The organism is Pseudomonas sp. UBA3153, assembly GCF_002364635.1.
Taxonomy (GTDB): domain Bacteria; phylum Pseudomonadota; class Gammaproteobacteria; order Pseudomonadales; family Pseudomonadaceae; genus Pseudomonas_O; species Pseudomonas_O kuykendallii.
In genome coordinates this window covers 58,279-113,703 of sequence record NZ_DEYR01000064.1, presented here as the reverse complement: position 1 = coordinate 113,703, position 55,425 = coordinate 58,279, and the positions used below count along the sequence as shown (strand labels likewise).

Annotated in this window: 45 protein-coding genes, 1 tRNA gene and 3 pseudogenes (1 of these 49 only partly in view); 24 read left to right on the top strand and 25 right to left on the bottom strand. The window is 67.0% G+C overall.

Annotation, left to right across the window (positions count from 1 at the left end):
- The 3 genes and pseudogenes from B2X67_RS15465 to B2X67_RS15455 all read left to right on the top strand — a co-directional run.
- On the top strand, positions 1-770 hold a 770-nt coding region (locus tag B2X67_RS15465; protein WP_286786036.1), incomplete at its 5' end, for a vWA domain-containing protein.
- Positions 771-1,011: 241 nt separating this feature from the next.
- Positions 1,012-2,463 carry a sensor domain-containing diguanylate cyclase gene (locus B2X67_RS15460; protein ID WP_286786035.1) on the top strand — a complete coding sequence of 484 codons (1,452 nt, stop codon included), beginning with the start codon at positions 1,012-1,014 and terminating at the stop codon, positions 2,461-2,463.
- Positions 2,464-2,589: 126 nt separating this feature from the next.
- Positions 2,590-3,507: pseudogene (locus B2X67_RS15455) on the top strand (TIGR01777 family oxidoreductase); the annotation flags it as partial.
- 666 nt (positions 3,508-4,173) lie between these two features.
- Here the strand turns inward: B2X67_RS15455 and B2X67_RS15450 are convergent.
- Positions 4,174-5,811: a Na+/H+ antiporter gene (locus B2X67_RS15450; protein WP_286786033.1), complete on the bottom strand. Its 1,638-nt coding sequence runs from the start codon at positions 5,809-5,811 to the stop codon at positions 4,174-4,176.
- An 80-nt stretch (positions 5,812-5,891) separates the two neighbouring features.
- Positions 5,892-7,208, bottom strand: a complete 1,317-nt coding sequence (locus B2X67_RS15445) for an Nramp family divalent metal transporter (protein ID WP_273228753.1) — start codon at positions 7,206-7,208, stop codon at positions 5,892-5,894.
- Positions 7,209-7,393: 185 nt separating this feature from the next.
- Here B2X67_RS15445 and B2X67_RS15440 point away from each other — a divergent pair, with 185 nt between their 5' ends.
- On the top strand, positions 7,394-8,260 hold the full coding sequence (locus B2X67_RS15440; protein ID WP_286786032.1) for a cache domain-containing protein: 867 nt from the start codon (positions 7,394-7,396) through the stop codon (positions 8,258-8,260).
- Between the two features lie 52 nt (positions 8,261-8,312).
- Here B2X67_RS15440 and B2X67_RS15435 read toward each other — a convergent pair whose 3' ends face one another.
- Complete coding sequence (locus B2X67_RS15435) at positions 8,313-8,879, bottom strand: LuxR C-terminal-related transcriptional regulator (RefSeq protein WP_286786031.1); 567 nt, start codon at positions 8,877-8,879, stop codon at positions 8,313-8,315.
- A 191-nt stretch (positions 8,880-9,070) separates the two neighbouring features.
- On the opposite strand from B2X67_RS15435, the gene B2X67_RS15430 reads away from it, so the two are divergent.
- The 4 genes from B2X67_RS15430 (at position 9,071) to B2X67_RS15415 (ending at position 13,747) form a co-directional block, all read left to right on the top strand.
- Positions 9,071-9,448, top strand: a complete 378-nt coding sequence (locus tag B2X67_RS15430) for an SDR family NAD(P)-dependent oxidoreductase (RefSeq protein WP_286786030.1) — start codon at positions 9,071-9,073, stop codon at positions 9,446-9,448.
- Positions 9,449-9,477: 29 nt separating this feature from the next.
- Positions 9,478-10,656, top strand: a complete 1,179-nt coding sequence (locus B2X67_RS15425; RefSeq protein ID WP_273228750.1) for an acetyl-CoA acetyltransferase — start codon at positions 9,478-9,480, stop codon at positions 10,654-10,656.
- Between the two features lie 2 nt (positions 10,657-10,658).
- Positions 10,659-12,194, top strand: a complete 1,536-nt coding sequence (locus B2X67_RS15420; protein ID WP_286786029.1) for a class I adenylate-forming enzyme family protein — start codon at positions 10,659-10,661, stop codon at positions 12,192-12,194.
- Positions 12,195-12,376: 182 nt separating this feature from the next.
- Complete coding sequence (locus tag B2X67_RS15415) at positions 12,377-13,747, top strand: MFS transporter (protein ID WP_286786028.1); 1,371 nt, start codon at positions 12,377-12,379, stop codon at positions 13,745-13,747.
- A 229-nt stretch (positions 13,748-13,976) separates the two neighbouring features.
- On the opposite strand, the gene B2X67_RS15410 is transcribed toward B2X67_RS15415, so the two are convergent.
- Complete coding sequence (locus B2X67_RS15410; RefSeq protein ID WP_286786027.1) at positions 13,977-14,231, bottom strand: DUF3253 domain-containing protein; 255 nt, start codon at positions 14,229-14,231, stop codon at positions 13,977-13,979.
- A 353-nt stretch (positions 14,232-14,584) separates the two neighbouring features.
- On the opposite strand from B2X67_RS15410, the gene B2X67_RS15405 reads away from it, so the two are divergent.
- The 3 genes from B2X67_RS15405 (at position 14,585) to B2X67_RS15395 (ending at position 17,785) form a co-directional block, all read left to right on the top strand.
- A complete protein-coding gene (locus tag B2X67_RS15405) occupies positions 14,585-16,390 on the top strand; it encodes a monovalent cation:proton antiporter-2 (CPA2) family protein (RefSeq protein ID WP_273228746.1) in 1,806 nt (601 codons plus the stop codon).
- Between the two features lie 148 nt (positions 16,391-16,538).
- The gene (locus B2X67_RS15400; protein ID WP_273228745.1) at positions 16,539-17,240 is read left to right on the top strand and encodes a DUF4870 domain-containing protein; all 702 of its coding nucleotides are present in this window, start codon (positions 16,539-16,541) and stop codon (positions 17,238-17,240) included.
- A gap of 80 nt (positions 17,241-17,320) precedes the next feature.
- A complete protein-coding gene (locus tag B2X67_RS15395; protein ID WP_090229996.1) occupies positions 17,321-17,785 on the top strand; it encodes an RNA methyltransferase in 465 nt (154 codons plus the stop codon).
- Here the strand turns inward: B2X67_RS15395 and B2X67_RS15390 are convergent.
- Entirely contained in the window at positions 17,782-18,708 is a 927-nt protein-coding gene (locus B2X67_RS15390) for a LysR substrate-binding domain-containing protein (RefSeq protein WP_286786026.1), read from the bottom strand. The two genes, B2X67_RS15395 and B2X67_RS15390, sit on opposite strands and share 4 nt — an antisense overlap.
- A 113-nt stretch (positions 18,709-18,821) precedes the next feature.
- Here B2X67_RS15390 and B2X67_RS15385 point away from each other — a divergent pair, with 113 nt between their 5' ends.
- Positions 18,822-19,592 (top strand): sulfite exporter TauE/SafE family protein, encoded by a 771-nt coding sequence (locus B2X67_RS15385; RefSeq protein ID WP_286786025.1) that lies wholly within the window; start codon positions 18,822-18,824, stop codon positions 19,590-19,592.
- On the opposite strand, the gene B2X67_RS15380 is transcribed toward B2X67_RS15385, so the two are convergent.
- Entirely contained in the window at positions 19,589-20,284 is a 696-nt protein-coding gene (locus B2X67_RS15380; RefSeq protein ID WP_273228742.1) for a GntR family transcriptional regulator, read from the bottom strand. The two genes, B2X67_RS15385 and B2X67_RS15380, sit on opposite strands and share 4 nt — an antisense overlap.
- Before the next feature lie 236 nt (positions 20,285-20,520).
- Here B2X67_RS15380 and B2X67_RS15375 point away from each other — a divergent pair, with 236 nt between their 5' ends.
- The 3 genes from B2X67_RS15375 to B2X67_RS15365 all read left to right on the top strand — a co-directional run bounded on the left by B2X67_RS15375 (position 20,521) and on the right by B2X67_RS15365 (position 23,922).
- A complete protein-coding gene (locus B2X67_RS15375) occupies positions 20,521-21,642 on the top strand; it encodes a pyridoxal-phosphate-dependent aminotransferase family protein (protein WP_286786024.1) in 1,122 nt (373 codons plus the stop codon).
- A gap of 151 nt (positions 21,643-21,793) precedes the next feature.
- Positions 21,794-23,080, top strand: coding sequence for an MFS transporter (locus B2X67_RS15370; protein WP_273228740.1), 1,287 nt, complete (start codon positions 21,794-21,796; stop codon positions 23,078-23,080).
- 77 nt (positions 23,081-23,157) lie between these two features.
- A complete protein-coding gene (locus tag B2X67_RS15365) occupies positions 23,158-23,922 on the top strand; it encodes a 2-keto-4-pentenoate hydratase (protein ID WP_286786023.1) in 765 nt (254 codons plus the stop codon).
- Between the two features lie 547 nt (positions 23,923-24,469).
- Here the strand turns inward: B2X67_RS15365 and B2X67_RS15360 are convergent.
- Positions 24,470-26,143: an NAD-dependent malic enzyme gene (locus B2X67_RS15360; RefSeq protein WP_286786022.1), complete on the bottom strand. Its 1,674-nt coding sequence runs from the start codon at positions 26,141-26,143 to the stop codon at positions 24,470-24,472.
- A 175-nt stretch (positions 26,144-26,318) separates the two neighbouring features.
- Here B2X67_RS15360 and B2X67_RS15355 point away from each other — a divergent pair, with 175 nt between their 5' ends.
- Complete coding sequence (locus B2X67_RS15355) at positions 26,319-27,116, top strand: phosphodiesterase (RefSeq protein WP_286786021.1); 798 nt, start codon at positions 26,319-26,321, stop codon at positions 27,114-27,116.
- Between the two features lie 3 nt (positions 27,117-27,119).
- On the opposite strand, the gene B2X67_RS15350 is transcribed toward B2X67_RS15355, so the two are convergent.
- The gene (locus B2X67_RS15350) at positions 27,120-27,500 is read right to left on the bottom strand and encodes a winged helix-turn-helix transcriptional regulator (protein ID WP_090229974.1); all 381 of its coding nucleotides are present in this window, start codon (positions 27,498-27,500) and stop codon (positions 27,120-27,122) included.
- Between the two features lie 82 nt (positions 27,501-27,582).
- On the opposite strand from B2X67_RS15350, the gene B2X67_RS15345 reads away from it, so the two are divergent.
- The gene (locus B2X67_RS15345; protein WP_286786020.1) at positions 27,583-28,644 is read left to right on the top strand and encodes an SDR family oxidoreductase; all 1,062 of its coding nucleotides are present in this window, start codon (positions 27,583-27,585) and stop codon (positions 28,642-28,644) included.
- Between the two features lie 11 nt (positions 28,645-28,655).
- On the opposite strand, the gene B2X67_RS15340 is transcribed toward B2X67_RS15345, so the two are convergent.
- On the bottom strand, positions 28,656-29,870 hold the full coding sequence (locus B2X67_RS15340) for a YeeE/YedE family protein (protein WP_286786019.1): 1,215 nt from the start codon (positions 29,868-29,870) through the stop codon (positions 28,656-28,658).
- A 533-nt stretch (positions 29,871-30,403) separates the two neighbouring features.
- Here B2X67_RS15340 and B2X67_RS15335 point away from each other — a divergent pair.
- Positions 30,404-31,387 (top strand): phosphoribosyltransferase family protein, encoded by a 984-nt coding sequence (locus B2X67_RS15335; protein ID WP_286786018.1) that lies wholly within the window; start codon positions 30,404-30,406, stop codon positions 31,385-31,387.
- Positions 31,388-31,445: 58 nt separating this feature from the next.
- Here B2X67_RS15335 and B2X67_RS15330 read toward each other — a convergent pair whose 3' ends face one another.
- From B2X67_RS15330 to B2X67_RS15320, 3 genes are all read right to left on the bottom strand, one after another.
- The gene (locus B2X67_RS15330) at positions 31,446-32,303 is read right to left on the bottom strand and encodes a helix-turn-helix transcriptional regulator (RefSeq protein WP_414704010.1); all 858 of its coding nucleotides are present in this window, start codon (positions 32,301-32,303) and stop codon (positions 31,446-31,448) included.
- 174 nt (positions 32,304-32,477) lie between these two features.
- Positions 32,478-33,173: a fumarylacetoacetate hydrolase family protein gene (locus B2X67_RS15325; protein WP_286786016.1), complete on the bottom strand. Its 696-nt coding sequence runs from the start codon at positions 33,171-33,173 to the stop codon at positions 32,478-32,480.
- 104 nt (positions 33,174-33,277) lie between these two features.
- Entirely contained in the window at positions 33,278-34,171 is an 894-nt protein-coding gene (locus tag B2X67_RS15320) for a LysR substrate-binding domain-containing protein (protein WP_286786015.1), read from the bottom strand.
- A 138-nt stretch (positions 34,172-34,309) separates the two neighbouring features.
- On the opposite strand from B2X67_RS15320, the gene B2X67_RS15315 reads away from it, so the two are divergent.
- On the top strand, positions 34,310-34,921 hold the full coding sequence (locus B2X67_RS15315) for a glutathione S-transferase (RefSeq protein ID WP_273228730.1): 612 nt from the start codon (positions 34,310-34,312) through the stop codon (positions 34,919-34,921).
- Between the two features lie 35 nt (positions 34,922-34,956).
- Complete coding sequence (locus tag B2X67_RS15310) at positions 34,957-35,193, top strand: DUF1127 domain-containing protein (protein ID WP_376747767.1); 237 nt, start codon at positions 34,957-34,959, stop codon at positions 35,191-35,193.
- Positions 35,194-35,216: 23 nt separating this feature from the next.
- On the opposite strand, the gene B2X67_RS15305 is transcribed toward B2X67_RS15310, so the two are convergent.
- From B2X67_RS15305 to B2X67_RS15295, 3 genes are read right to left on the bottom strand one after another with little or no spacing between them, the layout of a single operon-like run.
- Positions 35,217-36,761, bottom strand: coding sequence for a DHA2 family efflux MFS transporter permease subunit (locus tag B2X67_RS15305; protein ID WP_286786038.1), 1,545 nt, complete (start codon positions 36,759-36,761; stop codon positions 35,217-35,219).
- Positions 36,762-36,799: 38 nt separating this feature from the next.
- Positions 36,800-37,930: an HlyD family secretion protein gene (locus B2X67_RS15300; protein ID WP_286786014.1), complete on the bottom strand. Its 1,131-nt coding sequence runs from the start codon at positions 37,928-37,930 to the stop codon at positions 36,800-36,802.
- A complete protein-coding gene (locus B2X67_RS15295; protein WP_286786013.1) occupies positions 37,927-38,463 on the bottom strand; it encodes a winged helix-turn-helix transcriptional regulator in 537 nt (178 codons plus the stop codon). The genes B2X67_RS15300 and B2X67_RS15295 overlap by 4 nt, the downstream gene beginning before the upstream one ends.
- Positions 38,464-38,777: 314 nt before the next feature.
- On the opposite strand from B2X67_RS15295, the gene B2X67_RS15290 reads away from it, so the two are divergent.
- A tRNA-Gly gene (locus B2X67_RS15290) sits at positions 38,778-38,851 on the top strand.
- A 112-nt stretch (positions 38,852-38,963) separates the two neighbouring features.
- Here the strand turns inward: B2X67_RS15290 and B2X67_RS15285 are convergent.
- Positions 38,964-40,910 (bottom strand): annotated as a pseudogene (locus B2X67_RS15285) (putative bifunctional diguanylate cyclase/phosphodiesterase).
- Between the two features lie 419 nt (positions 40,911-41,329).
- Between B2X67_RS15285 and B2X67_RS15280 the strand changes: the two are divergent.
- Positions 41,330-41,542 (top strand): DUF3079 domain-containing protein, encoded by a 213-nt coding sequence (locus B2X67_RS15280; RefSeq protein ID WP_286786012.1) that lies wholly within the window; start codon positions 41,330-41,332, stop codon positions 41,540-41,542.
- 31 nt (positions 41,543-41,573) lie between these two features.
- Here B2X67_RS15280 and phnE read toward each other — a convergent pair whose 3' ends face one another.
- From phnE to B2X67_RS15260, 4 genes are read right to left on the bottom strand one after another with little or no spacing between them, the layout of a single operon-like run.
- Entirely contained in the window at positions 41,574-42,341 is a 768-nt protein-coding gene (gene phnE / locus B2X67_RS15275; RefSeq protein ID WP_286786011.1) for a phosphonate ABC transporter, permease protein PhnE, read from the bottom strand.
- A complete protein-coding gene (locus B2X67_RS15270) occupies positions 42,338-43,162 on the bottom strand; it encodes a PhnE/PtxC family ABC transporter permease (RefSeq protein WP_286786010.1) in 825 nt (274 codons plus the stop codon). The genes phnE and B2X67_RS15270 overlap by 4 nt, the downstream gene beginning before the upstream one ends.
- Positions 43,156-43,956 carry a phosphonate ABC transporter ATP-binding protein gene (locus B2X67_RS15265; protein ID WP_273228674.1) on the bottom strand — a complete coding sequence of 267 codons (801 nt, stop codon included), beginning with the start codon at positions 43,954-43,956 and terminating at the stop codon, positions 43,156-43,158. The genes B2X67_RS15270 and B2X67_RS15265 overlap by 7 nt, the downstream gene beginning before the upstream one ends.
- Positions 43,953-44,804 carry a putative selenate ABC transporter substrate-binding protein gene (locus B2X67_RS15260; protein ID WP_286786009.1) on the bottom strand — a complete coding sequence of 284 codons (852 nt, stop codon included), beginning with the start codon at positions 44,802-44,804 and terminating at the stop codon, positions 43,953-43,955. The genes B2X67_RS15265 and B2X67_RS15260 overlap by 4 nt, the downstream gene beginning before the upstream one ends.
- Before the next feature lie 152 nt (positions 44,805-44,956).
- Between B2X67_RS15260 and selD the strand changes: the two genes are divergently transcribed.
- Together selD and mnmH are read left to right on the top strand one after the other, a co-directional pair.
- Positions 44,957-45,991 carry a selenide, water dikinase SelD gene (selD, locus tag B2X67_RS15255; RefSeq protein ID WP_286786008.1) on the top strand — a complete coding sequence of 345 codons (1,035 nt, stop codon included), beginning with the start codon at positions 44,957-44,959 and terminating at the stop codon, positions 45,989-45,991.
- Entirely contained in the window at positions 45,991-47,097 is a 1,107-nt protein-coding gene (mnmH, locus tag B2X67_RS15250) for a tRNA 2-selenouridine(34) synthase MnmH (RefSeq protein WP_286786007.1), read from the top strand. Before selD ends, mnmH begins: the two co-directional genes overlap by 1 nt.
- Before the next feature lie 13 nt (positions 47,098-47,110).
- Here the strand turns inward: mnmH and B2X67_RS15245 are convergent, their stop codons facing one another.
- The 5 genes and pseudogenes from B2X67_RS15245 to uca form a co-directional block, all read right to left on the bottom strand.
- The gene (locus B2X67_RS15245) at positions 47,111-48,481 is read right to left on the bottom strand and encodes an oligosaccharide flippase family protein (protein ID WP_273228670.1); all 1,371 of its coding nucleotides are present in this window, start codon (positions 48,479-48,481) and stop codon (positions 47,111-47,113) included.
- A 633-nt stretch (positions 48,482-49,114) separates the two neighbouring features.
- Positions 49,115-49,798: pseudogene (locus B2X67_RS15240) on the bottom strand (pseudouridine synthase); the annotation flags it as partial.
- Positions 49,799-49,801: 3 nt separating this feature from the next.
- A complete protein-coding gene (locus B2X67_RS15235) occupies positions 49,802-50,035 on the bottom strand; it encodes a cysteine-rich CWC family protein (protein ID WP_273228669.1) in 234 nt (77 codons plus the stop codon).
- An 87-nt stretch (positions 50,036-50,122) separates the two neighbouring features.
- Entirely contained in the window at positions 50,123-51,922 is a 1,800-nt protein-coding gene (atzF, locus tag B2X67_RS15230; protein ID WP_273228668.1) for an allophanate hydrolase, read from the bottom strand.
- 129 nt (positions 51,923-52,051) lie between these two features.
- Positions 52,052-55,425 carry the 3' portion of an urea carboxylase gene (uca, locus tag B2X67_RS15225; protein WP_273228667.1) on the bottom strand. 310 nt of this gene lie beyond the right edge of the window, so only the last 3,374 of its 3,684 coding nucleotides appear in the window; the start codon falls outside the window, past its right edge; it ends in the stop codon at positions 52,052-52,054.

Below are 55,425 nucleotides of genomic sequence, written 5' to 3'. Positions count from 1 at the left end.
GAAGAGGGCGCCACCGCGCCGGACGACGGCAACGACTGGGGCGAATTGCCGCCGCAGGCAGTGCCCACTGCCCAGCTCGACGGCGCGAGGCCGCTGCCGACAAAAAAGCCCTGAGCCCGCACACCTCGCCCGGCGCGCAGGCCGGCGACGGGGCTCACGCGGGCCGCATCCGTCAGCGCGGCGCGGCGGCCAGCGCGCGCCTTCACTGGCCGCGCACCCTACTGGCCAAGGGCGCCGAGCGCTTGCGGGCGCCGCACCTGCGTTTCCAGCAGCAGGCGGCCGAGGCGGGGACGCTGCACTGCCTGGTGCTGGATTGCTCCGGCTCGATGCTCAAGCGCCGCAACCTGGCACTGGCCAAGGGCCTGCTGCTGCGCTGGAGCGAGCAGGTCTATTGCCAGCGCGGCGAGCTGATGGTGATCGGCTTCGCCGCCGGGCAGGCGCGCCTGCTGTGCAAACCGCAGAAGGCGCGGCCCTCCAATCACGCCTGGATCGATGCCATCGGCGGCGGCGGCGGTTCGCCGGTGGCCGCGGCGCTGGAGCTAGCCGAGCGCACCTTGGCCAGGGAGCGCCGCAACGCCCGCGGCAAGCGTATCGGCCTCTGGCTGCTCAGCGATGGGCGCTTCCACCCGCTGCCGGCGCGACCGCCGTCTGCGGATTTCTGCGTAGTGGTGGATTTCGAGAACGCGTCCGTGCCGTTGGGCCGCGCAGCGCAGATCGCCCGGTCATGGGGCGCCGAATGCGTGCCCGCGAAAAATCTGCTTGCTCGATAGGCCGCCGACAGGGTTTTACCTGGCGTCGAAGCAGCCCGTACAATCCCGGACGACCCCGGCCGCGCGACCCGCAGCCAGGGTGCAGCGGCAACACGCAGGTTAGGCGCCACTCAAGCCAAGTTACCCGGCAGAGTCCGGGTAACCGTCGATTACAAAGAGTCCCGTCCGACCGATGCCGAGTTTCCTGGAAAGCTTTATCAGACCCAGACAGTCGCTCCAGCGGCTGGCTTTCGTATTCGTGGTGCTGGTCATCCTGTCGATCATCGGCCTGGACATCTGGCAGGCCTGGACGGCGCGTCGCGAAACGTTGCGCATGGCGGAAACCACCACTTCCAACCTCACCCGCTCGCTGGCGCAGCATGCCGAGGATGTCTTCGAGGAAGCCGACCTGGTGCTCGCCAACGTGGTCGAACGCGTCGAAACCGACGGCACCTCCCACGCGCAGCTCGAACGCCTCAGGCGCCTGCTGCAAGGCAATGTCGCTTCCCTGGCACAGCTCAACGGGCTGTTCGTCTTCGATCGCAACGGCAACTGGCTGGTGACGTCGGAGGCCAGCGAGCCTCCCGGGGTCAACAGCACCGATCGGGATTACTTCACCTTCCACAAAAACAACCCCGACAGCGGCGTGCACATCGGCCCGGTGATCAGGAGCCGTTCCACCGGGCGCCTGGTGCTGCCCGTTTCCCGGCGCATCAACGCGCCGGACGGGAGTTTCGCCGGCGTCGCCCTGGCGGCGCTGCGGGTGGATTACTTCCGCAGGTTCTACGAAGGCTTCGACATCGATGGGCAGGGCGCCATCGTGCTGGCGTTGCGCGACGGCACGCTGCTGGTCAGGCGGCCCTTCAACGAAACGGTCATCGGCAGCAGCCTCGCCGGTGGCAGGATCTTTTCCGAGCTGATGCCGCAGGCGAAGGCCGGGACCGTCACGCTTCACTCGATGGTGGACGGCATCGAGCGCCTGTACGGCTACCAGGCGCTCGACAAGTATCCGCTGGTGGTGGAAGCGGCGCAGTCCCGGCAGGCCATCCTCACGCCCTGGGAAGCCAACATCTATCGCTCCGCCTATATCGTCGCCCTGATGATTTTCACCATGGGGATCTTCGGCATCGTGCTGATCCGGCAGATTCGCCGCGGCATGCGCGCGGAAGCGCAACTCCAGGAGGCCCACCGCGAACTGCGCAAGCTGGCCTTGCAGGACGGCCTCACCGGGCTGGCGAACCGCCGGCGGCTGGATCAGGCATTACCGGACGAGATCGCCCGCGCGCGGCGCAATGGCAAGACCCTGGGGCTGATCATGCTCGATATCGATCATTTCAAGGGCTACAACGACCTCTACGGTCATCCCGCCGGCGACGCCTGCATCAAAGCCGTGGGGCGGGCGATACAGATGTGCGCCGGGCGCGCCGGCGACCTGGCCGTGCGTTACGGCGGCGAGGAATTCCTGATGCTGCTGCCGGAGACTGACGCACAGGGCAGCCAGCGGATCGCCGCGCATATCCTGCAGGCCGTCCGCGACCTGAACATTCCCCACACCGGCAACCAGATGGGCATCGTCACCATCAGCGCCGGCGTCCACAGCTGGCGCCCCGACGGGCACGAGCCCGGCGCGGAGGAACTGCTGCAGGCGGCCGATCAGGCGCTGTACGCGGCCAAGGCCGGCGGGCGCAACCGGGTGTTCCCCGAACCCGCCTGAGCGGGCGCTCGAACAGCCAGCGCGCGCGGCGGTCTATCGAGGACGGTCCATCGACCTTCGCATCCCAGCGGTTGCATGCGACTGGCGACGCGATGGCGGGACATTTCCAGGAGCGGGTAGGGCATGAATCCTTTCACCGGTATTACCCCGCGGCGCGTTCTGGTCACCGGCGGCACCGGGTTCATCGGCGAAACCCTGGTCCGCCAGTTGCTCGATGCCGGTCACTCGCTGTGCGTGCTGACCCGCCATCCGCAACGCGCCAGCGCGCGCTTCAACGGCCGCGCACGCTGCATCGACGCGCTGGACCGATTGGCGGCCGACGACGCCTTCGACGCCGTCATCAACCTCGCCGGCGCGCCGGTGGTAGGGCCGCGCTGGAGCGCGGCGCGGCAGGAAACGCTGCTGGCCAGCCGGGTCGGCACCACCGAAGACCTGATTGCCTGGCTCAAGCGAGCCCGGCACATCCCGGCGGTGTGGGTACAGGGATCGGCGATCGGCTATTACGGCGTGCGCGACCCGCAGGAATCCCTCGACGAGCAGAGCGCCATGGGCCGCGGCTTCATGGCCGAACTCTGCGCGCGCTGGGAAGCGGCGGCGAAACCGGCGGTGGCGCTTGGCGTGCGCCAGGTGACGATGCGCCTGGGCGTGGTCTTCGGCCCCGGCGGCGCGCTCAAACCGTTGCTCCTGCCGCACCGCCTGGCGCTGGGCGGGCGCCTGGGCAGCGGCGAGCAGGTGATCAGTTGGGTGCATCGCGACGACGTGTTGCAGTTCATCGCCCGTGCGCTGGGCGAGGAGCGTTTCGACGGCGTGTACAACCTGGTGGCGCCCGGCGCGGTCAGCCAGGCCGAATTCGCTGCGACCGCCGGCCGGGTGCTCGGCCGACCGGTGTGGCTGCACCTGCCGGCGGCGCCGATCCGCTGGCTTGCGGGGGAGATGGCGGAGCTCTTCGTCGATGGGCAGAGGGTGGTGCCGAGGCGACTGCAGGAGGCGGGGTTCGGGTTTCGTTATCCGAGTCTGGAGCCGGCGTTGCGGGATCTCGCTTGAGTGTATTTTTGAGTTCGTAGGGTGGATCGCGCTTCATCGATCCACCGGCGGTGTAACGGTGGATGAATAGAGTGTCATCTACCTGCATTTTTGCGTGACTTTAAGCGTCTTTGCGGGCATGGCCTTTATGGCGATTCTGAATTACTGAGTGGTTTGAAGCAGGGGTTCCGCTCTGCTGAGCGGGTTCCTTTTGGCATCGCCCCAAAAGGAACCAAAAGGTCTAGCCCCACCATACGGGTCTCGCTGCGCGAGACTTCCCTCGCTCCATCGCCGCTCCGGGGGCCGGCATACACGGGCCATCCATGGCCCGATATGCCTCTCGCCGCATCCATGCGGCTCACTCCCCTACACGACGATTCCACTCGGCCTCCTGAAGGGGCGGGCGGTGGTGTCTGAGGGTTTGAGGAACGAAGAGCAAAATCGGAAAAGCGGAAAGCTCGTAGGGTGGATCGCGACCTTTTGGGTCCTTTTGGCGGGGCCGGCCATCCGGGCAATGCCAAAAGGAACCCGCTCAGCAGAGCGGAACTGCTGCGTCAAACCACTCGATAATCCAAAGAGAGCTCGTAGTCAGGGGCGCAACCTGAGGTTCCAGTCCACACGTAAGCTCAGGATGGACAGGCTGAGCCAATCCCCCCGAGGCCTGAAATGAGGGTGATTGCTCCCGCCTCAGCCCGTCTGCTGCGTCTCCAGCAGGTCGACCTCCCGGATCAGCTTGCGTGCCTGTTCTTCGCCGAGGCGTTTGTGCCGCAGCAGGCGGAAGAATTCGTCGCGTTCGGCGCGCAGGCCGGCGAGGCGTAGCTGGCGCTCGATCTCCTCTTCGCGCGAGGCGTTCTCGCGGGCGCCTTCCTCGTCCGGGCGGGCGCGCGTGTCGATGCGGTAGCGGTACAGGTCGGCGATGCGGCCGGCCGCCTCGATGTAGCGGTCGGCGTCGGCGCGGCCTTCGCTCATCTCGTGCTGGGCCTGCTCGATGGCCCGTATCGCGGCGCGCGCGGCGATGTCGCGGGCGCGGTCGATTTCCGCCTGGTGGCCGGGCTCGGCGGGCACGTCGAGACCGCCCTTGAGCAGCAGCGGCATGCCGATGCTGGCGACCACCAGCGAAACGATGATCACCCCGGCGGCCAGTAGGATCGCCAGGTCACGGGCGGGGAAGGGCGTGCCGTCGTTCATCAGCAGCGGCAGGGTCAGCACACCGGCCAGGGTGATGGTGCCGCGCGCGCCGGCCACCGTCATCACCGCGGCCACCCGCCACAGCGAGCGCGGCGCATCGGTGCGGCGGCGGTAGATGCTGAAGCGGATAGACAGCCAGACCCAGCAGAAGCGCAGCGCGCCGAGGGCGAGGTTGATCACCACGACGTAGAGCAGCAGCCAGATCGGTTCGTGGTGGCCGGTGTCGCGCACCACCTGGCTGGCGCCGGCGACGATGCCCGGCAGCTGTTCGCCGAGTAGCACAAAGATCAGGCCGTTGAGGGAGAACTGCAGGGTGTCCCAGACCGCCGTGCGGCGCATCCGGGTGACCGCCAGCGCCCTGCCGGAGAGTTCGGTGTAACTCATGCTGATGCCGGCGGCGACCGCGGCGAGGATGCCGGAGAAATGCAGGTGTTCGGCGAACAGGTAGGCGACGAAGGGAATCAGCAGGCTGATCAGGATCTGCGCACCGGTTTCCTCGCCGAAGCGGCGCGAGGTCCAGCTCTTGATGCGGGTGATCACCCAGGTCACCAGCACGCCGATGGCGATGCCGCCCAGGGCCAGCATGATGAAACTCAGGGTCGCATCGGAGAGCACGAAGCTGCCGGTCAGGGTGGCGGCGATGGCGAAGCGCAGGCAGACCAGGCCGCTGGCGTCGTTGAGCAGCGATTCGCCTTCGAGTATGTGCATCAGGCGCTTGGGCACCGGCACCCGCGCGGCGATCGCCGAAACCGCCACCGGGTCCGTCGGCGAGATCACCGCGGCGAGGGCGAAGGCCACCGGCATCGGCATCGACGGAATCAGCAGGTGGATGAAGTAGCCGACGCCGAGCACGGTGATGAAGACCAGGCCGAGCGCCAGGGCGAGGATCATCCCCTTGTCGCGCAGCAGGCCTTCCTTGGGAATCCGCCAGCCGTCGAGGAACAGCAGCGGCGGCAGGAACAGCAGGAAGAACACCTCCGGATCGAGGTCGAGGCGCCAGTTGCCGATCATCCCGATGGCGGCGCCGATGGCGATCTGCATCAGCGGCAGCGGTAGGGGAACGGGCAGCATGCGGATCAGCGTGCTGCTGACGATGACTCCGACGAACATCACCAGTACCAGCGTGATGGTTTCCATGGGCGGACTCCTGGCGGCGGGACAAAGCGGGGGAGTGTAACCGATACCTTGCTATCGATTGCCCGGAAAGCGGACGGGAGTCAGGCGACCCAGAAATACAGGAGCGTCAGGTTGGCCAGCGAGATCAGCCCGAACAGGCCCCAGGCCAGGTATCGGGTCAGCCGGCTGTTGACGAACGGGCCCATCAGCTGCCGGTCGCTGCTGAAGCGGATCAGCGGCCAGAGGGCGAACGGCAGTTGCAGGCTAAGCACTACCTGGCTGAGCACCAGCAGCTTGCCGACCGCGCCGTCGCCGAGCCAGACCACGCCGATCAGTGCCGGTATCAGCGCCAGCGTGCGGGTAATCAGGCGGCGCTGCCAGCAGGGAATCTTCGCCTGCAGGAAGCCTTCCATCACCACCTGCCCGGCGAGGGTGCCGGTGAAGGTCGAGCTCTGCCCGGCCGCGAGCAGCGCCACGCCGAACAGGATGCTCGCCAGCGTGCCGCCGACCAGCGGGTCGAGCAGGTGATAGGCGTCCTGGATCTCCACCACGTCGGTGTGCCCGCTGCGGTGGAAGGCGGCCGCGGCGAGGATGAGGATCGCCGCGTTGATCAGCAGCGCCAGCGACAGCGAAGCGATGGTGTCGAGACGGGCGAACCTCACCGCGCTGCGCTTGCTGGCGAGGTCGCTGCCGTTGACCCGGGTCTGCACCACCGAGGAGTGCAGGTAGAGGTTGTGCGGCATCACCGTGGCGCCGAGGATGCCGATCGCCAGGTACAGCGGCTCCTGCTGGCTGAGCATCTCCCAGGATGGTCTGAGCCCGGCGGCGACCTCCGGCCAGTAGGGTTTGATCAGCACCAGTTCGACGAAGAAACACGCGCCGATGGTGGCGATCAGGCCCAGCACGATGGCCTCCAGGCGGCGGAAGTTGGCGCCCTGCAGGGCCAGCACGATCAGCGTATCGAACGCCGTCAACACCACGCCGGTGGTGATCGACACGCCAAGCAGCAGGTGGAAGGCCAGCGCCGCGCCGAGCACTTCGGCGAGGTCGGTGGCGATGATCGAGAGTTCCGCCAGCAGCCACTGACCGCGCGCCACCCGCGGGCTGTAGCGCTCGCGCGACAGTTGCGCGAGGTCGCGTCCGGTGGCGATGCCCAGGCGCGAACAGAGGTTCTGCAAGACCATTCCCGAGAGGCTGGCGAGCACCACCACGAACAGCAGCGCGTAGCCGAAGCGCGAGCCGGCCTCGATGGCGGTGGCCCAGTTGCCGGGGTCCATGTAGCCGATCGAAACCAGCAGGCCGGGGCCCATGAACAGCAGCGCCTTGCGCGCCAGCGAGGCGTTGGCGGGCACGTCGATGCTGTGGCTCACGGCCGATGGGCAGAAGGGCGCGGTGGCGGTGGTGGGGAGCTTGAACATCACGGGCTGGGGATGGGGTCGTATCGGGAAGGCTGCAGCTTAAACGGCACCCGTGACGAAGTCTCGGGTTATGGCAGGCGATCATCGCCACGCATGCTGCGCCGTCGCGGGTCGCCTTCGCCTACACTGAGGGGCGCGCAGGCCGACCTGGCGCGCCGCTTCGTTCACCCCGAGGGACAACAATAATGAGAGTGTACCGCGTCGTTGCTTTTCTCTGGCTCAGCGCCTTTTCCCTGTTCGGCTTCGCCCAGACCCAGGCGCAGACCGATGCCTACGCCAAGGAGGCCAGTCAGGCCAAGGCGCTGCTCGGCAAGGCCATCGCCCACTACCGGGAGAACGGCGACAAGGCGCTGGCCAGTTTCAGCCGCCAGGGCGAATTCATCGACGGCCAGCTGTACATCTACGTGGTCGACACCTCCGGCGTGATGCTCGCCAGCGGCGGGCCCTCCGTCTCGCTGATCGGCAAGCCGGTGGCCGGTTTCCTCGACGACGACCTGCGCCCGGTGTTCCAGCGGGCCATCAGCCAGCCCGAGGACGGCCAGATCCACAGCGCCGAATACCGCTGGTGGAATTGGAACGACGGCAAGGTCGAGCGCAAGCACGTGTTCTACCAGCGCGTCGGCGAGCGCATCTTCGCCGTCGGCTACTACATGCCGCGTTCCTCCGAGGCGCAGGCCCAGGCGCTGCTGCAAAAGGCCGCCGAAGCCGTCGCCGCCGATCCCAAGGGCACCCTGGAGAAGATCAACCGTTCCGGCGACAAGACCTTCATCGCCGACGACCTCTACGTCTTCGTCGTCGACCTGAACAGCAAGCGCTTCGTCGCCCACGGCTTCCAGCGGCGCCTGGTCGGCACCGACTTCTCCGCGCTCAAGGCCAGCGATGGCCAGCCGATCGGCCAGCAGATGCTCGCCGTGATGGCCGCCGGCAGCGAGGGCGAAGTGGATTACCTGTGGCGCAACCCGATGACCGGGCAGAGCGAATACAAGCGCACCCTGCTGCGCAAGATCGGTGATTACGCGGTGGCCGTCGGCACCTACGAGCGCCGCGAGTAAGCGCGTCGGGCGAGGTCCGGCCGGGCCTCGCCGTCTCGTCTTGTCTGCGCGATCAGTGCAGGACGATGATCTTGGACACCAGTTCGGCGCTGTTCTTCGCCGCCAGCTTCTTCATCAGCCGCGCCCGATGCACTTCCACCGTGCGGTGGGAAATCCCCAGCTTGCGGCCGATTTCCTTGCAGGTCAGGCCGTTGACGATGTGCGCGGAGATTTCCCGTTCGCGCGAGGTGAGGTTCACCGTGGCGCGCATCGGCCGTTCCATACGCTCGAAGTGCCAGACCATCAGGCGGAAGGGTTCTTCCGGGGTCAGCGTGTAGCCATCGGCGCGCGCCCAGAACACCTCGCCGTCGCGCTGCTGCATGAAGCGTTCGTCGGAGTAGGAACGGCTCTGCCGCAGCCAGCTCAGGCAGCGCTCGCCGATCGCCTGGTAGTCGGCGCGGGACGGGTAGAGGCGCAGGATCAGCTCGCCGAGCAGCTCCTCGCGGCGATAGCCGAACAGGCGCTGGAAGGCCTCGTTGAAATCCAGCATCAGGCGGTTGGCGGTGATCACCTGGGGCGCGGGTGACACGCGGAATGCCAGGCGTTCCAGGTCGTCCAGTTCGGCGGGGTTGGCAGCCATCGCGGGCCCTTCTTGTCGTTGTTGCGCCCAGCCTACGCGAGCCGTTCGGCTCCGCAAGAAATACTCACACCTGTACGTAGTTGTACGAATGGCGGGCCTACGCACGGCTGGGTCATTGTAAATCCGACGCTGCTTCACGCCTTGCGGCGCTGGCGTCCCGGTCCTCATAAAAATAACAGGAGACCGCAACAATGACTGCGCTCCCGCACGTCCTCATCACCGGTGGAGCTTCCGGCATCGGCCTGGAGTCCGCCCGTCTCCTCGCCGCCCAGGGCTGGCTGCCGATCCTGCTCGACCGCGACCGCGACCGCAGCGCCTTGGCCGATGCCGGTGCCGAACCCGGCATGCCCTCCGCGCGCACGCCGTACGACGACATCGCCGGCGAACTGCAGGTGAAGTCCGCTTTCCGGGTCTGTTCCCGTCTCATCGCGAGCCGCGTTGCCGCGAGCAATGCGCCCTGGTCAGGCGCCGGCGCGGCCGCGAATGAAACGGCAACAGACCCTGGCTACATCAACGGCCAGATCATCGCGGTGGACGGCGGCTTCGCCGGCGCCGGGATGCTCGGCTGATCATCGATTTCCGAAGCAGAGGAACGCACATGAACACGGACTCCGTATCCATCGTGGCCGCCGGCCACACCCGTTTCGGCCGCCTGCAGGGGCAGACGCTGGAAGACCTGATCGTTGAGGCGACGCGCGAGGCCCTGGCCGACGCCGCCATCGACGCGGCGCAGATCGACGCGATCTTCCTCGGCCACTTCAACTCCGGGATGGTCCCGGACGGCTTCGCGGCGTCCCTCGTCATGCAGGCCGACCCGGCGCTGCGCTTCAAGCCGGCGAGCCGTTGCGAGAACGCCTGCGCGTCGGGATCGGCGGCGATCATGGCCGGCATAAATGCGATTCGCAGTGGCGCCGCCGAGCTGGTGCTGGTGGTCGGCGCGGAGAAGATGACCAACAACTCCACCGCGGAGGTGACCCGTGCGCTGGCAGGTGCCGGCTACCAGAACGATGCGCAGGAAGCGGCGCTGAGTTTTCCGCAGCAGTTCGGCGTAGCCGCCCGCGGTTACCAGGAGCGCTACGGCGACCCGCTGCCGGCGATGGCGGCGATCGCGGTGAAGAACCACGCCAACGCCATGCACAACCCGCTGGCGCAGATGCACAAGCCGATGACCCTGGAGCATTGCAGCACGGTCTCCGAGAGCAACCCGCTGATCGCGCCGCCGCTGCGCCTGAGCGACTGCTCGCTGATCTCCGACGGCGCCGCCGCCATCGTGCTGGCCTCGGCCGAGCGGGCCAAGACCTTCCAGCGCGAAGTGGCGATCCGCGCCATGCAGCAGGTCAGCGACTTCCTGCCGATGTCGAGCCGCGACTTCCTTGCCTTCGAGGGGCCGCAGCGGGCCATCGCGGCGGCGCTGCGCGAGGCCGGCGTCGGCCTGGGCGAGATCGATTTCGCCGAGGTCCACGACTGTTTCACCATCGCCGAACTACTGATCTACGAGGCCATGGGCCTGGCGCCGAAGGGCGAGGGCTTCCGCGCGCTGGAGGAGGGCACGGTGCTGGCCGACGGGCGCCTGCCGGTGAACCTCTCCGGCGGACTCAAGGCCAAGGGGCATCCGGTCGGTGCCACCGGGGTGTCGATGCATGCCATGGCGTTCCGACAGCTCACCGGCAACCCGATCGGCATCGCCCTGCAGCAGCCGGAGTTCGGCCTGCTGTTCAACATGGGCGGCATGGCGGTGGCGAACTACGCCAGCGTGCTGCACGCACGGAGGGCCTGAGGATGAACATCTCCAACTGGCTCAACGCTGCGGCCCGACGCTGGCCGCAGCGCCCGGCGCTGTTCGAGGGCGAGCGCCTGGTCAGCGACTACGCCGGCTTCGCCGCCGACGCCGCCGCGCTGGCGGTCGCCTTGCGCGAGGAGCACGGGATCGTACCCGGCGAGCGCGTCGCCCTGTTCATGAAGAACTGCTGCGAGTACCTCGAACTCTTCTACGCGATCTGGTGGGCCGGCGCGGTGGCGGTGCCGATCAACTGCAAGCTGCACCGCAGCGAGGCGGCCTGGATCGCCGAGAACGCCGAGGCGCGGCTGATCTTCACCGACGACGGCGCGCTGTTCGGCGCCGGGCAACTGCACGTCGGCTGCGTCGAGCTAGCCGGTCGCGGCGCCGCCCTCGAGGCGCTCAAGGCCGACCGTGGCGTGGCGCCAGGGCCTCAGTCGCGCAGCGCCGACGACCTCGCCTGGCTGTTCTACACCTCGGGCACCACCGGGCGCTCCAAGGGTGTGATGCTCAGCCACGGCAACCTCACGGCGATGTCGCTGTGCTACCCGGTGGACGTCGATGCGGTGGATGCCGACGATGCCTTCGTCTACGCCGCGCCGATGTCCCACGGCGCCGGGCTGTACAACTTCATCCACGTGCGTTGCGGCGCGCGCCATGTGGTGCCGGTGTCGCGCGGCTTCGGCGCCGGAGAGCTGTTCGAGCTGGCGCGCGGCCACGGGCAACTGAGCCTGTTCGCGGCGCCGACCATGGTCAAGCGGATGACCGACGAGGCGCGGCGCCAGGGCTATGCCGGCGAGGGCATCAAGTCGATCGTCTACGGCGGCGCGCCGATGTATCTCGCCGACCTGCAGGAGGCGCTGGCCACCTTCGGTCCGCGGCTGATCCAGATCTACGGCCAGGGCGAAAGCCCGATGACCGTCACCGCGCTGTCGCGCGAGCTGATCGCCGACCGCACGCACCCGCACTGGCAACGGCTGGCCTCGTCGGTCGGCCAGGCGCAGTCCTGCGTCGAGGTGCGCGTGGTGGATGCGCAGCGCCAGCCGCTGGCGCCCGGCATGCCGGGCGAGATCGCCGTGCGCGGCGCCACGGTGATGCGCGGCTACTGGCGCAACGACGCCGCCAGCGCCGCGACCCTGGTGGACGGCTGGCTCTATACCGGCGACATCGGCTACCTCGACGAGCAGGGCTTCCTGACCCTCACCGACCGCTCCAAGGACGTGATCATCTCCGGCGGCAGCAACATCTATCCGCGTGAAGTGGAGGAAGTGCTGGCGCTGCATCCGGCGGTGTCCGAGGTCTCGGTGGTGGGCGAGGCGGAGGCCGACTGGGGCGAGATCGTGGTCGCCTTCGTCGTCCTGCACCCCGGCCAGCGTGCCGACGAACAGACGCTCAACGCCTGGTTCGTCGAGCGCATGGCGTCGTTCAAGAAGCCCAAGCGCTACCTGTTCCGCGAGGAACTGCCGAAGAACAGCTACGGCAAGATCCTCAAGACCGAGCTGCGCCAGTCGCTGGAGCCATCGATAGCTACACCCTGATCTGACTTACATAAAACCTGTTCACGATCTCGCGAGCTAGAGCCATACAAGGCAAAAACAGGCGAGGAAGCGGAGTTTACGAGCTGTAAATGAGCATTCCGAGCCTGTTTTTAACGCAGTAGGGCCGACGCGCAGCAGATCGAGAGCAGGTTTCAAGAACAACAACAAGAAGGAACATCCCCATGAGCACGATCACCCGCGAACAGGCCCGGCAACGCCGCCGGGCTTTCACCGGCGCCACCTCGGGGCACCTCATCGAGTGGTACGACTACGGTGTCTACGGCTTTCTCGCCGTCTATATCGGCCAGGCGTTCTTCGTCTCCGACGATCCGATGACCAGCCTGCTGAGCAGCTTCGCCGCCTTCGCCCTGAGCTTCTTCATCCGGCCCATCGGCGGGCTGTTCTTCGGCCCGCTGGCGGACAAGATCGGTCGCCGAAAGACCCTGGTGACCGTGCTGATGATGATGGCCGGCTCGACCTTTCTGCTCGGCCTGCTGCCGACCTACGAGTCGATCGGCATCGCCGCGCCGATCCTGCTGGTGCTGATCCGCTGCATCCAGGGGTTTTCCGCCGGCGGCGAGATCGGCACCATCACCAGCTTCATCTCCGAATACGCCGGCCCTGGCCGTCGCGGGTTTTCCACCAGTTGGCTGATGGTCACCGCCGTGCTCGGCCTGGTGCTCGGCGGCGTGGTGGCGAACGGCATGACCTTCTTCCTCGGCGCGGAAGCCATGCAGGAATGGGCCTGGCGCATTCCGTTCCTGTTCGCCGCCCCCATGGGCCTGGTGTCGATGTACATCCGTCTGAAGCTCGAGGACAGCCCGGAGTTCCTCGCCCTGGTGAGCAAGGGCGAAACCTCCAAGGCGCCGCTGCGCGAGGTGCTGCAGTGGAAACGCGCCATCGCCCTGGTGTTCTTCATCATCACGCTGCACAGCTCGATCTTCTATCTGGTGCTGACCTTCGCCTCGACCTACATGGCCAAGGTGCTCAAGTTCGACAGCGGCACCACGCTGCTCTACGTCTTCGTCGCCAGCCTGTCCTCGGCGCTGGTGATGCCGCTGGGCGGCATGTTCACCGATCGCTACGGGCGCAAGCCGTTCCTCATGGTGGTCGGCGTACTCGCCAGCCTGTCGATGTACTGGTTCTTCAAGTCGGCGCCGACGGCGACGCCGGCGACCTTCATCTACCCGCTGATGGCCGTGGCGGTGTTCTTCGGCCTCTATGCGTCCTCGACCTACGCGACCATGAGCGAGCTGTTGCCCACGCGCATCCGCTCCACCGGTATCGCGGTGGCCTACAACATTCCGGTCGCGGTGTTCGGCGGCAGCGCGCCGCTGATCTCCACCTGGCTGATCCAGCGGACCGGCGACATCACCTCGCCCTGGTACTTCTACGTGGGCACCGGCGTCGCCTCGCTGATCGCCTTGCTGATGCTGCGGCAGAAGGACTTCGTCGCCTGCGGCAGCCCGCAGGCTGGCGCGGCGTCCACGGAGGAGGGCGCGCGCTCCCTGCTGCAACCCGGCAGGCGCGTGCCGCCGGTGTCGGCCGGCTGATCGGAGTATCGGGCCGTAGACGAGGCCGCTGGCCGGGGCTAACGCCGTTCACTACAGGTTCGTCCGTACCGCACCCCTCTCCCATTCATGGGAGAGGGGCTGGGGGAGAGGGGGCGAAACGCCGCGGAACGGCCAGTCTCCCCGCCGCTGGAGGGCGAAGGGACCGATCGGGTTCGACCCCGGCAACGTGAACGGCATCGGCCCACCGGGCGGCTTCTTTCGTTCGCCCTCAGTCGAAGCGGCCGCCGCGACGCAGGCGGATCGGCCCGCGCACCTCGCCGTCCAGGTCCACCTCGCGCTCGCCCTGGGTCGCGCGGATGCGTCCGCTCGCCGCCATGCGCGCGGCAACGCGGCGGACATCCGGCATCAGCGCCCGCCAGGCGTTCTCCCCGCTGGCCAGCGAGCGCGTCACGTCGGAGGGGCAGAGCGAGGCGTCGGGACTGCGCGCGGCGAGCAATTCGCCGATGCGCGCCTCGAGGGTCATGTCGTCGATGATCCATTCCTCCTGTATGCCTGTCGGGTAATACCGGTATTGCCGCTCGCGGGTTTCACCCGCCCTACACCAGGCATCGCCATCTTCTAGGGGGTGAAGCCCACGAACGCAGACGCGCCGGGCAGCGGCGGCGCAGGTTCAGCCGCCCTGGTAAACCCGCAGGTTCCATCGGTGCGCGCGGCGCACCCTACGTGAGGGTAGGCGCACCTTTGGGTCTGTCTCCGCCGCAGCTACTTGGGGCTGAGACAACACGCGCGCCTCGACTGCGACGCCGCTGAGCTGGCAGCATGTCGCCGCGCGTGCCGGGAGGGTGCGTGGCGATCCTTTTCGACCAGGAGTGACCCATGCCCCATGAAGGCAATCTGCTGCAGGCCGCGGTGGTTTTTCTGCTCGCCGCGGTGATCACCGTGCCGCTGGCCAAACGCCTGCAACTCGGGGCCGTACTCGGTTATCTGCTGGCCGGCGTGGTCATCGGCCCGGCGGTGCTCGGCCTGGCGGGCGACCCGCAGAGCGTCGCGCAGATTTCCGAGCTGGGCGTGGTGTTGCTGCTGTTCATCATCGGCCTGGAGCTGTCGCCACGACGGCTGTGGGTGATGCGCAAGTCGGTGTTCGGCGTCGGGCTGGCGCAGGTGCTGCTGACCGGCGTGGTGATCGGCGCGGTGGCACTGCTCGGTTTCGAGCAGCCGCTGAACGCCGCAGTGGTGCTTGGCCTGGGTCTGGCGCTCTCGTCCACCGCGTTCGGCCTGCAGAGCCTGGCCGAACGCAAGGAGCTGAACAGCCCGCACGGACGCCTGGCGTTCTCCATCCTGCTGTTCCAGGACATCGCGGCGATTCCCCTGATCGCCATGGTGCCGCTGCTCGCCGGCGTCGAGCACAACGCCGAGAACGACCTGGCCCACGGCCTGCAGATCCTCGGCAGCATCGCCATTGTGGTGATCGGCGGGCGCTATCTGTTGCGCCCGGTGTTCCGCATCGTCGCCAAGACCGGCCTGCAGGAAGTGTCCACCGCCACCGCGCTGCTGGTGGTGATCGGCACCGCCTGGCTGATGGAGCTGGCCGGGGTGTCCATGGCGCTCGGCGCCTTTCTCGCCGGGCTGCTGCTGGCGGACTCCGAGTACCGCCACGAACTCGAAGCGCAGATCGAACCGTTCAAGGGGCTGCTGCTCGGCCTGTTCTTCATCAGCGTCGGCATGGGCACCAACATCGGCCTGCTGTTCAGCGCGCCGGTGGCGGTGCTGGAGCTGACCCTGCTGCTGATCCTGCTGAAGCTGCCGTTGCTGTATTTCGTCGGGCGCATGGCCGGCGGGCTGGGCCGCGAGAGCGCGCTGCGCCTGGGGCTGGTGCTGGCGGCGGGCGGGGAGTTCGCCTTCGTGGTGTTCAAGATCGGCCGCGACCAGGGGCTGTTCGAGGCAGGCCTGTACGACCTCCTGGTGCTGACCATCACCCTGTCGATGGCAGTCACGCCGTTGCTGCTATTGGCGCTGTCGCGCCTGCCCAGGCCGAAACCGGCGCCGGTGGAGGTGCCCGAGGAGTACCTGGATATCGTCAGCGATGCGCCACGCGTGGTGATCGCCGGGATGGGCCGGATGGGCCAGGTGATCGCGCGGATTCTGCGCGCGCAGAAGATTTCCTTCGTCGCCCTGGATACCGCGGTGGAGTCCGTGGAGTTCTCGCGCAGCTTCGGCCATGTGCCGGTGTTCTACGGCGACCCGCTGCGGCCGGAAATCCTCCGCGCGGCGAAGGTGGAGCAGGCCGAGTATTTCGTCATCGCCACCGACGATCCGGAAACCAACATCAAGACCGCCGCGCTGGTGCGCCGGCTCTACCCGCACATCAAGATCCTCGCCCGCGCGCGCAACCGCCAGCACGTGCACCGGCTGGTCGACCTCGACGCCCAGGCGGTGCGCGAGACCTTCCACTCCGCCCTGGAGATGAGCCGGCGGATGCTGGTCGGGCTGGGGCTCAGCCCGGCCCAGGCCGAGGCGCGGGTGGCGCGCTTCAAGCGCCACGACGAACAACTGCTCGAAGCGCAGCAGCACGTCTACGACGATGCGGCGAAGGTCATGCAGACCGCCCGCGAGGCGCGCGCCGAACTCGAGCGGCTGTTCGAGGCGGACAGCCAGGACGAGAAGGAACTGCGTCCCGACTGAAGGCGCGCGCCTCGCGATGAGGGTGGCGGGCGAACTCGCGGGTCCGCCCGGTGGTCGGTAGTGGTACTGCAGTTCCGGTCGTTCCCTGCGGCCTTCCACAACAAGAATCCACCTTCCGCCGTCATCACTCGAATACGAGGAGTTTCGAATGGGTGCTTTTGTCGTCTCCGGCCTGGTCGCGGTCATCAATGGCCTGGTCACGGGATACTTCCGTCGCTACGTCGCGCTGCTGGTGGTGGCCGTGTTCGGCGCGCTGCTCGGCGAGTCGGTCGCGGTGCGCCGGAGCCTCGACTACCGCTTCGGCGACGGGCTGGTGGAGCACCTGCTACTGTCGCTGATCCTCTCCAGCCTGGTCCATGCGGCGGTGCGCCTGTTCGTCGCCTCGCTCGGCCCGACCGCTCAACCGGCCGCCGCCTGGGCCGAAACCGCCGGCGCTGCCGGGCAGATTCCGGCGGGCGGCGAACCGACGGCCTTCACCCGGCTGAAGGCGGCCTGGCAGGCGAACCCGTTGTGGAAGGTCTATGCCGCCCACGCCTTGGGCCTGACGGTGATCCTCAGCACCTTCCTCGCGGTGATCTCCACCGGTGCCTACTGGTGGGCGCAGCGTCACAGCGATCAGCGGGTGCTGGTGGATGCCGCACGCAATGCGTTCAACTTCCAGCTGACCCTGTTCGGCGTCACCGCGGTGCTGTTCATCCTGGCGCCGAAGCTGGCGCTGTTCTTCAACGTCTTCATCGCCATGCCGCTGACCGTGGCGACGGTGGTGTGGAACCTCTACCGCGTGCGCCGCAACAAGGAGGGCCGCTATCCGCTGGCGTTCAAGGTGTTCAAGGCGCCGCGCGCGGCCTGAGGACGAGACCCTTTTCGCGCGTCGGGCACGCCCGCCGTCGCTGTCCGTATAATCGCGTTTTTCCCGCGAGTTACCTTCCCTTGAGCAAACGCTACGCCTGCATCGGTCTGAGCAATCCCAAGTCGCCCTCCAACGTCGGTTCGATCATGCGCGCCGCCGGTTGCTACGGCGTCAGCTCGGTGTTCTACACCGGCACCCGCTACGATCGTGCGAAGGACTTCATCACCGACACCAAGAAGGTCCACCAGGGCATTCCGCTGATCAACATCGACGACCTGCGCAAGATCCTCCCGCTAGGCTGCATCCCGGTGGCCGTGGAATTGGTCGAAGGCGCCCGTGCCTTGCCCGAGTACACCCATCCGGACCGCGCGCTGTACATATTCGGCGCCGAGGACGGTTCACTGAGCAAGGAAATCCGCGACTGGTGCGAGGACGTCGTCTACATCCCCACCAACGGTTGCATGAACCTCGCCGCCACGGTCAACGTGGTGCTCTACGACCGTCTGGCGAAAGGCAACAACACCCGCTCGGGGCCGCAGTTCTAGGGCGCCTGCGCGCCGTCATCGGTGCTCGCGGCGGCATCGCCTCCGTGCAGGATGTACTGCGCCAGCAGGCGCGCATGGGGGGGCAGTTCGTCCAGGCTGCGCACGCAGAGCACCAGGCTGCGCGAGGCCCAGGCGTCGCTCAGGGCGATGCGTTTGATCGGCATCGAGCGCGCGCAGCGGATCGCCGCGGTGCGCGGCACGATGGCCACGCCAATGCCCTGGCCGACCATCCGGCAGATCGACTCGAAGCTGCGCAACTGCACCCGGTAGTTCAGCCGCTTGCCCAGCCGCCGCGCGTGATGGGCGACGTGATCCTGCAGCGCGCTGCCTTCCACCAGACCGATGAAATCGTAGTGGCTGACTTCGGCCAGGCCTATGCCACGGCTGCCCGCCAGCGGGTGTTCGCGGGGCACCACCAGATCGAGCGGGTCATGGCGGAAGGGAAACACCTGCAGGCCCTGCACGTCCGTGGCATCGGAGACGATGCCCAGGTCGCAAAGTCCCTGGCGCAGGGCATCGACGATCTCGTAGCTGAGCTTCTCCTCCAGATTGAGGGAGATCTGCGGGTTGCCGCGCAGGAAGCAGCCGAGGATTTCCGGCAGGTGCTCGCTCAGCGCGGCGGTGTTGCAGAGCAGCCGGACCTGACCCTTCAGGCCGCGGCCGTACTGGCCAAGGTCGCCTCGTAGGCGGTCCATCTGCTGCAGCACGATGCGCGCATGCTGCGCCAGCGTGCGCCCGGCGGCGGTGACTTCGACGCCACGCCGGTCGCGCTTGAGCAGGGCCACGCCGAGCAGTTCCTCCATGCCGCGGATGCGTTCGCTGGCCGAGGCCAGGGTCATGTGCGAGCGCTGTGCGCCGGCCGTGATGGTGCCTGCCTCGTGGACATTCAGGAAAAGCCGCAGGTCGGTCAGATCGAAGCGCATTGGCCGAGCCTAGCATGCGTGGTTCAGGCTGTGCCTGAGACTGGCTACGGGGCTTCCCGATTTTTTCCGCGGGGCAGGGCGGCCACACTGGCGCCTCGCCCAAGGAGTGCCGCATGCCTTTTTCCGATTCGCTTTCCGTCTTCGGCTCACTGTCGTTCCTGGCGATCGCCGCGGTGTTCCTGCTCGCCGGGGTGGTGAAGGGCGTGGTCGGGCTCGGGCTGCCGACGGTCTGCATGGCGCTGCTGGCAGTGCTGATGACGCCGGCTCAGGCCGCCGCGCTGCTGATCGTGCCGTCGCTGCTGACCAACCTCTGGCAGGTCTGGCCGTGGCGCACGCTGGGCCCGCTGCTGCGCCGTATCGCGCCGATGCAGGTGGGTGTCTGCCTGGGCACCTGGCTGGGCGCCGCGGCCCTGGGTGCGCCGCACGGCGCCTGGACCGGGGTGGCGCTGGGTGTCGTGCTGGTCGCCTATGCGCTGTGGGGGTTGTTCGGTTCGCCGCCGACGGTGGCGGCGCGATCCGAAGGCTGGCTGGGGCCGCTGGTCGGCCTGCTGACGGGGCTGGTAACCGCCGTCACCGGCGTCTTCGTGGTGCCGGCGGTGCCTTATCTGCAGGCGCTGGGCTTGGGGCGCGACGGGTTGATCCAGGCGATGGGCGTGTCCTTCAGCATTTCCACGCTGGCGCTGGCTATCGGCCTGGCGTTCAACGGCAGCTATTCGGGCGGCGAGGTGGGCGCCTCGCTGTCGATGCTCGCTCCGGCGCTTGCCGGCATGTACCTCGGCCAGCGCTTGCGCGGCGTGCTCTCGCCGGCGCTGTTCCGTTCGTGTTTCTTCGGCAGCCTGATCCTGCTCGGGCTGTATCAGCTTGTCAGTCCGCTCTGGGACTAGCGCTTGAGCGTGTTCGCCTGGAGCATCGACAGCACGGCGTCGCGCTTCTCCAGCAGGTGATGGCGCAGGATGTTGCTCAGGCGCTTGCCGTCACGCGCCTCCAGCGCCTCGATCATTTCCTCGTGGTCGTGCACCGCACGATCCCACTTGTAGACGTGGTGGTTGGAATGGAAGCGCAGCGCCTGGATGCGCCAGTTCAGCGAGACGTAGGTCTGCCGTAGCGTGGCGTTGCGCGCGGCCTGGTTGATCAGGTCATGGATTGCCTGGTTGCGCTGGTAGTAACCGGGCAGGTCGTTCTGTGCCTTGCAGGTGAGCATGCTGGCGTGCAGCGACTTGATCTCGGCCAGCTCCTCAGCGGAGATGCGCTCGCAGGCCAGCTCCCCGGCGAAGGCTTCCAGGCCGCTCATGAACTCGAACGCCTCGCGGATTTCGGTTTCCGACATGCTGGCGATGCTCGCCCCGCGGTTCGGCGATATTTCCACCAGCCCTTCGGCGGCGAGCACCTTCAGCGCCTCGCGCAGGGGCGTGCGGGAAATCCCCAGTGTTTCGCACAGCTCGCGTTCGTTGAGCTTCTTGCCCGGCTCCAGCACGCCTTCGATGATCAACCGCCGCAGGTGCCCGACCACGGTGTCGTGCAATTGCTGGCGCTCCACCTTGAGCGGAATCGCTGCAACGGGTCGTTCGACGTTCATTCCCGCATCTGGCATACAAAATCCCCATCACGCCGGCAGGCGCGTTCCCTGAATTCAATGTCCGCAGATTATCAAACCGCTATTGACGTATCGACAGACGTTGATATTGTATTTTGCATTCAAAAAACAAAAAGACAGAAGGCACTTACATGCTCCGACTCGATTACCATCCCGCTGGTCGTCATTTTCTGCAGATCCCTGGCCCGAGCCCGGTCCCCGATCGCATCCTTCGGGCCATGAGCTACCCCACCATCGACCACCGCGGTCCCGAGTTCGCCGAACTGGGTCTGAAGGGGATCGATGGCATCAAGCAGATCTTCAAGACCCAGCATCCCGTCGTCATCTATCCCGCTTCCGGCACCGGTGCCTGGGAAGCCGCGCTGGTCAATACCCTGAGCCCCGGCGACACGGTGCTGATGTACGAGACCGGGCACTTCGCCACGCTGTGGAAGAAGATGGCCGAGAACCTCGGGCTGAATCCCGAGTTCATCGGCCTGCCGGGTATCGAAGGCTGGCGCCGCGGCGTGCAGGCCGACCAGATCGAAGCGCGCCTGCGCCAGGACAGCGGCCACACCATCAAGGCGGTCTGCGTGGTGCACAACGAGACCTCCACCGGCGTTACCTCGGACATCGCGTCCGTGCGCAAGGCGATGGACGCAGCGGGCCACCCGGCGCTGCTGCTGGTGGACACCATTTCCGGCCTGGCCTCGGCCGACTACCGGCATGACGAGTGGGGCGTGGACGTCACCGTCTCTGGCTCGCAGAAAGGCCTGATGCTGCCGCCGGGCATCAGCTTCAACGCCCTCTCGCCGAAAGCCCTCGAAGCGAGCAAGACCGCCAGGCTGCCGCGCGCGTTCTGGGGCTGGGACGAGATCGTCGAGATGAACAAGACCGGCTACTGGCCGTACACGCCGAGCACCAACCTGCTCTATGGCCTGTCCGAGGCGCTGGACATGATCCTCGGCGAAGGCCTGGACAACGTCTTCGCCCGCCACAATCGCCTCGCCGAGGCCTGCCGCATCGCCGTACGCGCTTGGGGCCTGGAAATCCAGTGCGCCGACCCCGCGGTCTACAGCCCGGTGCTGACCGGCGTGATGACGCCCGAAGGCATCGATGCCGACCAGTTGCGCAAGACCATCTACGAGCGCTTCGACATGTCGCTGGGCACCGGCCTGGGCAAAATGAAAGGGCGCATGTACCGCATCGGCCACCTTGGCGACTGCAACGACCTGACCCTGATGGCGACCCTCACCGGGTGCGAGATGGGCATGCAGATCGCCGGCATGAAACTCGCCGGAAGCGGTGTCAGCGCCGCCATGGACTATCTGGTTTCGCAACGCGTGCCGTTCAATCGCTGATCGAATTCCTGCCCCGGCGATCCGTCGTCGGGGCAGGGCGTAGCACCCTTGCCTCTGCGCACGGAGCCTCATCACTCACGCTTTTCCAGAACCAACTATCCCGATTCATGTGCCGCCCAGGCACGAACAATAAGAACGTGGAGATAGCTACATGAAACTGCTTCGTTTCCGTGCCACCAGCCTGGTGCTGGGCATGCTCTGTGTGATGTATTTCATAACCTACCTCGACCGGGTCAACGTGAGCACCGCAGCCTCCGGCTTCGGTCCCGAGTTCCACCTGTCGAACACCGAAATCGGCCTGGTGTTCTCTGCCTTCGCCTATCCCTATCTCATCTTCCAGATCATCGGCGGCTGGGTCAGCGACCGCTTCGGCTCGCGCCGCACGCTGATCTTCTGCGGCCTGATGTGGGCCGCGGCGACCATTCTCACCGGTTTCGCCGGCGGCCTGGTTTCCCTGCTCATTGCACGCCTGCTGCTCGGCCTCGGCGAAGGGGCGACCTTTCCCGCAGCCACCTCGGCGATGTCGCGCTGGGTGCCGAAGGAAAAGCGCGGTTTCGCCCAGGGCATCACCCACTCGGCGGCGCGCATCGGCAACGCCGTGGCGCCGGCGGCCATCGTCGGCATCATGTCGATCTACGGCTGGCGCGCCTCGTTCTTCGTCTGCGGGATCATCAGTCTGATCTGGGTCGCGGCCTGGGCCTTCCTCTCCACCGAGAACCCCAAGGACCATCCGCGCATTACCCAGGAGGAAATCGACTCCCTGCCCGAACCCAAGAAGGTCAAGATCGTCGTCCCCTGGGGGCCGCTGTTCAAGCGCATGTGGCCGGTGACCATCGTCTACTTCTGCTACGGCTGGACGCTCTGGCTGTTCCTCTCCTGGATTCCCCAGTACTTCCTGCACAACTACAGCCTGGACCTGAAGAAGTCGGCGATCTTCGCCTCGGCGGTGTTCTTCGCCGGCGTCATCGGCGACACCCTCGGCGGCATCATCACCGACCGCCTGCTGGTGAAGACCAACTGCCTGAAGCGCTCGCGCAGCTGGATGATCGCCATCTGCATGACCCTGGCGCTGATCGCGCTGATCCCGGTGGCCTTCACCAAGAACATGTACCTGGCCATGGCCTGCCTGTCCGCCGGCTTCTTCTTCGCCGAGCTGATGATCGGCCCGGTGTGGGCGATTCCGATGGACATCGCGCCGGAATGCTCGGGCACCGCCAGCGGCATGATGAACACCGGCTCGGCTGCCGCGGCGATCCTCTCGCCGGTGGTTTCCGGGTTCCTCATCGACCACTACGGCAGCTGGGAACTGCCGTTTGTGGTAAGCATGGTGCTAATGGGCTGTGGCGTGCTGCTGTCGTTCCGCATGCACCCCGAGCGCAAGTTCGACATCCAGTCCTACCAGCCGCAAGCTCCCGTGGGCGCCGTGGTGCAGCACTAGCGACACGGTCGCACACCCCCTGATCCTCGGCCGCCACCCTCGGGTAGCGGCCGACCGAACGAAACGAGGAATCCGCTGTGACTACCGCTGCTCCCGCATCAACCCTCGCCAGCCTGCTTCATCAGGCGCGCCAGGACCGCCAGCCGCTGACCGGGCTGGACCCGGCGCTGGCGCCCGCCAATCCGGCCGCCGCCTACGCCGTGCACAAGCAGATTCTCGGCTTGCGCGATGTAGGAGTGGCGGGCTGGAAGGTCGGCTCGAAATCCTCCGACGGGCCGATCCAGGCAGCGCCGTTGCCTGCCGACGGCGTGCATCCGACCGGCGTGCAACTGCGCCGCGACGACTTCCAGCCGCTGGCGCTGGAGCTCGAGGTAGCGTTCCGCTTCAACCGCCGTTTCGAGCCGGGGCGCAGTTATTCGGACGAGGAGGTGATGCAGGCCATCGGCTCCATGGGCCCGACCATCGAGCTGGTCACCAGCCGCTACGCCGACTGGCCGAAGGTCGAGCCGCTCTGGCAACTGGCGGACCTGATGAGCCACGGCGCGCTGGTGGTCGGCGAGTTCATCCCCTATCGGGAGGACTTTCCCTTCGCCGCCCCTTCGCTGACCTTCGAATTCGCCGGCGAGCGCCGCCTGCCGGACTGGACCGCGGTCAACACCGCCGGCGATCCGCGCCGCCTGCTGCCGTGGCTGGTCAATCACTGCACCGCCCAGGGCATCGTGCTGACCCCGGAAACCGTGGTCACCACCGGTTCCTACATCGGCATGTACTTCGCCGAAGGCGCCGGTGCCGTGAAAGGCAGCATCGCCGGCTTGCCGGCGGTGGAGTTGACGTTGGTCTGAGTTCCTCCGGCAGCCGCGTTCGGTGGGGTCGGTGTCGTGGTGGGCTGAAGCCCACCCTACGGTGTTGCGCGGAATTCCAGAGCCCCTGGCAGCGATGCCGGGGGCTTTTCGTTCGCGCCGATCACCCCGGGGATCGCAGCACGTAGGGTGGGCTTCAGCCCACCGCCGTCCAGTATCCGTGGTGGGCTTAAGCCCACCCTACGGTGTTGCGCGGAATTCCAGAGCCCCTGGCGGCGATGCCGGGGGTTTTTCGTTTGCGGCCATCACCCCGGGAATCGCAGCACGTAGGGTGGGCTTCAGCCCACCGGTGTCCAGTATCCGTGGTGGGCTGAAGCCCACCCTACGGTGTTGCGCGAAATTCCAGAGCCCCTGGCGGCGATGCCGGGGGGGTTTCGTTTGCGCCATCACTCCGGGAATCGCAGCACGTAGGGTGGGCTTCAGCCCACCGGTGTCCAGCCCACCGATCCAGGCCACTGGCGCCTGCGACCTCTAACGAAAAACCCCCGGACAAGCCGGGGGTTCTGGTTTCGCCAACGCGTCGGGACTATCAGTCCTGCGCGCGGTATTGCCGGTAACGCGGATACCAGAAGTTCGCCTCGATCGCCGCGTGCAGCTCGTCGTCGCTGCGCCCCGGCGCCACGCCGGCTTCCTGCGCAGCCTTGCCCACGGCGAAGGCGATGCGCTTGCTGACTTCCTGCACCTTGCTCAGCGGCGGCAGCATCTCGTCACTGGCGGAGCATTCGGCCAGTGCCAGCGCCGAGGCCATCAGCATGCTTTCGGTGACGCGCTCGGCCTGCACCGCCAGCACGCCCAGGCCGATGCCGGGGAAGATGTAGGAGTTGTTGCACTGGGCGATCGGGTAGGTCTTGCCGTCCACGGTGACCGGCTTGAACGGGCTGCCGGTGGCGATCAGCGCCTGGCCCTTGGTCCAGGTCAGCACGTCTTCCGGGCGCGCCTCGATCTGCGAGGTCGGGTTGGACAGCGGCATGATGATCGGCCGCGGGCAGTGGCTGTGCAGGGTCTCTATGATTTCCTGGGTGAACAGCCCACCCTTGCCGGACACCCCGATCAGCACGCTGGGCTTGGCGTTGGCGACCACGTCGAGCAGCGAGGGCAGCGTTGCGCTGGTCTTCCAGCCGGCCACTTCGTCGCGGCTGTGCATCAGGCGCTTCTGGAAGTCGTACAGGCCTTCCTGGTCGTCGGTGAGCAGGCCCTTGCTGTTGAGCAGGTAGACGCGCTGGCGTGCCTGCGCGTCGCTGAGCCCCTCGGCCTTCATCGCCGCGATGATCTGTTCGGCGATGCCGCAGCCGGCGGAACCGGCGCCGACAAAGGCCACGGTCTGCTCGCTGAGCTTCTCGCCCTTGAGCTTGCAGGCGGCCAGCAGGGTGCCGACGGTGACCGCCGCGGTGCCCTGGATGTCGTCGTTGAAGCAGCACAGCTCGTCGCGGTAGCGCTCCAGCAGCGGCATCGCGGTGGCCAGGGCGAAGTCCTCGAACTGCAGCAGCACGTTCGGCCAACGGCGTTTCACCGCGGCGACGAACTGCTCGACGAAGGCGTAGTACTCCTCGCCGCGCACGCGCTGGCGGCGGATGCCGAAGTACAGCGGGTCTTCCAGGCGCTCGGGGTTGTTGGTGCCGACGTCCAGCACGATCGGCAGCGTGTAGGCCGGGCTGACGCCACCGCAGGCGGTGTACAGCGACAGCTTGCCGATCGGGATGCCCATGCCGCCGACGCCCTGGTCGCCGAGGCCGAGGATGCGTTCGCAGTCGCTGACCACGATCACCTTGACGTTGTCCTTGGTGACGTTGCCGATGATTTCATCCATCTGCTCGCGGTCGTCGTAGGAGATGAACAGGCCGCGGTGGCTGCGGTAGATGCGCGAGAATTCCTGGCAGGCCTTGCCCACGGTCGGCGTGTAGATGACCGGCAGCATCTCCTCGAGGTGCTCGTCGACCAGGCGGTAGAACAGGGTTTCGTTGAAGTCCTGGATCGAACGCAGCAGCACGTGGCGTTCGAGATCGGTGTTGCAGGCCTCGAACTGACGGTAGGCGCGGGCGGCCTGCTGGTCGATGGTTTCGATCTGATTCGGCAGGAGGCCGAGCAGGCCCAGTTCGCGGCGTTCTTCGGCAGAGAAGGCGGTGCCCTTGTTCAACAGCGGCGTGCTCAGCAGCGAAGGACCCTTGAAGCGCACCGTGACTGGGCGATGGGGTGGGTTATTCATTTCGTCACCTCTCTTTTTGTATTTTGCATTCAATATATGGATTTTTCCGAGAAGCGCCAGATGAACTTGTCCTTCCCCGGGCTCTTCTGTGTGGCGCGTTACTTGCTGCGGTACTCCGCCGAATGCTCTGCGTGATTGCCGCCGGGGCATCGATCATACGAGCCCTGGGGAAAGAATGCTCATCGCCCAACTGTCCGACCCGCACATCCGTCCCGTCGATACGCTCTACCAGGGCCGGGTGGATTCCAACGCGATGTTCCGCGCCGCCATCGACCAGCTGAACCAGCTGCATCCGCAGCCGGACCTGCTGATCATCAGCGGCGAGCTGGTCGACGAAGGTTCTCCCGCCGAGTACGCGATGGCCAGGGCGCTGCTGGCCGGGGTTCGCCAGCCGATGCTGCTCATTCCCGGCAACCACGACGAGCGCGAAGCGTTTCGCGCGGCCTTCGCCGACCACCATTATCTGCCCGCCGGCGGCCCGCTGCATTTCATCGCCGTCGACCACGGCCCGCTGCGCATCATCGGCCTGGACGTCACCGTGCCCGGCGAGCACCACGGCGACATGAGCGAAGCCGCCGTGGCCTGGCTGGAACAGGCGCTGGCGCGCGAGCCGCAGCGGCCGACGCTGATCATGCTGCACCAGCCGCCGTTCGACAGCGGCATCCCCTACATCGATCTGTACAAATGCCGCAACGGCCATCGGCTGGCGCAGCTGGTGTCGCGCTACCCGGCGGTCGAGCGGATCGTCTGCGGACATATCCATCGCTCGATGCAGTTGCGCTTCGGCGGCACGCTGCTGTGCACCGCGCCGAGCACCACCACGGCCATCGCCCTGCGCCTGGACCCGGACGCCGAGGAAGCGTCCTACATCGAGCCACCGGCGATGTTGCTGCACCACTGGCGGGCCGAAACCGGGCTGATCACCCACTGGCTGCCGATCGGCTCGTTCACCGGCCCGCTGCCGTTCGCCTGAGCCTCAGCGTCGCTTCGAGGTGGCGCGCGGCTCGAGATCGTCCAGCGCCGCGGCGTTCGCCCGAGCCCAGTCGTAGACCATCTCGATCGGCTGCACCATCAGCTCGCCGAGCGGCGACAGCGCATACTCCACCGCCGGCGGCACGCTGTCCTCCACATGCCGGGTGACCAGGCCGCTGGCGGCCAGCTCGCGCAGGGTCTGGCTGAGCATCTTCATCGAAATGCCGGACAGGCTGCGGTGCAGCGCACCGGTACGCGCACGCCCGCCATGCCGGGCGTGGAGGGTGTGCAGGATCATGCTGGTCCACTTGGTGGCGAACAGTTCCAGCACGCGGCGCGGCGCGCAATCCTCGCGCCATTGCTCTTCGGGAGTCCCGGGTTTCATCGGTGGTTACCTTTTGGTGCCGACTTGGACAGCGGTCCAGGGGTCTTTATGGTGTCGGGAACGTTTATCCGTGGAGTCGATTATGTCGAAGGTTGCATTGGTTGTCGGGGCGAGCGGGATCGTCGGTAGCGCGACCGTGGAAGAACTGCTCGGGCGGGGCTGGCAGGTTGCCGGCCTGGCGCGCAAACCGGTCGCCCGGCCCGGCGTCACGCCGATCGGCGCGGACCTGCTGGACGCCGCCTCGCTCAACGCCGCCCTGGCCACGCTGGCGCCCTCGCACCTGTTCATCAGCACCTGGTCGCGCCAGTCCAGCGAGGCGGAGAACATCCGCGTCAACGCCGCCATGGTGCGCAACCTGCTGGACGCCCTGGGACCGCGCGGCAGCCTCGAACACGTGGCGCTGGTCACCGGGCTCAAGCACTACCTCGGCCCGTTCGAGGCCTATGGCAAGGGCGCCTTGCCGCAAACGCCGTTCCGCGAGGAACAGGGCCGCCTCGACGTCGAGAACTTCTATTACGCGCAGGAGGACGAAGTGTTCGCCGGCGCCGAGCGCCATGGCTACCGCTGGAGCGTGCACCGCCCGCATACCATCACCGGCGTGGCGGTGGGCAATGCGATGAATATGGCGACCACGCTGGCGGTGTACGCCTCGATCTGCCGCTTCAGCGGTCGTCCGTTCCGCTTCCCGGGCTCCGAGGTGCAGTGGAATTCCCTCACCGACATGACCGATGCCCGTCAACTGGCGCGCCAGCTGCTGTGGGCCTCGACCACGCCGGCAGCGGCCAACCAGGCGTTCAACGTGGTCAACGGCGACGTGTTCCGCTGGAGCTGGATGTGGCGACGCATCGCCGAGTGGTTCGGCCTCGAGGCGGCGCCGTTCGACGGCAGCCTGCAGCCGCTGGAGCGGCAGATGGCGGATGAGGGCAAGGTCTGGGCCGAGATGGTGGCGAAGTTCGATCTGGCCGAAGCGGACCTGAACAGGCTGATCTCGCCCTGGCACACCGACGCCGACCTGGGCCGGCCGATCGAGGTGGTGACCGACATGTCGAAGAGCCGCAAGCTGGGCTTTCTCGACTACCAGGCCAGCGACGACGCCTTCTTCGACGTGTTCGCCCGCCTGCGCAAGCAGCGGCTCATTCCCTGAGCCGCCGAGGTTCAGCAGCCGGTCAGTTGGACTTCGCGGCGTTCACCGGGGAAGAACAGCGGTCGCAGGCGTACGCCGACGCCGTTGCCGACGAACGCCGCCACCAGCCATAGCCAGCCGTGCAGGCTGCCGGAGGCGATGCCGCTGAAGTAGGCGCCGATGTTGCAGCCATAGGCCAGGCGCGAACCGTAGCCGAGCATCAGCCCGCCGATCACCGCGGCCACCAGGGAGCGCAGCGGAATCCGCAGGTTCGGTGCGAAGCGCCCGGCCAGGCCGGCCGCCAGCAGTGCACCGAGCATGATGCCGATGTCCATCACCGTGGTGATGTCCTGCCAGACCGGTGCGGCCAGCGCGCCGGCGTTCGCCGGCTGCTGCCAGAATGGCCAGCTGGACACCGCTACCCCCATTCCTTGCAGCACCTTGGCGCCCCACAGGGCGAAGGCCGAGGTGATGCCCCACGGGCGTCCGGCCAGCGCCAGGGTCGCGTAGTTGAGCAGCGCCAGCAGCACGGCGCCCCAGACCAGCGGCCAGGGGCCCCGGAAAAAGCGCTGCAGGCCCTGATGTTCGCTGGGTGCCGCGCGTTCCAGCTGGCCGTGGCGACGCAGTTCAAGGCGCGCGCTCAGGGCGGCGATGGCGGCGAACAGCGCGAGGCTGAAGATCAGCGCCGGCAGCATGCCCATGGTGGTGATGATCGACGTGGGCGGCAGGCTGGGCAGCGCCGACCACCACTGCAGATGGTGGGTGGCCAGCACACCGCCGACGATGAAGAACAGCAGGGTGACCAGCATTCGGGCATTGCCGCCGCCGACGGTGAACAGCGTGCCGGAGGCGCAGCCGCCGCCCAGCTGCATGCCGACACCGAAGATGAAGGCGCCGATCACCACCGAGGTGCCCGCCGGCGCGACCAGGCCCTTAACCGGCATGCCGAACAGCATGCCCGCGCTCAGCGCCGGGAAGAACAGCAGCACCGCCACCGCGAGCATCACCATCTGCGCGCGCAGGCCAGCGCCGCGGCGATCGTTGAGGAACACCCGCCAGGCCGAGGTGAAACCGAACGCGGCGTGATAGAGCACCAGGCCCAGCGCCGCGCCGACGATGAACAGCAACGCCTGGCGGCCGCTGACGCCCAGGCTTAGGGCGGCTGCGCCGAGCAGCAGCAAGGCCATGGCGACTATTGGCGTACCTGGGCGCGGTGCCGGGGCCGCCGTGGAAATCGATAAGCTCATTGGGAAGAACCGCACTGCAAGGAGGACCGTCATTTTAAACCTCGACCGGCCGCCGCCCAAGCCTGAGCCGCCAGACGCGCTGGCTTTCGTCGGACGGATCGTCCGCGTTGTTGCCGAACTTCCCGGGATTGGCGTTCAACTTTCCTGACAAAGATTCCCGACACTTCACAGATCGGCGTGTCCGCATGTACGTCATTGGCCAGATATGACCAGGCAATACAGGGCGGATAACTTCCTTCGCGTGGGGCTGAAGACCGGCGAGTGTTACGAGTTATGATCAGCGGGGTTTCTCGGCAACTCGTTCATATATATTCCCGAATGACAAAAGCATGCATTCGCGGACTTCTCCGATTTGATCGGGAGTCCGCGAAGTGCAGTCCGATGCGTATATGACCACTACGACGTAGTCGTTCCCGACAAACAGGGAAGTCGCCGAGGTTACCCCCTCCGATTACCGAACAACGCTTCGCGGCCGCCCCGCAAGGCGCGTCCGTTTGTCGTCAAGAAGGATTCTGCGCCCAGGAGTTTCGTGCATGAACTACAGAAGCATCAATGACGTGTCCTACCTGGCCACGCGCTTTGCAACCCGCATTCCGCCTGATGTAGACCTCGTCGTGGGCATTCCGCGAAGTGGCATGCTGGCCGCCAGCATCATCTCCCTGAAACTCAATCTGCCGCTGACCGATCTCTACTCGTTCCTGCGCAACGACGACCTGAAGAAGGGCAGTACCCGGACCTACAAGTTCGCGTCCCGGAGCAAACCACAGGAGGCGAAGAAGATTCTTCTGGTGGACGACAGCATCTCTACGGGGAAGTCCATGCAGGCCGCGCTGGAACAGGTCAGGGCGGCTTATTCCGGCGACGTGGTGAGTCTGGCGGTATTCGCCCAGAGCGATAATACCGCGCAGATCAACGTTCACTTCGAAGTTGTCCCGCAGCCACGACTGTTCGAGTGGAACATCATGCATCACCCGTTATTGATGTCCGCGTGTCTGGATATCGACGGCGTCCTGTGCGAAGACCCCACTGCCGAGCAGAACGACGACGGCCCGCGTTATATCGAGTTCCTCAACACCGCCAAACCGCTGTTCATTCCGTCCACCAAGGTGGCTGCGCTGGTCACCAGCCGGTTGGAGAAATACCGTGGCGAAACCGAAGCGTGGCTGGCCCGCCACGGGGTTCAGTACGAAACCCTGTACATGGTCGACTTGCCTTCGGCCGAGGAGCGGCGGCGCCTGAACATCCACCACAAGTTCAAGGCCGAGGTCTACGGCAAGAACCTCAGTTCGCGGCTGTTCATCGAGAGCGAGGAATTCCAGGCGCAGGAGATCATGCGCATCACCGGCAAACCGGTGTTCTGCATCGCCACCAACCAGATGTACGTGGCCGGCAACCTGCTGCAGCAGATCAAGCTCAACGCGCTGCGCAAGGGCGTCGGGCTGAAGCACCGGATCAAGGATCGCCTGAAGAAGCTGCGTGCACTGGTCTACCCCAAGCCTCCGATGGAGAACGTCTGACAGAAGAACGGCGCCGCAGGGCGCCGTTTTTGGATCAGGGTTTCGCGCCCCGTTGCTGCTAGCGGCGGAACTGCCCTGGCGGCATGCCGTGGCGCTTGCGAAAGCAGCGCGAAAAGTAGGCTTCGTCGGTGAAGCCGCAGGCGAGGGCGACGTGGGCGAGGGGCTTGTTGCCGTTGATCAGGTGGGTGCGCGCCAGCCGCATGCGCCGCTCCAGCACCAGTTTGGAGAAGCTGCTGCCGGTTTCCTTGCGCAGCAGGTGGGTGAGGTAGTTGGGCGACAGAAACGCCGCCGCCGCGGCGTCCTTGAGGTTCATCCGTGGGTCGAGCAGGTGTTCGCGGATGTACCTGGACACCCGGCCCATGGCATCCCGCCGGCCGCGCTTCTCGGCCTTGTTCGCCGACAGCGCCAGCAACTCGTCCTGGTAGCGCGCGCAGACCAGGCCGATCAACTGCAGCAGGTAGCCCTTGAGGATCAGCTCCGAGCCGAAGTGGCGCGCGCTGTCCACCGCGCGCATCCGCTCCAGCAGTTCGGCGACCGGGCCGAATTCGTCGTCGTCGAGGATGAAATCCAGGTGCTCCTGGAAGCGGAACGGCGCCAGTTCCTGCGCCTCGCTGAGCGGAATGTCCTCCAGGTCCAGCGCGTCGCAGCGCACCTGCGGCAGGAGGAACTCCTGGGCGAAGTTGATCAGCACGAAGTTGCCGTCTTCGGGGTGCGGGATCACGTGCAGGCGATGCGGCAGGATGAACGCCAGGGTGTTGCGCGGGAACGGGCGGATCGCGCCGCCGATATGCTGCAGCGTGTCGCCGCCCAGGTTGATCTGGATCTGGAAGTACTCGTGCCGGTGCGGCGCGGTCAGCGCCGGGCGCGCCTGCTTGTCGCGGATGTAGAAGTCCGCGCGGTCGCTGCGTTGGTGCATGCCGTACGTGGGCACGCGGGACGGATCGGGCATGTTCGGCGTAACCGGAATCTCGGGCGGTGAAGGCCGCAGGGTGATCGGGGAGGGCGAGCGCAGGTGCGCTGCGCCATCCTACCTGCTTGTGGGAGCGCCTTGGTCCCGGAGAGTTCTCGGGTTCGCCGCTGCGCGCCGGAATCAGCGCGCGGCGATGCCCAGGCTGAATTCGGCGATGCCCTCGATGCCGCCTTCGAGGCGGTCGCCCGGCTGCAAGGCGCCGACGCCCGCCGGGGTGCCGGTGAAGATCAGGTCGCCGGCCATGAGCTGCACCGATCGCGAGAGATGGGCGATGACGTCGCTGACCGGCCAGATCTGCTCGGCCAGGTCGCCGCGCTGACGCTCCTCGCCGTTTACCTTGAGCCAGATCGCGCCGCGCTGCGGATGCCCAGCCACGCTCGCCGGCACCAGCGCGCTGCAGGGCGCGGAGCCGTCGAAGGCCTTGGCCCATTCCCACGGGCGGCCCATCTTCTTGGCCTGCGCCTGCAGGTCGCGGCGCGTCAGGTCAAGGCCCACGGCGTATCCCCAGACGTGATCCAGCGCCTGCGCGGGGTCGATATCGACGCCGCCCTTGCCGATCGCCACCACCAGTTCCACCTCGTGGTGCAGGTCGGCGGTGAGCGGCGGATAGGCGAGGGTGCCCTCGGCCGGGACGACCGCGTCGGCCGGTTTCATGAAAAAGAACGGCGGTTCGCGGTCCGGGTCGTGGCCCATCTCGCGGGCGTGCTCGGAGTAGTTGCGCCCGACGCAGAACACCCGGCGAATCGGGAAGCGCGCGGACTGGCCGGCGACGGCCACCGAGGGCAGGGTGTTGGGTGCGATCACGTAGTCACTCATGGCAGGTCTCCTGTCGGTTTGCCTGCCAGAAGTGTGCGCAACCCGCCCGGCGCCGGGTTGGAGAGAACTACGCGGGTCTTGGACGGAGCAACGCAGATCGCGTCCTAGCGGCTTAACTGTGCCAGATAGAGCGCGACTTCCTCCTCCAGCCAGCCGGCGAATTCCTCCTGCTTGCGCCGGCTGCTTTCGCGCGGCGGCCAGACCAGCCAGTACGGATGCGCATAGGGCACCGCGATCGAGGTCAGTTGCACCAGTTCGCCGCGTTGCAAGGCGGCGTGGACCAGGCTGCGGCGTTCCAGGGCGATGCCCTGCTGCAGCCGCACCGCTTCCAGCACCAGGTTGGAATCGTTGATGCACAGGCCTGCGCTGTCGGACGGTTCCTCCACGCCGGCCGCCTGGCACCAGCGCAGCCAGGGCTCGCCGGTGCGGATCAGGGGCAGGCGCATGGCCGCTTCGGGGGAATCCGGCAACTCGCCGCCGTTGAGCCGTGGCGAGGCGACCAGGATCAGTTCGTCGTCGAACAGCTTCTTCTGCGTCGCCCCCTCCCAGTTGCCCTGGCCCATGCGGATCGCCACGTCGATGGCCTCCTGGCGGATGTTCTGCAGGCCCAGGCTGGCTTGCAGGCGCACCCGGTAACGCGGGTATCGCGCCTGGAAACCCGGCAGGCGCGGCAGCAGCCAGCTCAGCCCGAAGGAGGGCACCACCGCGATCACCAGGTCGTCGCGGCCAGGGCGGTCCTGCACCAGCCGTGTCGCCTCGGCGATGTTCGCCAGCGCATGGCGAATCTGCAGCGCATACAGCCGGCCGTCTTCGGTCAGCGTCAGGCCGCGGCCCTCGCGGACGAACAGCGGCAGGCCGAGCAACTGTTCGAGCAGCTTGATCTGCTGGCTGATCGCCGAATGGGTGACGTGAAGTTCGCCGGCCGCCAGGGTGATGCTGCCGAGGCGGACGACGGTTTCGAAACTGCGCAGTGCGGAGAGCGGGGGAAGTGTGGTCATGTAAGCAAATCTAACAGAATTGCTTAATTTCTATCGATTTTCGCCCGGCCGATTAAGCGCTAATTTAATCGCCATCGAGCCGCCATATGGCGCCCAGGGAAACAGCTTTGCGCTATCGACACCCAAAGGAATTCGTTAATGAAACTAATAGGTATGCTGGATTCGCCCTACGTCCGCCGGGTCGCCATTTCCCTCCGGCGGCTGGGTATTGCCTTCGAGCATGAGCCGCTCTCGGTGTTCAGCACCTTCGAGCGCTTTCGTCAGATCAACCCGGTGGTGAAGGCGCCGACGCTGGTCTGCGACGGCGGCGAATCGCTGATGGATTCCACGCTGATCCTCGACTACCTGGAGGCCCTCGCCGAGACGGGGCGCAGCCTAATGCCTTCCGCACTCCCAGACCGGTTGCGCGCGTTGAGGGTGATCGGCCTGGCGCTCGCCGCGGCGGAGAAGACCGTGCAGATCGTCTACGAGCAGAACCTGCGCCCGGTGGAGAAACAGCACGCGCCCTGGCTGGAACGGGTCAACGGCCAGCTGCTCGCAGCCTACGCGGAGCTGGAGGCTGAACTGGTACGGCGGCCCTTGCAGGGCGGCGAGACGATCGGCCAGGACGGCATTACCGTCGCCGTCGTCTGGAGCTTCACTCGCATGATGCTCGGCGATGTGGTCGATGCCCGCGCGTATCCCGCGCTCGACGCCTTCGCCAGCGAAGCCGAGCGCCTGGCGATATTCCTCGAAACACCGGCGCGTTAGGCCGTCCGAAACCCCGCCTGCGGAACGAGGTTGCGATGAAAAAACAACAGAAGGGCTATGCGCTGGTGATGCGTGGGCAGCTATCCCCGGCATCGCGCCTCCCGTACTGGCGCCGGCTGCTTGCCCTGCTGGCGCGCTGGCACCGTCTGGCGGCGCAGCGCCGTCACCTGGCGAGCCTCAGCGACGCGACACTCAAGGACATCGGCCTGACCCGGGTGGACGTCGAGCAGGAATTCAACCGCCCGTTCTGGGACGACCAGCCGCGTAGCTGAGGGCTGCGCACCGGCGCTTCTGCTCAGTGCGCATCCGCCGGCGGCGCGGCCGGTGGCACGACCTTGTGCATCAGCGGCACCAGCGCGGTGGCGACGATGAAGCAGCACATGATGGTCAGGAAGGCATCCGAAAAGGTCTGCGTCTGCGCCTCGCGGTAGGTCAGCAGCCAGAGCTGGCGCAGGGCGGCGGTGCTGCCTTCGATGCCGCTCTGGCCAAGGCTGGCGAAGGTGCCGCCGACCTGATCGAGCCAGCGGTTCAGCGCCTCGTTGCTGCTGTTGAGGTGTTCGGCGAGGCGGGTGAAGTGCAGGTTGGTGCGGTCGTTGAGCAGGGTGGCGCAGGCGGCGATGCCAATCGCGCCACCGAGGTTGCGCATCAGGTTGAACAGACCGGAGGCGTGCTTGAGCCGCGCCGGAGCCAGCGCACCGAGGGTCAGGGTAACCGCCGGCGGCACCGCCAGTTGCTGGGCCATGCCGCGCAGGGCCTGCGGCAGCAGCAGTTCCCGGGCGCCCCAGTCATGGGTGATCGGCGAGAAATCCCACATCGACACGGCGAACAGCGCCAGGCCGGCCATCAGTATCCAGCGCAGATCGATGCGGTTGGCGAGGAATGCGTAGAGCGGAATCGACATCACCTGGAACACGCCGGTGGAAAACACCGCGAGGCCGATGTCCAGCGCGCTGTAGCCGCGCACCCGGCCGAGGAATAGCGGCGTCAGGTAGATGGTGGCGAAGAGGCCGATGCCGGTGACGAAGGAGAAGAAGCAGCCGAGGGCGAAGTTGCGCTCCTTCAGCGCGCGCAGGTCGACGATCGGGTTGGACACGATCAGGCTGCGGCTGACGAAGGCCAGGGCGGCGAGGGCGGAAACCCACGCGGTGGCGACGATGGTGCTGTCGCTGAACCAGTTCCAGCGCGGGCCTTCTTCCAGGGTGTATTCCAGGCAGCCGAGGAACACCGCCATGAACGCCATGCTGGCGTAGTCGGCGCCCCTGAGCAGCGACAGGTCCGGCTTGTCGATGCGAACCAGCATCGGCACCGCGACGGCGACGAAGATGCCCGGCACCAGGTTGATGTAGAACAGCCAGTGCCAGGACGAAACCTCGATGATCCAGCCGCCGATCACCGGCCCCAGGGTCGGCGCCAGCGACGCGATGGCACCGATGGTGGAGGCGGCGATGACCTTCTGCTTGCCGCTGAAGAAGATGAACGCCGAGGTGAACACCATCGGGATCATCGAGCCGCCGAGGAAACCCTGCAGCGCGCGGAAGGCGATCATGCTCTGGATGTTCCAGGCCAGGCCGCAGAGCAGGCTGGTCAGGGTGAAGCCGATCGCCGAGGCACAGAACAGCCAGCGCGTGGAGAACACCCGCGACAGCCAGCCGGAGAGCGGGATCACCACGATCTCGGCGATCAGGTAGCTGGTCTGTACCCAGGCGGTCTCGTCGGCGCCGGCGGAGAGCCCGCCGCCGATATCGCGCAACGAGGCGGAGACGATCTGGATATCCAGCAGCGCGATGAACATGCCCACGCACATGGCGGCGAAGGCGAACACCTTCTGGGCGGTGGGCATGCTGGCGGGATCGAATGCCGGGGCGCCGGCGGTAGCGCTCACGGCGTGCTGGCCAGCGGCGCGGAGGCGGGTTCCGTCTGCGTCCTGGTGTCCACCGAGGCTGTCACCGAAAGCCCTGGCCGCAACTGGCCGAGCAGGCCGTCGGCCGGATCGAGGATCACCCGCACCGGGACGCGCTGGACGATCTTGGTGAAGTTGCCGGTGGCGTTTTCCGGCGGCAGCACGCTGAACTGCGCGCCGGTCGCCGGCGCCAGGCTATCCAGGTGGCCGTGGAACTCGCGGCCGGGTAGTACGTCGGCACGCACGCTCACCGGTTGGCCGGGGCGCATCCCGGCAAGCTGGTCTTCCTTGAAATTGGCATCCACCCAGAGCCCGCTTGCCGGCACCACCACCAGCAGCTGCGTACCGGCAGCGGCATAGGCGCCGACCCGCGCACGGCGGTTGCCGATCACCCCGTCCACTGGCGCGCGCAGTTCGGTGTAGCTCAGGTCCAGCTGCGCCATCTCGCGTTCAGCGTTCGCCTGCATCAGCGCGGCGCGGGCCTGTTGCTTCTGCGTGGCGATCACTTCCAGCTGGCGCTGGGCGGCGAGTAGCCCGGCCTGGGCCTTGGCCTGGTTCGCGTGGGCGGTCTTGTAGGTGGCTTCCACCCGCTGCGCGTTCTCCACCGAAACGGCGTTCTTGCTGACCAGCGAGACGTAGCGCCGGTTGTCGTTGCGCGCGCGGTTCTGCTCGGCGCTGGCGGATTCGATATCCGCGCGGGCCTGGGTGATCAGCGCCTGCTGCAGGTTCAGCGTGGCATCCAGGTTGGCCAGCAGCGCCTGTTCGGCCGCCACCGCACCCTCGGCGCGGTCGAGGCGGGCGCGGTAATCGCGGTCGTCGATCTTCACCAGCAGGTCGCCGGCGCGCACCGGCTGGTTGTCAGTCACCGCCAGTTGCGTGATGTAGCCGGCAACCTTCGGCCCGATCACCGTCACGTCGCCACCGATGTAGGCATCGTCGGTGTGCTCGATGAAACGACCGACCTGCCACCAGTGCAGCGCATAGAGCGCCGCGGCGACCAACAGGGCGATCAGCGCCAGCAGCGCGACGACGCGCTTGAACGGCTTGCCGCGCGCAGGTTTCAGCATGGCGGCCTGGGTGGCGGGCTCGACGCCGCTCAGCGAAGTCATGGCAGGGTCACCGAGGTGGAGGGCAGCTGGGTATCACGCTCGGCGCGCCGCCGCCGGCCACTTTCCAGACGCCGATGCAGGGCTTCGTCCGCTGCCGGGCCTGGGCGCACCACGTGCCGCTCCCGACTGATGGGTGCGCCGCTATGGGCGTCGATCAGCTGCAATCGCACGGGCTGCTCGCTGGCCTTGTCGGCAAGCAACACGCTGGCGCCGCCCTTGGCGAAATGCCTGTTGCCCCAGTCCATCAGCGTCAGCAGCACCGGCCGGAAGTCACGGCCACGGTCGGTCAGCAGGTAATCGTGGCGCAGCGGTTTTTCACTGTAGACGCGGCGCTCCAGCAACCCGCTGTCAACCAGCCCGTTGAGCCGCCGGGTAAGCATGTTCGGTGCGATGCCGAGGCTTTTACGGAAATCGTCGAAGCGGCTCAGCCCATAGAAGGCATCGCGCAGGATAAGGATGCTCCACCACTCACCCACATGATCGAGACTCCTCGCGACGGGACATTGCGTGCTCTGGAAGCGGGTTTTCTTCATCGCGAATGATCTCGGGGGTTTTAGAATTACAGTCGTAATCTAAATGGGCGGATTTCACTCTGCAAGTGACTCCTGCAGGTTTTTCGTCGAAGCGGATCTCATGCGAATCACGCGAAAATGCCGGCACCTGACCTGGATGCGCGGCTATTTCACGGAAGATCAACGGGTTATAAAGGTGCGCAGGCGCCGCTCTTGCCGGGCAGCGAACCTCCGCGAAAATGATGACGCGCCCCCCTGGCCGTCGATGCGGTTGGCCTTCAACTGCCGAACGCGCTTCAATTCCCAAACGCTTTCTGGTAAAAAGAGCGCCCTCAGCGGGCGTCGTATAATGGCATTACCTGAGCTTCCCAAGCTCATGACGAGGGTTCGATTCCCTTCGCCCGCTCCAGAATCGCTGTGTTAAAGCCCCGTTTTCGGGGCTTTGTCGTTTCTGGAGGCTGGCTTTTGGTGGGTTGCGGGGCGGGAAGGCTCTGGCGATTGCTTGCCGGGGATTCGTGGGTCTAGCTCGATAGCCGTTCCACACTGGCTCGCCCCAGCCAGGCCAGCGTTTCGGCGGCGGGGATGGGGCGGCTGAACAGGTAGCCCTGTACCTGGGTGCATCCCAGGCTGGTGAGGGCGGCAAGCTCCTCACGGGTTTCGACGCCTTCGATGACGCACTCCAGATCCATGTCGTGGGTCAGGCCCACCAGCGATTTGACGATCTTGAAGGTCGCCGGATTGTGCTGGATGCCGGCGACGAAGCTGCGGTCGATCTTCAGCTTGGTGAGGGACAACGCGTGCAGCTAGCTGAGGCTGGAATAGCCGGTGCCGAAGTCGTCCAGCGAGATGCCGCAGCCCAGTTGGCGGAACTGGATGATCGCGCGCTGCATCTGCGCCATGTCCTGGACGATGGCGGTTTCGGTGATCTCCAGGTCCAGGCGGGCGGGGTCGAATCCGCTCTCCCGGATCAGCGCGATGATCTGTTGGACGCTTTCGTGTGACCCACAGTCGATCGCGGAGAGATTGAAGGAAAGGCGTATGCCCTCCGGCCAGGCGTGGGCTTCGCGGAGCGCCTTGCCGAGCAGCGGAGGCGTCAGGCGGCTGATCAGGCCCGTGTGTTCGGCCACGGGTATGAACACCCCGGGCGCGACCGGACCCAGCTCGGGGCTGTTCCATCGGGCCAGCGCCTCGAATGCTAAGGTCTCATGGCTGTGGCTGTTGAGAATCGGCTGGAACAGGACGTAGAACTCTTCCTCCATATCGGCGCGACGCAACGCCTGCTCGGTCATGGCGTCGCGATGCAGTTGTTCGTGGTGGCTGGCGGAGAACAGGCAGACGGTGCCCGGATTGCTGCGCTTGCCCTGGTAAAGCGCGTAGTCGGCGTACTCATAGAGCTGAGTGGTGTCGGAGGCCGAGCCGGGAAACGTGGCGATGCCCAGGGTCGCTCCGATGTGAATGGGCACGTCGGCGAGCATGAATTCGGTGCGCAGCAGACCGCAGGCCTTGCGACCGAAGGCCTGCAGCGATTCGTCGCTGAGGTCGTCCTTCATCACCAGGGCGAACTCGTCGCCACCCAGCCGCGCCACGTGCACGGTCGGGCTGGACAGTTCCAGCAGGCGTTCGGCGACCAGCGTCAGCACCTTGTCTCCGACGCTGTGGCCGTACAGGTCGTTGACAGGCTTGAAGCCATCGAGATCGAGAATGCCCACTGCCAGGCGTTTGCGATTTTTCAATGCCTCGGACGCCGCGTCGTCGAGGGTGGTGAAGAATTGGCGCCGGTTCGGCAGGCCGGTGAGGCTGTCCAGATTGGCCAGGCGAAGGTTCTCGTTGCTCAGTTGCTCGGTTTTCGCCTGTACGTTCACCAGGCTGGTGAAATCGCGGTAGTTTTTCTGCAGGACGATGAGCATCGCCGACGATACCAGCAGGATGTTGATGGAGGTCGCGATGAACGTCGGGTTATGGGTGGAGGCGAAGAACACCACGAACGCCACGTCGACCACCAGCGTGGTGATCAGCGCCGCCGAGCGCAGGTGCATCAGGCAAAAGATGCAGACAATCACCGTGATGCCCATGAAAAACGCCACATGCGCCTGGGCGTAGGCATCGCCATAGGGATAAAGGGCCAGGGACCAGGCGGTGAAGCCGGCGGCGATGAACGGCGCCAACTGATTGGTGCGCGTCAGGGTGGCGAGAATGTCGACCCCGGAAACCGGGTCGTTCCGGTTGCGCCACCAGATCTGCGCACGCCAGAAACTGATGATCGTGAGCAACGCCGGCATTGCGAGGGTCAGCCAGCCGGGCGCCGTGTCGAAGTGGGTGACGGCGAGCGCCCAGGTATTCACCAGCAGGATGAAATACATCATCGGCAACTGGCGGGACAAGGCGACGTACTGGGCCCTCAACAGCCGAGGATTGTCGCGGGGCACCGACATCACTGTCAGCCACAATCCCTTCACTCTTCCTATCATTGCAGCGCTTCTCTGCCGCTTGAATGGGGGCCGGATCAGTCTGCGGTCCGGGTCATTGGTCATGAACGATCCAGCTTCCCAACCGCCGTTTCCGCCCGCTCCGGCCCGTGTTGCAATAAAGCCGGTGAGTGACTTGAAGCGTAGCACAGGCCCCGTCGTTCGGCGGTTCCGGAGTCGAGGTAGCTAAGCGGTGGACAGGCGCGCCGTTGCTTCGTTCTCGCGGATCGGCAGGCCTGACGGGGCGGCGGATGAGGGGGAGCCGAGGCTCAGACAGAATGACGCAGCAAGGGTTCCGGGCGGTCGCACCGCGGGCAAAATGTCGCGGCTTCGGCCGACGTCTTGAGCATGGTCAAGCTCCTGGAAAAGCCGTTGGCGCATCCTCTGCGAACGTGAAATCGACAGAACAAGACACCACGCCAATGGCCAAGAAATTTCCCCTGAACCCCAGGCATCCCGAGCGCATCTGCTGGGGCTGCGACCGCTACTGCGCGGCCGATGCGATGGACTGCGGCAATGGCGCCAGCCGCACTCAGCATCCGGCGGAACTCTTCGGCGAGGACTGGCATGCCTCCGGCGACTGGGGGCTGGACCTCCAGGTCGACGAACTGGCGCCCCGGCGCGAAGAACGCTGAGCGGATTCGCGCTAACCGAGCACTCCCGCGCTCAGGCCTTGACCCAGCGCTGACGGCTCCAGCCGCTCAAGGCGTCGACGGCGAACACCAGCGCCAGCATGGCGATGATCACGCTGCTGGCTTGGGCCTCCTGGAACAGGCTCAGGTGCACGTAGAGCATCTGCCCGAGGCCGCCGGCGCCGACGAAGCCGAGCACGCTGGCCATGCGGATGTTGTTTTCCCAGCGATACAGGCTGTAGGCGAGCAGTTGCGGCCAGAGGATCGGCAAGGTGCCGTAGACGAACGCCAGCACGGCGCCGCAGCCCTGCAGGCGGATCGCCTGGGCCGGCGCCGGCGGGGTGTTTTCCAGCGCTTCGGCGAACAACCGGCCGAGTACGCCGGTGGTGTGCAGGGCGAGGGCGAGGGTGCCGGCATTCGGCCCGAGGCCGGCGGCGAATACCATCAGCGCCGCCCAGACCAGTTCCGGAATCGCCCGCAGTGCGTTCAGCAGCAGCCGCGCCAGGTTCGCCGCGGCCCAGCCGAAACGCCCGGAAGCGGGCAGCGCGAGCAGCAGGCCGAAGACGGCCGAGAGCAGCGTGCCCACGGCCGACATCGCCAGGGTTTCCAGTGCGCCCTTGCCGATCGCCCCGAGGTGCCCGGCGCTGAGGTCCGGGCTGAGGAAGCGCCTGGCATAGTCGCCCATGTGGCCGAGGTTCTCGCTGCCGGTCAGGGCGCCGAGATCGATGCGCAGGTAGGCGAACGCGGCAATCACTGCCGCCAGCAATGCCAGCAGCAGGCCGGCGTCGAGCAGACGCTTCATCCCAGCCTCCCGCGCAACAGGCGGCTGAGCAGGTCGGCCAGCAGCACCAGGACGAAGAAGGTCAGCAGGATGCTGGCGACCTCGCCGCCGGCGAACATGCGCAGCGAGAGGTCGATCTGCTGGCCGAGGCCGCCGGCGCCGACGAAACCCATCACCACCGAGGCGCGGATCGCGCATTCCCAACGGTAGACGCTGTAGGAGAGCATTTCCGCCGCGGCATTCGGCAGTACGCCATAGAGGAAGGCCGCCAGCCGGCCACTGCCGGCCTGCATCAGGGCGTGGGCCGGGCGCTGGTCCACCGACTCGAAGATTTCCGCATAGACCTTGCCGAGCATGCCGCTGTAGGTGATGGCGATGGCCAGAACGCCGGCCGTGGGGCCGAGGCCGACGGCGCGCACGAACAGCAGCGCCCAGACGATCTCCGGCACGCTGCGCAGGAAGATCAGCAGGCCGCGCACCGGCCAGCGCAGCAACTGCGCCCACCACAGCGGCTGGCCGCCGCGCACTGCGGCGGACAGCGACAGTGCGCGGCTGGCGATCAGGCTGGCGGGCAGCGCGATGAGCAGCGCCAGGGTCATCCCCGCGGTGGCGATGGCCAGGGTCTGCAGGGTGGCGTCGAGCAGGATCTGCAGAAACTCGGCATCCCGCGCCGGCGGCCAGAAACCGGCGAGGAAGCGGCCGACCTCGCTGCTGCCGGACTGCAGGAATACCCCGAGGTCCAGCTCGCTCAGGCGCACGCCCGGCCACAGCAGGGCAATGGCCAGCAACGCGATCAGCAGGCGCGGCAGGGCGGCGGGGTCGCGTTCGGCAGTCTTCAGCATCGGGGAATCTGTACGGCCGCCGCCCCGACGTGCGGCGGGGTCGGCGGGAGCAACTGCTCGTTGGCATAGAGGGCGTCGAGCAAACTTCGGTCGACCTCCGCGGCGGGGCGGTCGAAGACGATTCGTCCTTCGCGCAGGCCGATCACCCGGGGGAAGTGCGCCAGCGCCAGTTCCACCGTATGCAGGCTGGCGACCAGCGTCACGCCATGCTCGCCGGCATGCCGGCAGAGCACCGACAGCGTGTGATCGGCCAGCACCGGGTCCATCGCCGACACCGGTTCGTCGGCCAGCAGCAGTTCCGGCGCCTGGTACAGCACGCGGGCGATGCCGACGCGCTGTAGCTGGCCGCCGGACAGTTGCTGGCACTGGGCGAACAGTTTGTCCGCCAGATCCAGCTTCGCCAGTTGCCCGCGGGCGCCGGGAACGTCCAGCGGATAGAGCAGGTTGAGCAGGCTTTTGCCCACCCCCCACTGGCCGAGCTTGCCGGCCAGCACCGCGGTGACCACGCGCTGGCGCGGTGGCAGCGGCGGCGCCTGATGGATCAGGCCGATGCGTGCGCGCAGCTTCTGCCGCTGGCGGCCGGACAGCTGCCAGGGCTGCTGGCCGAGCACCTCGAGCCGGCCCGAACTGGGCGGCGTGGCGGTGCCCAGCAAGTTCAGCAGGCTCGACTTGCCGGCACCGGACGGGCCGATGATGGCGACCCGTTCGCCGGCTTCGATGTTCAGGTCCACGCCGCGCAGGGCGTGGCTGCCGTCGCGATGCTGCAGGCCGGCCTGGGTGAGGCGCAGGGTCATTTCAGCAGGTCGGCGGCGCGCGCGGCTTCCTCGATGCCCTTGTAGTTGTCCGGGCTGGTTTCGATGAAGCGGCTGGCCGCCTGCAGGTCGAGGATGGCCTTCTGCTCCGGGACGGCCGGGTCGAGGGCGAGGAACGCGGCCTTCAGCTTGGCGGTGATGGCCGGGTCGAGGCTGCCGCGCACGGTCCAGTTGTAGTCGTAGTAGCTGGGCGTGGTGGCGAAGACGTGCACCTTGCCGGTGTCGACCTTGCCGCTGTCCACCAGCTTCTGCCAGACGCTCGCATTGAGCACGCCGGCGTCGACCTTGCCGGCCTGGACCCAGGCGGCGGTGGCGTCATGCGCGCCGGAGTAGGCCACGCGGCTGAAGTAGGTTTCCGGCTTGATGCCGTCCTGCAGCATGAAGTAGCGCGGCATCAGGCTGCCGGAGGTGGACGAGATCGAGCCGAAGGCGAAGGTCTTGCCCTTGAGGTCGGCGAGGGATTTCACCGCCGGATCGGCGCTGATGAATTTGCTGGTGAACTGCGCATCCTGCTCGCGCTGCACCAGCGGAATGGCGTCCTTGGCTTTCAGGTGCACCTGCACGAAGGTGAAGCCGCCGAGCCAGGCCATGTCCAGGCGATCGGTGGCGAGCGCCTCGACCACCGCCGGATAGTCGGCGACGGGGACGAACTCGACCTTCATGCCGATCTGCTTCTCCAGGTATTCGCCCAGCGGCTTGAACTTGCGCAGCAGTTCGGTGGGGGCTTCGTCCGGAATCGCGCTGACGCGCAGCACGTCGGCGGCGCTGGCGAGGGTGGCGGACAGGCAAAAGGCAAAGCCGGCGGCGAGCGCGAGGGAGCGCTTGAGCATGGGAGTTCTCCGGTTCAATAGCGGAAAAAACGGAATGGGCGACGCCTGGTCGGGCGTTCGCAGCTTGTATTCGGGCGGCGCGAGTATAGAGGAGGCGAGGGGCACGGGTCAGCTTTGCTAGAATCCGCCGCCACAGTCCCGAGGTAACCCCGATGAGCGAGCCGATTCGTCTGACCCAGTACAGCCACGGCGCCGGCTGCGGCTGCAAGATTTCTCCCAAGGTCCTGGAAGTGATCCTCGCCGGCAGCGGCGCGCAAAACCTCGACCCGAAACTCTGGGTCGGCAACGCGTCGCGCGACGACGCGGCGGTCTACGCGCTGGACGAGGAGCGCGGCGTGGTTTCCACCACCGACTTCTTCATGCCGATCGTCGACGATCCGTTCGACTTCGGCCGCATCGCCGCGACCAACGCCATCAGCGACATCTACGCCATGGGCGGCGATCCGCTGATGGCCATCGCCATCCTCGGCTGGCCGGTCAACCTGCTGCCCGCGGAAGTGGCGCGCGAGGTGATCCGCGGCGGCCGCGCGGTGTGCGACGCCGCCGGAATTCCCCTGGCCGGCGGGCACTCCATCGATGCGCCCGAGCCGATCTTCGGCCTCGCCGTCACCGGCGTGGTGGACAAGCGCCACATGAAGCGCAACGACACCGCCCGCGTCGGCAGCCGCCTCTACCTGACCAAGCCGCTGGGCATCGGCATCCTCACCACCGCGGAGAAGAAGGCCAGGCTGCGTGCCGAGGACGTCGGCCTGGCGCGTGACTGGATGTGCACGCTGAACAAGCCAGGCAGCCGCTTCGGCAAGCTGACCGGAGTCACCGCGATGACCGACGTCACCGGCTTCGGCCTGCTCGGTCACCTGGTGGAGATGGCCGACGGCAGCGGGCTCAGCGCGCGCCTGGAGTACGCCCGGGTCCCGCGGCTACCCGGCGTCGAGCACTACCTCGCCGAAGGCTGCGTGCCCGGCGGCACCCTGCGCAACTACGAAAGCTACGGCGAGCGCATCGGCGCGCTCAGCGAGGAGCAGCAGCACCTGCTCTGCGACCCGCAGACCAGCGGCGGCCTGCTGGTGGCGGTGAGCGTCGAGGGGGAAGCGGAGTTCCTCGCCGTTGCCGCCGAACTCGGGCTGGACCTGGCGCCGATCGGCGAGCTGGTCGAGCGACAGCGTTACGCGGTCGAGGTCTGCTGATGCGAGACAACAGCGCCGACTACCGCGAAATCTTCCTCAGCGACCTGCCGATGATGGACGCCCGCGCACCGGTCGAATTCGACAAGGGCGCCTTCCCTGGCGCCGTCAACCTGCCGCTGATGACCGATACCGAGCGCCAGCGCGTCGGCACCTGCTACAAGCAGCACGGCCAGCAGGCCGCCATCGAGCTGGGCCACCAGCTGGTTTCCGGCGCCACCAAGGCCGAGCGCATCGCCCGTTGGGCGGCGTTCGCCCAGGCCAACCCGCAGGGCTACCTGTACTGTTTCCGCGGAGGGTTGCGCTCGCAGATCGTCCAGCAGTGGCTGCAGAGCGAGGCGGGCATCACCTATCCGCGGGTGGTCGGCGGCTACAAGGCGATGCGTACCTTTCTCCTCGAAACCACCCGCGAGGCGCTGGAGCAGTGCGCGTTCGTCGTCGTCGGCGGGCTGACCGGAACCGGCAAGACCGACGTCATCGCCCGGCTGGACAACAGCCTCGATCTAGAGGGCCACGCGAACCACCGTGGCTCCAGCTTCGGCAAGCGCGCCACCGGGCAGCCGTCGAACATCGATTTCGAGAACCGCCTGGCCGTCGACCTGCTGAAGAAGCGCGCCGCCGGCATCGAGCAGTTCGTGGTCGAGGACGAGGGGCGGATGATCGGTCGCTGCGCGCTGCCGCTGGAACTGCACCAGGGCATGCAGGGGTTCCCGCTGGTCTGGCTGGAGGATGCGTTCGACGACCGGGTGGAGCGCATCCTGCGCGATTACGTGGTCGATCTGTGCGCCGAATTCGTCGACCTTCAGGGCGAGGCCGGCTTCGAGCAGTATGCCGAACGGCTGCTGGAGAGCCTGGGCAACATCCACAAGCGCCTCGGCGGCGAGCGCTACCAGCGCTTGCTGGCGATCATGCAGGAGGCGCTCGACGAGCAGCGCCGCAGCGGCGCGGTGGACCTGCACCGCGGCTGGATCGAGGGGCTTCTGCGCGAGTATTACGATCCGATGTACGCCTTCCAGCGCGAGAGCAAGGCCGAGCGCATCGAATTCGCCGGCAAGCAGGACGAACTGGTGGACTACCTGCGCGAACGCGCGCTGCGCAGCCGTCGCTGAGCGGCGGGGCGGGTCAGGCGCCGGGCCGGCCGGAACCCAGCACTGTCTGCTCGACGAAGGTGTTGCTGGCGATCGCGCCCGGCGGCGATTCGGCGTTGACCTCGAGCGGTATGGCCGCCGGCAGGATTTCCACCGGCGTTTCCTGGAATTCGGCCACGGGCAGGGCTTTCCAGCGGTACTCGGCGACGAGAATGAGCAGCGTCAGCGTCAGTTCGCAGAGGACCACGATGACCGCGGGCGCGATCAGCCCGAAGACGGGGATGAAGACCCAGTTCAGGCCGACGCTGAGCAGCCCGCAGAACACCCGCATCTTGACGAAGATCGCGTAGCGCTCCTTGGCCACCCAGTACATCTCGAACACCACGTTGACCAGCCGGAAGATGAAGAAGCAGGCCATGATCTTGAGGATCAGCGAGGCCTCTTCGTAGGTGTCCGGATAGAACAGGTGGAACAGGAACAGGGCGAAGATCTGGTACGCGGCGAACATCGCCAGCGAAAGGCCGAAGGCGAGCAGGATGAACTTGCGCTGGCCGAGTTCGTTGTAGCCGCGGGAGATGCGCGGCATGTACAGCGACCAGAAGGCGGTGACGGCGATCTGGCCGATGGCAATGAACGAGGTGGCGGCGGCGTACACCGCCAGGTGCTCGGCGTCGAGCAGGGCCTCGATAAGAATCCGGTCCGCGCCGAAGTAGAGGAAGAAGGCGAAGAAGGAAATGGTGAACGGCAGCCAGGAGCGCCACAGCGTCAGCATCTTGCCCAGCGTGGCGAAGACCTGGGTATTGGCGGCGAAGAAACCCGGCTCGCGGATGCAGCGCAGGTAGAACCAGGCCAGGTAGGACAGCATCGCCACGCTCGCGCCGAGCGCCACGGACAGGACCAGGTTGTCGGTGAGCAGGAAGACGCCGATCTTCACCGCGAAGGGCAGCGATTTGAAGAGCGAGTCCAGCGAGGAGAAACGCACCAGCCGGTCCTGGCGCTGGTAGTGAAAGAACAGGCAGCGCTGCAGGACGGCGAAGGCCAGCGCCTCGGGCAGGAAGCAGATCAGCAGGTAGTAGGACGCATTGGTGCCGCCGACCTGGCCCAGGTAGAACATCGTGGCCATGACCAGAATCAGGTAGCCCACGGTCGCCGGCAGGAAAAGGTTCTCGCCGCTGGAAAGGCCCTTGGCGATGGCGCCCTTGCTCAGCAGGTAATCGCGCAGGCCGAAATCCGAGAAGCCGACCACCACCGACACCAGCACCATGCTCAGCGCCAGCGAGCCGTATTCCTCCAGCGAAGAATGCTTGGCCACGAGGATCAGGAAGAGGAAGTTCAGCAGCGGTTGCAGGACCATGGGCACGAAAACGAACGCGATCTTGGTGATCTCGCTATCAGACTTTTTCATACCAGCCCCATCCTTTGTGCATTTTTATCCCCGGACTGCATGTCGTGCGTAACACCCGTATCCCGCGACGGAAATTGACCCGGTTTCTCGCAATAACGTTCGGCGGTTTTGAAAATATGCCTGCGGCCCATGCTGGCGATCGCCCGGACCGAGGAATAGGCGTAGGGGCGCCTGCGGCGTTGCGGATCGAGCAGATACCCATGGCCATCCACCCCCTACCACGAACGGCCCGTTGCTGGCGGGAGCACGGGCTGACGAGGCATTCAGTTAAGTCTGGACCGAAGACGCAGATGGCGTTCGGGGTTCCTGCCAGAAAAGGTCGGACGTGCCGCGAACAGGGACAGCTGCGAGCCAGAGCATGCGCCGTTTCCCGGTAACGGCCAACTGCCACCTATCGGCTCGGACGGGCGGCTGCAGGCACCGTGGTTGGCGGCCTGCGGGGCGTTGGCGCGCGACCCGGCCGAGCGCGAAAAGCGGCTTGTGTGGCCTGGTCGCGCCTTTCAGGCTGGGATCTGCTGAGGGCCGTGGTGGCTTGCCCGCGGCTGGATGCCTCGCGTCGGGCGACTAGTCCGGTTCGATGCCATCCGCCAGGCCGTCGGCCGAGGAGGCGTCTGCCACCGCGCGCTGCAACGCCTGCAGTTCATCCGCGCGCAGTGCGCGGTAGGCACCTTCGGCCAGCGCAGGGTCCAGCTGCAGCGGCCCGATGCTCTGCCGGTGCAGGCGCAGCACGGGGTTCTGGAAGTGACCGAACATGCGCTTGACCTGGTGATAACGACCCTCGACCAGTGTCAGCAGCGCGTGATGACTGTCGAGAATCCGCAGCCGGGCGGGGCGGGTGGTGAGGTCCTCGAAGCGAAAATACAGGCCGCGGGCGAACGCCTCGACGTATTCCTCAAGGATCGGCTCGCCGGTCTCGACACGGTAGACCTTGGGCAGGTGCGTCTGCGGCTGGGTCAGTCGTCTCGACCACTGGCCGTCATTGGTGATCAGCAGCAGCCCGGTGGTGTTCAGGTCGAGGCGCCCGGCCAGGTGCAGCTCGTGCTTGTCCGGCTCGTCCAGCAGGTCGAGGACCGTGGGATGTTCGTCATGCTCGGTGGCGCTGACCCAGCCGGCCGGCTTGTGCAGCATGAAGTAGCGCGCCGGCTTGCCGGCCTGCAACAGCTGATCGCCCAGCTCGATGCGGCTGAACACGCGCACTTCGTGGCGGCCGTCGGTAACCGGCTCGCCGTCGACCCGTATACGTCGCTCCGCCAGCAGGCGCCGGGTCTGCTGGCGGTTTAGCTGCGGCAGGTTGGCGAGAAAACGATCCAGACGCACGCGTCAGCTCGGCTCGTCGAGCGCGGCGCAGTTCGGGCACAGGCAGGCCTTGTCGCGTGCCTCCTCCGGCAGGCGCGCGAGGGCGCCTGGCGAAACCGGCGTAGAGAAGCACCAGCAGGGCAGCTCGCGGGTCGCCGGGTCGCTCTGCGCGCAGCGGTTGGCATGCCCGCACAGCGGGCAGCGGGCGGGATCGACGGAGGACGCGGCGCGAGCGCCGGAATCGGTGGGCAGCGGCATGGACGGCGGGCCTGGATGAACGCGCCGCCATGCTAGCGTGGCGCCGCCGGGGCGTCACGCGCAGGGCGGTGCATGGTCGCGCCGGAGTCAGCGGCTCTTCATGTAGGCGCGCCAGCCGCCGAACGAGGTGATGTCGGTGGCGCCTTGCAGGCCATAGGGTTCGCAGATGAAACCGGTTTCCCAGCTGCCGTCGGCCAGTTGCACCTTGCCCAGGCCGAGCGGCGCGGGAATGCCGGTGAGGAAGGAGCCCAACTCGGCGCTCGGCAGCTCCCAGACTTCCACTTCGATGGCCACGCCGCCTTCGGCGACCCGCACCATGCCCGGACGGAACGGCGGGCCGCCGGCCAGTGCGTAGAGCTGGTAGTCCGGCGAGCTGTGGGTGGCCTGCAGCAGCCGGCCGCCACGCTTGCGCAGCTGCCAGTTCAGCGGCAGGCCGTCCAGGTGCGCGCCGCAGACCACCACGCGGGCCCTGTCGTTGCGTGCCGGTGTGGCCGGAGCGACGGCGTCCAGCGCCCATCCACCCACCAGCGGCAGGCCGCGTTGGCCCTGCAGTGCGTCGGCGATGCCGAGCAGGTACTGGTCGGTGAAGGCGCGGCCGAACAGCGTCACGCCCCACGGCAAACCGTTGGCCATGAAGGCGCTCGGCACGGCGACGGCGGCGTAGTCCAGCAGGTTCATGAAGTTGGTGTAGTAGCCGAGATCGGAATTGCGCGCGACCGGTTCGGCGTGCAGTTCGTCCAGCGTCACCGGGCGCGGAATGCTCGGCGTCAGCACGCAATCCAGATTCTCGAGCGCCTTGTCGCAGATCGCCTTGAGCTCCTGCAGGCGGTACTGCGCGCGGAACAGTTCGACCGCCGTGGCGCCTGGCGCCTTGGCCAGCACCGCGCGGATCACCGGCAGCACGGCTTCCGGGTCCTTCGCCATCAGTTCGCCGGCGACGCTGTAGCGCTCGGCGACCCACGGGCCTTCGTAGAGCAGGCGTGCGGCTTCGAGGAAGGGCGCGAAGTCCAGCGCCACCGGGGTGCCGCCGAGGGCTTCCAGGCTGGCGACGGCCTCGGCGAACAGCGCCGGGCTTTCCGCGCAGCCGAGGAACTCCAGTTGGGTCGGCACGCCGAAGCGGAACGGCCGAGGCTTGCCGAAGGCGCTGCCGTCGTTCCACAGCGGGTTGGCGCGGCTGTAGGCGTCGCGCGGGTCGAGGGCGGCGGTCAGGGCGAGCAGCTGGCTGGCTTCGCGGGCGCTGGCGGTGAAGAAGCTGACCACGTCCAGGGTGCGGCAGGCCGGCACCACGCCGGCGGTGGACACCAGGCCCTTGGTCGCCTTCAGCCCGACCAGGTTGTTCAGCGCCGCCGGCACGCGGCCGGAACCGGCGGTGTCGGTGCCCAGCGAGAAGCTCGCCACGCCCAGCGCCACGGCCAGGGATGAGCCGGCGCTGGAGCCGCCCGACGGGTAGTCCGGGTGCACGCTGTTGCGGCATTCGCCGTAGGGCGAGCGGGTGCCGTTGAGGCCGGTGGCGAACTGGTCGAGGTTGGTCTTGCCGATCGGCACCGCGCCGAGGGCGATCAGCTGCTCTACCAGCGTCGCCGAGCGCTCCGCCGTGTAGGCGAAGGCCGGGCAGGCGGCGGTGGTGGGAATGCCGGCCAGGTCGATGTTGTCCTTCAGTGCGAAGGGCACGCCGAACAGCGGCAGGCTGTCGGGGGCCTTGCCGTCCAGCGCGGCGAGGTAGGGCTCCAGTTCTTCCACGCTGAGCAGGTGGATGAACAGGTTGAATTCCGGGTTCAGCGCGGCGGCTTTTTCGCGCAGGGCGAGGATCAGCTGGCGCGGCTTCAGGCGGCCTTCGGCATAGGCGGTTTTCAGGGCGCCGAGGCGCAGGTCGAATTGGTGGGTCATCGCAGTTCCCTCGTAGGGTGCGCCGTGCGCACCGCAGGTTCGGTTGGTGCGCGCGGCGCACCCTACGGCGCCGCGCGTCTGTGAGTTTCGGGGCGGAGGGTGTGTTCCCAGCCGCCTCCCGGATCGGTTTCAGGCCTCTTCGAGCACCACCACGCGCTGCCCGGCGCGTACCGGCGAGCCGGGTTGCACGCGGACTTCGCGGACCACGCCATCGCGTGGGGCGGTGAGCGGGATTTCCATCTTCATCGACTCGAGGATCACCAGCACGTCGCCGGCTTTCACCGCGCTTCCTTCCTCGACCTGCACCTGCCAGAGGTTGCCGGCGATGTGGCTGTCGATGCTGTGCAGGCCGGTCGCGAGCGGGGCGTCGTCGCCCAGCTCGGCGACCACTTCTTCGCTTTCGTAATGGGCCTGGCCGGAGGCGATCCAGCGCTGGCGTTCGGCGTCGAAGGCGGCGCGTTGCCGGGTGCGGAAGGCGTCGATGCCCTCGGCTTCCTCGGTGAGGAAGCCCTGGTAATCGGCCAGGGCCAGCTCGCTGTCCTCGATGCGCAGGTCGAAGCGCCCGAGCGGGAAATCGCGGCGGATCTGCAGCAGCTCTTCGGCGCCCACCGGGTAGAAGCGGATCTGGTCGAAGAAGCGCAGCAGCCAGGGTTTACCGTGGAAGGCGCCGACTTCGCGGTAGCGGTTCCACATCTGCAGGGTGCGGCCGACGAACTGGTAACCGCCGGGGCCTTCCATGCCGTACACGCACAGGTAGGCGCCGCCGATGCCGACCGAGTTCTCGGCGGTCCAGGTGCGCGCCGGGTTGTACTTGGTGGTGACCAGGCGGTGGCGCGGGTCCAGCGGCGTGGCCACCGGCGCGCCGAGGTAGACGTCGCCCAGGCCCATCACCAGGTAGCTGGCGTCGAACACGGTGCGGTACACCTCGTCGAGGTTCGGCAGATCGTTGATCCGGCGGATGAACTCCAGGTTGCTCGGGCACCAGGGCGCGTCCTTGCGCACCGTGGTCATGTACTTGTCGATGGCCAGCTGGCAGGCCGGATCGTCCCAGGACAGCGGCAGGTGGACGATGCGCGACGGCACCTTGAGGTCACGGGTGTTGCACACCGCGTCCCACTCGCCGATCACCACCGCCAGCAGGTTCGCCAGCGACAGGGTTTCCGGCTGGTAGTGCACCTGCAGCGAGCGGATGCCGGGGGTAAGGTCGATCACTCCCTTCAGGCTCTTCGCTTCCAGCGCCTGCATCAGCGCATGGCCGCGGAAGCGCAGCACCAGGTCCAGTTCCGGCTGGCCGATTTCCAGCAGCAGGTGGGTGTCGCCGGAGAGGCGGGCGACCAGGCGGGTGTCGGCTTGGCCGATATCGAGGACGATGGGGGAAGCCAACATTGAACGGCTCCCTCTCCCATTTATGGGAGAGGTTTGGGGAGAGGGGCTTTGGGCGCTTTCAAGAACCCTCTCCCCCGGCCCCTCTCCCGCAAGCGGGAGAGGGGAGACTAGCGCGAGTTCGCTGACCTCTGTATCGCGTGCTTTGGCCAACTCCCGCGCCGTGGCGATATCCACCGGCACGAAGCGCAGCCTGTCGCCGGCCTTGAGCTGGCCGAGCTGCCAGAGATCGGCCTCGATGATGGTCACCGGGCAGACGAAGCCGCCCAGGCTCGGGCCGTCCGGGCCGAGGATCACCGGCATGTCGCCGGTGAAGTCCACCGCGCCGATGGCATAGGGGTTGTCGTGGATGTTCGACGGATGCAGGCCGGCTTCGCCGCCGCTGTCGCGCACCCATTCCGGTTTCGGGCCGATCAGGCGCACGCCGGTGCGGCTGGAGTTGAAATGCACTTCCCAATGGGTGGCGAGGAAGGTGTCGATGTAGGCCGCAGTGAAGTATTCCGGCGCGCCATGCGGGCCGTAGATCACGCGGATTTCGCGCACGGCGGGCAAGGCGGGGCACAGTTCGGCAGGCAGTTGCGCGCCGTTGCTCGTATCGCCGAGAGGTGGAATGTGCAGCACGTCGCCGGCGCGCAGGGCGCGGCCCGCGTGACCGCCGAACTGGCCGAGGGTGAAGGTGCTTTTACTGCCCAGGTATTCCGGCACCTGCAGCCCGCCACGCAGGGTGAGGTACGCGCGAGCGCCGCTGCCGGCGAGGGTGCCGAGGCTCAGCGTGCTGCCGGCCTCGATCAGCAGCGCGGTGTTCATCGGGCGTTCGACGCCATCCACGCTCAGCGGGATCGGCGCGCCGGTCACCGCCACCACGGCGTCGGTGTTGAAGCGCAGCAGCGGGCCGCTCATGGTGATTTCCAGGCCGGCGGCGCCTTCGTCGTTGCCCAGCAGGCGATTGCCCAGGCGCAGCGCGCGGTCGTCCATCGGCCCCGACGGCGGCACGCCGACCGCCCAGTAGCCGAGGCGGCCGGGGAAATCCTGCACGGTGGTCTGGGTGCCGGCGGAGAGCACCTCGAAGGTGTTGGCCCGGTAGACCAGGTTTTCCAGGCAGCGGGTCCAGGGCGAGCCGCTGGCGAAGGGCACGTCTTCGATGATCTGCCGCAGGTAGCCGCGGTTGGACTCCACGCCGTACAGCAGGGTGTCGGCCAGCGCCCGGTCGAGCCCGGCGCGGGCGGCCTCGCGGGTCGGCGCCCAGGCGATGAGCTTGGCGATCATCGGGTCGAAGTAGGGTGGAATCTCGCAACCGGCCTCGACCCAGGTGTCGATGCGCAGGGCCTTGCCGTCGGCCTTGGGGAAGTCCACGGCGGTGAGCAGACCCGGGCTGGGCTGGAAGTCGCGGCCCGGATCTTCGGCATACAGGCGCGCCTGGATGGCGTGGCCGCCGGGTTTCAGGTGCTTCGTCAGTTCGCCCAGCGGCGCCAGGTCGCCGGCCGCCAGCTCGATCATCCAGCGCACCAGGTCGACGCCCCAGACCTGTTCGGTGACGCCATGCTCGACCTGCAGGCGGGTGTTCACTTCGAGGAAGTAGAAGCGCTCGGCCTCGCTGTCGTAGACGAACTCCACGGTGCCGGCGCTGCGGTAGCTGACCGCCTTGGCCAGCTTGATCGCCGCCGCGCACAACTCGTCGGCCATACCGGCCGGCAGGTTCGGTGCCGGGGTCTCTTCCAGCACCTTCTGGTTGCGCCGCTGCACCGAGCAGTCGCGCACGCCGAGGGCGACGACCTCGCCCTGGCCGTCGCCGAACACCTGCACTTCCAGATGGCGGGCACGCTGGATGTATTTCTCGATGAATACGCCCGAGTCGCTGAAGTTGTTCTGCCCGAGGCGCTTGACCGCGTCGAACGCATCGGCCAGCTCTTGGGCCGAGCGGCACACGCGCATGCCGATGCCGCCGCCGCCGGCCGTGCTTTTCAGCATCACCGGGTAGCCGACCTGTTCGCCGGCGCTGAGCGCGGCGTCGAGGTTTTCCAGCAGCTCGGTGCCTTCGAGCATCGGCACGCCGTGCTGCCTGGCCAGCGCGCGGGCGGTGTGCTTGAGGCCGAACACGCGCAGCTGTTCGGGCGTCGGCC

Coding starts and splice junctions, on each gene's coding strand:
- B2X67_RS15315 (WP_273228730.1), top strand. CDS start 34,310: ATGAAACTAATAGGTATGCTGGATTCGCCCTACGTCCGCCGGGTCGCC.
- B2X67_RS15335 (WP_286786018.1), top strand. CDS start 30,404: ATGAACTACAGAAGCATCAATGACGTGTCCTACCTGGCCACGCGCTTT.
- B2X67_RS15375 (WP_286786024.1), top strand. CDS start 20,521: ATGAGCTACCCCACCATCGACCACCGCGGTCCCGAGTTCGCCGAACTG.
- B2X67_RS15410 (WP_286786027.1), bottom strand. CDS start 14,231: ATGACCCTCGAGGCGCGCATCGGCGAATTGCTCGCCGCGCGCAGTCCC.
- B2X67_RS15340 (WP_286786019.1), bottom strand. CDS start 29,870: ATGAGCTTATCGATTTCCACGGCGGCCCCGGCACCGCGCCCAGGTACG.
- B2X67_RS15280 (WP_286786012.1), top strand. CDS start 41,330: ATGGCCAAGAAATTTCCCCTGAACCCCAGGCATCCCGAGCGCATCTGC.
- B2X67_RS15380 (WP_273228742.1), bottom strand. CDS start 20,284: ATGAACGTCGAACGACCCGTTGCAGCGATTCCGCTCAAGGTGGAGCGC.
- B2X67_RS15355 (WP_286786021.1), top strand. CDS start 26,319: ATGCTCATCGCCCAACTGTCCGACCCGCACATCCGTCCCGTCGATACG.
- selD (WP_286786008.1), top strand. CDS start 44,957: ATGAGCGAGCCGATTCGTCTGACCCAGTACAGCCACGGCGCCGGCTGC.
- B2X67_RS15320 (WP_286786015.1), bottom strand. CDS start 34,171: ATGACCACACTTCCCCCGCTCTCCGCACTGCGCAGTTTCGAAACCGTC.
- B2X67_RS15400 (WP_273228745.1), top strand. CDS start 16,539: ATGGGTGCTTTTGTCGTCTCCGGCCTGGTCGCGGTCATCAATGGCCTG.
- B2X67_RS15245 (WP_273228670.1), bottom strand. CDS start 48,481: ATGAAAAAGTCTGATAGCGAGATCACCAAGATCGCGTTCGTTTTCGTG.
- B2X67_RS15390 (WP_286786026.1), bottom strand. CDS start 18,708: ATGCGCTTCGATCTGACCGACCTGCGGCTTTTCCTGAATGTCCACGAG.
- B2X67_RS15420 (WP_286786029.1), top strand. CDS start 10,659: ATGAACATCTCCAACTGGCTCAACGCTGCGGCCCGACGCTGGCCGCAG.
- B2X67_RS15270 (WP_286786010.1), bottom strand. CDS start 43,162: ATGCTGAAGACTGCCGAACGCGACCCCGCCGCCCTGCCGCGCCTGCTG.
- B2X67_RS15425 (WP_273228750.1), top strand. CDS start 9,478: ATGAACACGGACTCCGTATCCATCGTGGCCGCCGGCCACACCCGTTTC.
- B2X67_RS15385 (WP_286786025.1), top strand. CDS start 18,822: ATGCCTTTTTCCGATTCGCTTTCCGTCTTCGGCTCACTGTCGTTCCTG.
- B2X67_RS15295 (WP_286786013.1), bottom strand. CDS start 38,463: ATGAAGAAAACCCGCTTCCAGAGCACGCAATGTCCCGTCGCGAGGAGT.
- B2X67_RS15325 (WP_286786016.1), bottom strand. CDS start 33,173: ATGAGTGACTACGTGATCGCACCCAACACCCTGCCCTCGGTGGCCGTC.
- B2X67_RS15350 (WP_090229974.1), bottom strand. CDS start 27,500: ATGAAACCCGGGACTCCCGAAGAGCAATGGCGCGAGGATTGCGCGCCG.
- B2X67_RS15440 (WP_286786032.1), top strand. CDS start 7,394: ATGAGAGTGTACCGCGTCGTTGCTTTTCTCTGGCTCAGCGCCTTTTCC.
- B2X67_RS15330 (WP_414704010.1), bottom strand. CDS start 32,303: ATGCACCAACGCAGCGACCGCGCGGACTTCTACATCCGCGACAAGCAG.
- B2X67_RS15305 (WP_286786038.1), bottom strand. CDS start 36,761: ATGCCCACCGCCCAGAAGGTGTTCGCCTTCGCCGCCATGTGCGTGGGC.
- phnE (WP_286786011.1), bottom strand. CDS start 42,341: ATGAAGCGTCTGCTCGACGCCGGCCTGCTGCTGGCATTGCTGGCGGCA.
- B2X67_RS15445 (WP_273228753.1), bottom strand. CDS start 7,208: ATGTTCAAGCTCCCCACCACCGCCACCGCGCCCTTCTGCCCATCGGCC.
- atzF (WP_273228668.1), bottom strand. CDS start 51,922: ATGACCCACCAATTCGACCTGCGCCTCGGCGCCCTGAAAACCGCCTAT.
- B2X67_RS15310 (WP_376747767.1), top strand. CDS start 34,957: ATGAAAAAACAACAGAAGGGCTATGCGCTGGTGATGCGTGGGCAGCTA.
- B2X67_RS15435 (WP_286786031.1), bottom strand. CDS start 8,879: ATGGCTGCCAACCCCGCCGAACTGGACGACCTGGAACGCCTGGCATTC.
- B2X67_RS15430 (WP_286786030.1), top strand. CDS start 9,071: ATGACTGCGCTCCCGCACGTCCTCATCACCGGTGGAGCTTCCGGCATC.
- B2X67_RS15370 (WP_273228740.1), top strand. CDS start 21,794: ATGAAACTGCTTCGTTTCCGTGCCACCAGCCTGGTGCTGGGCATGCTC.
- B2X67_RS15345 (WP_286786020.1), top strand. CDS start 27,583: ATGTCGAAGGTTGCATTGGTTGTCGGGGCGAGCGGGATCGTCGGTAGC.
- B2X67_RS15260 (WP_286786009.1), bottom strand. CDS start 44,804: ATGCTCAAGCGCTCCCTCGCGCTCGCCGCCGGCTTTGCCTTTTGCCTG.
- B2X67_RS15235 (WP_273228669.1), bottom strand. CDS start 50,035: ATGCCGCTGCCCACCGATTCCGGCGCTCGCGCCGCGTCCTCCGTCGAT.
- mnmH (WP_286786007.1), top strand. CDS start 45,991: ATGCGAGACAACAGCGCCGACTACCGCGAAATCTTCCTCAGCGACCTG.
- B2X67_RS15360 (WP_286786022.1), bottom strand. CDS start 26,143: ATGAATAACCCACCCCATCGCCCAGTCACGGTGCGCTTCAAGGGTCCT.
- B2X67_RS15415 (WP_286786028.1), top strand. CDS start 12,377: ATGAGCACGATCACCCGCGAACAGGCCCGGCAACGCCGCCGGGCTTTC.
- B2X67_RS15405 (WP_273228746.1), top strand. CDS start 14,585: ATGCCCCATGAAGGCAATCTGCTGCAGGCCGCGGTGGTTTTTCTGCTC.
- B2X67_RS15450 (WP_286786033.1), bottom strand. CDS start 5,811: ATGGAAACCATCACGCTGGTACTGGTGATGTTCGTCGGAGTCATCGTC.
- B2X67_RS15300 (WP_286786014.1), bottom strand. CDS start 37,930: ATGACTTCGCTGAGCGGCGTCGAGCCCGCCACCCAGGCCGCCATGCTG.
- B2X67_RS15265 (WP_273228674.1), bottom strand. CDS start 43,956: ATGACCCTGCGCCTCACCCAGGCCGGCCTGCAGCATCGCGACGGCAGC.